The 56749-nt window shown below is 66.9% G+C and carries 55 protein-coding genes (1 of these 55 cut by a window edge); 38 read left to right on the top strand and 17 right to left on the bottom strand.

Annotated elements, in window-relative coordinates; all coding sequences use genetic code 11:
* Positions 1-498, bottom strand: the start of a protein-coding gene (gene acnA / locus QZ546_RS03565) for an aconitate hydratase AcnA (RefSeq protein WP_294234841.1). 2190 nt of this gene lie to the left of the window's left edge; 498 of the gene's 2688 nt are visible here — the first part of the coding sequence; it begins with the start codon at positions 496-498; the stop codon falls past the left edge of the window.
* A gap of 368 nt (positions 499-866) precedes the next feature.
* Between acnA and QZ546_RS03560 the strand changes: the two genes are divergently transcribed.
* From QZ546_RS03560 to phaP, 6 genes are all read left to right on the top strand, one after another.
* Positions 867-1064, top strand: coding sequence for a hypothetical protein (locus tag QZ546_RS03560; RefSeq protein WP_294234836.1), 198 nt, complete (start codon positions 867-869; stop codon positions 1062-1064).
* A 139-nt stretch (positions 1065-1203) separates the two neighbouring features.
* Positions 1204-1752: a helix-turn-helix transcriptional regulator gene (locus QZ546_RS03555; protein WP_294234833.1), complete on the top strand. Its 549-nt coding sequence runs from the start codon at positions 1204-1206 to the stop codon at positions 1750-1752.
* Positions 1753-1804: 52 nt separating this feature from the next.
* Complete coding sequence (locus QZ546_RS03550) at positions 1805-2152, top strand: hypothetical protein (RefSeq protein WP_294234831.1); 348 nt, start codon at positions 1805-1807, stop codon at positions 2150-2152.
* 61 nt (positions 2153-2213) lie between these two features.
* The gene (locus QZ546_RS03545) at positions 2214-2672 is read left to right on the top strand and encodes a hypothetical protein (protein ID WP_294234828.1); all 459 of its coding nucleotides are present in this window, start codon (positions 2214-2216) and stop codon (positions 2670-2672) included.
* The gene (locus tag QZ546_RS03540) at positions 2669-3127 is read left to right on the top strand and encodes a hypothetical protein (protein WP_294234826.1); all 459 of its coding nucleotides are present in this window, start codon (positions 2669-2671) and stop codon (positions 3125-3127) included. Before QZ546_RS03545 ends, QZ546_RS03540 begins: the two co-directional genes overlap by 4 nt.
* Positions 3128-3207: 80 nt before the next feature.
* Positions 3208-3576: a phasin family protein gene (gene phaP / locus QZ546_RS03535; RefSeq protein WP_294234822.1), complete on the top strand. Its 369-nt coding sequence runs from the start codon at positions 3208-3210 to the stop codon at positions 3574-3576.
* Between the two features lie 61 nt (positions 3577-3637).
* Here the strand turns inward: phaP and QZ546_RS03530 are convergent, their stop codons facing one another.
* The 3 genes from QZ546_RS03530 to QZ546_RS03520 are packed head-to-tail and all read right to left on the bottom strand — an operon-like array spanning position 3638 to position 9685.
* Entirely contained in the window at positions 3638-5209 is a 1572-nt protein-coding gene (locus QZ546_RS03530) for an efflux transporter outer membrane subunit (protein WP_294234819.1), read from the bottom strand.
* Positions 5209-8436, bottom strand: a complete 3228-nt coding sequence (locus QZ546_RS03525) for an efflux RND transporter permease subunit (protein WP_294234817.1) — start codon at positions 8434-8436, stop codon at positions 5209-5211. The genes QZ546_RS03530 and QZ546_RS03525 overlap by 1 nt, the downstream gene beginning before the upstream one ends.
* A 7-nt stretch (positions 8437-8443) precedes the next feature.
* Positions 8444-9685, bottom strand: coding sequence for an efflux RND transporter periplasmic adaptor subunit (locus QZ546_RS03520; RefSeq protein ID WP_294234815.1), 1242 nt, complete (start codon positions 9683-9685; stop codon positions 8444-8446).
* 212 nt (positions 9686-9897) lie between these two features.
* Between QZ546_RS03520 and rpiA the strand changes: the two genes are divergently transcribed.
* The 7 genes from rpiA to QZ546_RS03485 all read left to right on the top strand — a co-directional run bounded on the left by rpiA (position 9898) and on the right by QZ546_RS03485 (position 16977).
* Positions 9898-10569, top strand: coding sequence for a ribose-5-phosphate isomerase RpiA (gene rpiA, locus QZ546_RS03515; RefSeq protein ID WP_294234811.1), 672 nt, complete (start codon positions 9898-9900; stop codon positions 10567-10569).
* Between the two features lie 72 nt (positions 10570-10641).
* Positions 10642-12729 carry a transketolase gene (gene tkt / locus QZ546_RS03510; RefSeq protein ID WP_294234808.1) on the top strand — a complete coding sequence of 696 codons (2088 nt, stop codon included), beginning with the start codon at positions 10642-10644 and terminating at the stop codon, positions 12727-12729.
* Complete coding sequence (tal, locus tag QZ546_RS03505) at positions 12729-13853, top strand: transaldolase (RefSeq protein WP_294234805.1); 1125 nt, start codon at positions 12729-12731, stop codon at positions 13851-13853. Before tkt ends, tal begins: the two co-directional genes overlap by 1 nt.
* Positions 13854-13929: 76 nt before the next feature.
* On the top strand, positions 13930-14913 hold the full coding sequence (gene gnd / locus QZ546_RS03500) for a phosphogluconate dehydrogenase (NAD(+)-dependent, decarboxylating) (RefSeq protein WP_294234801.1): 984 nt from the start codon (positions 13930-13932) through the stop codon (positions 14911-14913).
* Positions 14910-15731 carry a Cof-type HAD-IIB family hydrolase gene (locus tag QZ546_RS03495; RefSeq protein WP_294234799.1) on the top strand — a complete coding sequence of 274 codons (822 nt, stop codon included), beginning with the start codon at positions 14910-14912 and terminating at the stop codon, positions 15729-15731. The genes gnd and QZ546_RS03495 overlap by 4 nt, the downstream gene beginning before the upstream one ends.
* Positions 15728-16477: an HAD-IIB family hydrolase gene (locus QZ546_RS03490; protein WP_294234796.1), complete on the top strand. Its 750-nt coding sequence runs from the start codon at positions 15728-15730 to the stop codon at positions 16475-16477. The genes QZ546_RS03495 and QZ546_RS03490 overlap by 4 nt, the downstream gene beginning before the upstream one ends.
* A gap of 125 nt (positions 16478-16602) precedes the next feature.
* A complete protein-coding gene (locus QZ546_RS03485; protein ID WP_294234793.1) occupies positions 16603-16977 on the top strand; it encodes a hypothetical protein in 375 nt (124 codons plus the stop codon).
* 203 nt (positions 16978-17180) lie between these two features.
* Here QZ546_RS03485 and QZ546_RS03480 read toward each other — a convergent pair whose 3' ends face one another.
* Both QZ546_RS03480 and QZ546_RS03475 read right to left on the bottom strand, forming a co-directional pair.
* Entirely contained in the window at positions 17181-18371 is a 1191-nt protein-coding gene (locus QZ546_RS03480; RefSeq protein ID WP_294234790.1) for a histidine kinase dimerization/phosphoacceptor domain -containing protein, read from the bottom strand.
* 30 nt (positions 18372-18401) lie between these two features.
* Complete coding sequence (locus QZ546_RS03475) at positions 18402-19337, bottom strand: GAF domain-containing protein (RefSeq protein WP_294234787.1); 936 nt, start codon at positions 19335-19337, stop codon at positions 18402-18404.
* Positions 19338-19527: 190 nt separating this feature from the next.
* Between QZ546_RS03475 and QZ546_RS03470 the strand changes: the two genes are divergently transcribed.
* Together QZ546_RS03470 and QZ546_RS03465 are read left to right on the top strand one after the other, a co-directional pair.
* Positions 19528-20694 (top strand): acyl-CoA dehydrogenase family protein, encoded by a 1167-nt coding sequence (locus QZ546_RS03470; RefSeq protein WP_294234784.1) that lies wholly within the window; start codon positions 19528-19530, stop codon positions 20692-20694.
* A 136-nt stretch (positions 20695-20830) separates the two neighbouring features.
* Entirely contained in the window at positions 20831-22432 is a 1602-nt protein-coding gene (locus QZ546_RS03465) for a carboxyl transferase domain-containing protein (protein WP_294234780.1), read from the top strand.
* Positions 22433-22512: 80 nt separating this feature from the next.
* Here the strand turns inward: QZ546_RS03465 and QZ546_RS03460 are convergent, their stop codons facing one another.
* Positions 22513-22923: an endonuclease domain-containing protein gene (locus QZ546_RS03460; protein ID WP_294235234.1), complete on the bottom strand. Its 411-nt coding sequence runs from the start codon at positions 22921-22923 to the stop codon at positions 22513-22515.
* 78 nt (positions 22924-23001) lie between these two features.
* Here QZ546_RS03460 and QZ546_RS03455 point away from each other — a divergent pair, with 78 nt between their 5' ends.
* Positions 23002-24855 (top strand): acetyl/propionyl/methylcrotonyl-CoA carboxylase subunit alpha, encoded by a 1854-nt coding sequence (locus QZ546_RS03455; protein ID WP_294234777.1) that lies wholly within the window; start codon positions 23002-23004, stop codon positions 24853-24855.
* A complete protein-coding gene (locus QZ546_RS03450; RefSeq protein ID WP_294234774.1) occupies positions 24852-25301 on the top strand; it encodes a MaoC family dehydratase in 450 nt (149 codons plus the stop codon). The genes QZ546_RS03455 and QZ546_RS03450 overlap by 4 nt, the downstream gene beginning before the upstream one ends.
* Positions 25302-25384: 83 nt before the next feature.
* On the opposite strand, the gene QZ546_RS03445 is transcribed toward QZ546_RS03450, so the two are convergent.
* Positions 25385-27433 carry a TonB-dependent receptor gene (locus QZ546_RS03445; RefSeq protein ID WP_294234771.1) on the bottom strand — a complete coding sequence of 683 codons (2049 nt, stop codon included), beginning with the start codon at positions 27431-27433 and terminating at the stop codon, positions 25385-25387.
* A 498-nt stretch (positions 27434-27931) separates the two neighbouring features.
* Between QZ546_RS03445 and ccmC the strand changes: the two genes are divergently transcribed.
* From ccmC to QZ546_RS03415, 6 genes are all read left to right on the top strand, one after another.
* A complete protein-coding gene (gene ccmC / locus QZ546_RS03440; RefSeq protein WP_294234768.1) occupies positions 27932-28657 on the top strand; it encodes a heme ABC transporter permease CcmC in 726 nt (241 codons plus the stop codon).
* A 97-nt stretch (positions 28658-28754) separates the two neighbouring features.
* On the top strand, positions 28755-29189 hold the full coding sequence (gene ccmE, locus QZ546_RS03435; protein WP_294234765.1) for a cytochrome c maturation protein CcmE: 435 nt from the start codon (positions 28755-28757) through the stop codon (positions 29187-29189).
* Entirely contained in the window at positions 29186-31120 is a 1935-nt protein-coding gene (locus QZ546_RS03430; protein WP_294234762.1) for a heme lyase CcmF/NrfE family subunit, read from the top strand. Before ccmE ends, QZ546_RS03430 begins: the two co-directional genes overlap by 4 nt.
* Complete coding sequence (locus tag QZ546_RS03425; protein ID WP_294234759.1) at positions 31117-31644, top strand: redoxin family protein; 528 nt, start codon at positions 31117-31119, stop codon at positions 31642-31644. Before QZ546_RS03430 ends, QZ546_RS03425 begins: the two co-directional genes overlap by 4 nt.
* On the top strand, positions 31641-32018 hold the full coding sequence (locus QZ546_RS03420; RefSeq protein WP_294234756.1) for a cytochrome c-type biogenesis protein: 378 nt from the start codon (positions 31641-31643) through the stop codon (positions 32016-32018). The genes QZ546_RS03425 and QZ546_RS03420 overlap by 4 nt, the downstream gene beginning before the upstream one ends.
* Positions 32018-32644 carry a hypothetical protein gene (locus QZ546_RS03415; protein WP_294234751.1) on the top strand — a complete coding sequence of 209 codons (627 nt, stop codon included), beginning with the start codon at positions 32018-32020 and terminating at the stop codon, positions 32642-32644. The genes QZ546_RS03420 and QZ546_RS03415 overlap by 1 nt, the downstream gene beginning before the upstream one ends.
* Positions 32645-32648: 4 nt before the next feature.
* Here QZ546_RS03415 and QZ546_RS03410 read toward each other — a convergent pair whose 3' ends face one another.
* Positions 32649-32861, bottom strand: coding sequence for a DUF3072 domain-containing protein (locus QZ546_RS03410; protein ID WP_294234748.1), 213 nt, complete (start codon positions 32859-32861; stop codon positions 32649-32651).
* Positions 32862-33115: 254 nt separating this feature from the next.
* On the bottom strand, positions 33116-34222 hold the full coding sequence (gene ald, locus QZ546_RS03405; protein ID WP_294234746.1) for an alanine dehydrogenase: 1107 nt from the start codon (positions 34220-34222) through the stop codon (positions 33116-33118).
* 127 nt (positions 34223-34349) lie between these two features.
* Here ald and QZ546_RS03400 point away from each other — a divergent pair, with 127 nt between their 5' ends.
* The 4 genes from QZ546_RS03400 (at position 34350) to QZ546_RS03385 (ending at position 38019) form a co-directional block, all read left to right on the top strand.
* Positions 34350-34793 carry an Lrp/AsnC family transcriptional regulator gene (locus tag QZ546_RS03400; protein ID WP_294234742.1) on the top strand — a complete coding sequence of 148 codons (444 nt, stop codon included), beginning with the start codon at positions 34350-34352 and terminating at the stop codon, positions 34791-34793.
* 173 nt (positions 34794-34966) lie between these two features.
* Positions 34967-36640 carry an amidohydrolase gene (locus QZ546_RS03395; protein WP_294234739.1) on the top strand — a complete coding sequence of 558 codons (1674 nt, stop codon included), beginning with the start codon at positions 34967-34969 and terminating at the stop codon, positions 36638-36640.
* Between the two features lie 34 nt (positions 36641-36674).
* On the top strand, positions 36675-36797 hold the full coding sequence (locus tag QZ546_RS03390) for a hypothetical protein (RefSeq protein WP_294234736.1): 123 nt from the start codon (positions 36675-36677) through the stop codon (positions 36795-36797).
* Positions 36798-36942: 145 nt separating this feature from the next.
* On the top strand, positions 36943-38019 hold the full coding sequence (locus tag QZ546_RS03385; RefSeq protein WP_294234733.1) for a choice-of-anchor A family protein: 1077 nt from the start codon (positions 36943-36945) through the stop codon (positions 38017-38019).
* Positions 38020-38495: 476 nt separating this feature from the next.
* Here QZ546_RS03385 and ctrA read toward each other — a convergent pair whose 3' ends face one another.
* The 3 genes from ctrA to QZ546_RS03370 form a co-directional block, all read right to left on the bottom strand.
* On the bottom strand, positions 38496-39197 hold the full coding sequence (gene ctrA, locus QZ546_RS03380; RefSeq protein WP_294234730.1) for a response regulator transcription factor CtrA: 702 nt from the start codon (positions 39195-39197) through the stop codon (positions 38496-38498).
* Positions 39198-39300: 103 nt separating this feature from the next.
* Positions 39301-40395, bottom strand: coding sequence for an AI-2E family transporter (locus tag QZ546_RS03375; RefSeq protein WP_294234727.1), 1095 nt, complete (start codon positions 40393-40395; stop codon positions 39301-39303).
* A complete protein-coding gene (locus QZ546_RS03370; RefSeq protein ID WP_294234724.1) occupies positions 40392-41330 on the bottom strand; it encodes a LysR family transcriptional regulator in 939 nt (312 codons plus the stop codon). Before QZ546_RS03370 ends, QZ546_RS03375 begins: the two co-directional genes overlap by 4 nt.
* A gap of 141 nt (positions 41331-41471) precedes the next feature.
* On the opposite strand from QZ546_RS03370, the gene QZ546_RS03365 reads away from it, so the two are divergent.
* Entirely contained in the window at positions 41472-42194 is a 723-nt protein-coding gene (locus QZ546_RS03365) for a pirin family protein (protein WP_294234721.1), read from the top strand.
* Positions 42195-42221: 27 nt separating this feature from the next.
* Entirely contained in the window at positions 42222-42824 is a 603-nt protein-coding gene (gene wrbA, locus QZ546_RS03360) for an NAD(P)H:quinone oxidoreductase (RefSeq protein ID WP_294234719.1), read from the top strand.
* Positions 42825-43010: 186 nt separating this feature from the next.
* Here wrbA and QZ546_RS03355 read toward each other — a convergent pair whose 3' ends face one another.
* Together QZ546_RS03355 and QZ546_RS03350 are read right to left on the bottom strand one after the other, a co-directional pair.
* The gene (locus QZ546_RS03355) at positions 43011-43664 is read right to left on the bottom strand and encodes a hypothetical protein (RefSeq protein ID WP_294234715.1); all 654 of its coding nucleotides are present in this window, start codon (positions 43662-43664) and stop codon (positions 43011-43013) included.
* A 67-nt stretch (positions 43665-43731) separates the two neighbouring features.
* Positions 43732-44523, bottom strand: coding sequence for a M15 family metallopeptidase (locus QZ546_RS03350; protein ID WP_294234712.1), 792 nt, complete (start codon positions 44521-44523; stop codon positions 43732-43734).
* Between the two features lie 49 nt (positions 44524-44572).
* Here QZ546_RS03350 and QZ546_RS03345 point away from each other — a divergent pair, with 49 nt between their 5' ends.
* On the top strand, positions 44573-45214 hold the full coding sequence (locus QZ546_RS03345; protein WP_294234709.1) for an RluA family pseudouridine synthase: 642 nt from the start codon (positions 44573-44575) through the stop codon (positions 45212-45214).
* 11 nt (positions 45215-45225) lie between these two features.
* A complete protein-coding gene (gene arfB / locus QZ546_RS03340) occupies positions 45226-45651 on the top strand; it encodes an alternative ribosome rescue aminoacyl-tRNA hydrolase ArfB (protein WP_294234706.1) in 426 nt (141 codons plus the stop codon).
* Positions 45652-45841: 190 nt separating this feature from the next.
* Here the strand turns inward: arfB and QZ546_RS03335 are convergent, their stop codons facing one another.
* On the bottom strand, positions 45842-46219 hold the full coding sequence (locus QZ546_RS03335; protein WP_294234705.1) for a hypothetical protein: 378 nt from the start codon (positions 46217-46219) through the stop codon (positions 45842-45844).
* Between the two features lie 125 nt (positions 46220-46344).
* Between QZ546_RS03335 and QZ546_RS03330 the strand changes: the two genes are divergently transcribed.
* The 7 genes from QZ546_RS03330 to QZ546_RS03300 all read left to right on the top strand — a co-directional run bounded on the left by QZ546_RS03330 (position 46345) and on the right by QZ546_RS03300 (position 55051).
* Positions 46345-47307 (top strand): metalloregulator ArsR/SmtB family transcription factor, encoded by a 963-nt coding sequence (locus QZ546_RS03330; protein ID WP_294234702.1) that lies wholly within the window; start codon positions 46345-46347, stop codon positions 47305-47307.
* Positions 47304-48245: a methylenetetrahydrofolate reductase gene (gene metF / locus QZ546_RS03325; protein ID WP_294234699.1), complete on the top strand. Its 942-nt coding sequence runs from the start codon at positions 47304-47306 to the stop codon at positions 48243-48245. The genes QZ546_RS03330 and metF overlap by 4 nt, the downstream gene beginning before the upstream one ends.
* A 268-nt stretch (positions 48246-48513) precedes the next feature.
* Complete coding sequence (locus QZ546_RS03320; RefSeq protein WP_294234697.1) at positions 48514-49560, top strand: homocysteine S-methyltransferase family protein; 1047 nt, start codon at positions 48514-48516, stop codon at positions 49558-49560.
* Positions 49561-49693: 133 nt separating this feature from the next.
* Complete coding sequence (gene metH, locus QZ546_RS03315) at positions 49694-52291, top strand: methionine synthase (protein ID WP_294234693.1); 2598 nt, start codon at positions 49694-49696, stop codon at positions 52289-52291.
* 156 nt (positions 52292-52447) lie between these two features.
* A complete protein-coding gene (locus QZ546_RS03310) occupies positions 52448-53632 on the top strand; it encodes an EAL domain-containing protein (RefSeq protein WP_294234690.1) in 1185 nt (394 codons plus the stop codon).
* Between the two features lie 115 nt (positions 53633-53747).
* Positions 53748-54458: a guanitoxin biosynthesis heme-dependent pre-guanitoxin N-hydroxylase GntA gene (gntA, locus tag QZ546_RS03305; RefSeq protein ID WP_294235231.1), complete on the top strand. Its 711-nt coding sequence runs from the start codon at positions 53748-53750 to the stop codon at positions 54456-54458.
* Positions 54455-55051: an urea carboxylase-associated family protein gene (locus QZ546_RS03300; protein WP_294234687.1), complete on the top strand. Its 597-nt coding sequence runs from the start codon at positions 54455-54457 to the stop codon at positions 55049-55051. The genes gntA and QZ546_RS03300 overlap by 4 nt, the downstream gene beginning before the upstream one ends.
* Positions 55052-55180: 129 nt before the next feature.
* On the opposite strand, the gene QZ546_RS03295 is transcribed toward QZ546_RS03300, so the two are convergent.
* Complete coding sequence (locus tag QZ546_RS03295; protein ID WP_294235229.1) at positions 55181-56716, bottom strand: alkaline phosphatase family protein; 1536 nt, start codon at positions 56714-56716, stop codon at positions 55181-55183.
* Positions 56717-56749: the final 33 nt, after the last annotated feature.

Below are 56749 nucleotides of genomic sequence, written 5' to 3'. Positions count from 1 at the left end.
CGAGCCCCACTTCAGGAACTCATAGCGTTCCATGTTGCGCTGGTACTCGAGGTCGACGTTATCCTCGAACGCCTTGGGCGTGCCGAACTCGTCGACCATGACCGAGTGGTCGATGACGAGGTGGACGGGAACCTGCGGATTGATCTTGGCCGCGTCGCCACCCAGCTTGGTGATCGCGTCGCGCATCGCGGCGAGGTCGACCACGCACGGCACGCCGGTGAAGTCCTGCATCAGCACGCGGGCCGGGCGATACTGGATCTCGCGGTCCGAACGCTGGGTCTTCTGCCAGTCGACGATCGCCTGGATATCCTCGCGCGTGACGGTCTTGCCGTCCTCGAAGCGCAGCAGGTTCTCCAGCAGCACCTTCATCGAGAAGGGCAGGCGGCTGATGTCGCCGAGCTGCTCGGAGGCCTTGGCGAGGCTGAAATAATCATAGGTCTTGCCGTCGACGTCGAGCGTCGAGCGGGTGTTCAGGCTGTCCTGGCCTATCGCAGTCATGGGCGTCCCTTCTTGGTCGAGCCGAGCACGCCCGGGGGACACGGCAGCATGCAGCCGCGAGCAGGCGCGCCGGGGATAAATCCGGTAGACGGGAGCGGCCTTAGCAAGGGGTGGGCCGACAGGGAAGGGCCGCGCGGGCGGAAACACGGCATTTGGGGCCATCGGCCGGTATCCCGTCGCACCCGTGGAAAAAGCGTGGAACAGGCATGACGAATGACGGGTTCAGACGTCATGGATGGAGTTCGCACGATGTACGGCGTAACGGATGGGCGATTGTCGGCATTTCCGGCGTGCGATGTGCCTAAGGCGACGGCAACCGCCGAAGCGTCGGATCGTGCGGCCATCCGCCATGCCGCACGGTGGCGGCGATGACCCGTCATACGCCGTCTTCTCCGCGGCGCCCCGATGCGATCGTCGCGGTCGGACTGTTGACCCAGCGCGATCTCGACGTGCTGGGCTCAGGTTTTCGACGGTCTTTTCCGGTCAACGAAGACACCGCCTTCGACGATCTGCTGCAGGCTTTGGATTCGATTGAAGCCATTCACGTGCCGAATCGGCACGACTGATCGCTCAGGTCGATTAGCTATATATTTTGGGCCGATGTCCTGCCCGGATTGGACATGGAAGCGCTTGGCGAGAGCGCCCTGTCCCGGCTAATGCACGTCCCATGCCTGGACGGATCCGCCGGCACGGCCGGAAAAGACAATGACTCCCGAACGCTTCGCCCTTCTCACGCGCCGTCATCGTGAATGCCTGCATGGCGTCAAGGCGCTCAAGGGTTCGAAGGAAATCGCGACCGAGCTGGGCTTGGGAAAATCGACGGTCGACAGTTACCTGGCCGAGGCCGTGCGCCTGCTCGGCGCGCGCAATCGACGCGATGCGGCGCTGGCACTGGCCGAGTTCGAGGCCCTGGAAAATGACCAGGGCATTGAAATCACGGAGAAACCGACCCCCGATAAAATCATACCCGATTTTACGGGGCTGGTCCCGCCACCGCCGCCCATGCCAGTTCCGATGGCACCGGATGGGAGTACGGTCGGCGGGGCGGTGCAGGGCGGCCATGCCCAGGTATCGTCCCGCTTGCCCCTTCCGATCCGGCGGCAAGGACAGCTCCATAACGACATGAACCTGGCCGAAAGGCTGTTCTGGGTTCCGACCATCGCGGTTGCGCTCGCCATCGGCTTCGGCATGTTGGCGACGGGCCTCGACGTGATGACCCGCGTGATCGGTCGGCTGTCGCACCTTGCCGGATGACCATCATCCATGCCGCCGGGGGCGCGCATGGACCCGATCAGGAGCGCAGGCAATGACGACGGAACATGAAGCGGCTCTTCAGGTGACCAAGCTCCTCTGGAAGCTGGAAGACGAATTGGACGTGGCGTTTGCGACCGCCGGCGAGCTGGCGATGGCGCTGCCGCGGGCCCGGGTCGAGGCGCGGCTGTCGGCCGTGGTCGGGCAGCACGCCTTCGAAATGCTCAGCCAGGCGATGATGGCGATCGGCCAGGCCCGCGGCCATGCGGTGCAGAGCCACCGGATCCTGGAAAAGGTCGGCAAGACGATCGGCTTCGATGCCGACGAATATGGCGACAACCATCCCAAGCCGCCGGAAGCGACCGGAGCGATTACCGCCATGCCCCTGCGCGCGGCGGCCTGATCGACCCCGATCGGCTTATGCACGGCGTGTCTTATCGGATCACCAAGCTGCGGGGCACGCCGTGACTCACATCTATGTCTTCAACGCCGTCCAGGGACTGATCTGCCTTTACGCCCTGACGATGGGGGGCTGGCCCGAACGCTGGGGGGCCATATTGTTGCTGGCGGCGACGGCGGCGACGATCCTGCTGGCCTTCGAACCGGCGACCCATTTCCGGACGACGGACCCGCGCGAGGTGATCATCGACATTTTCCTGATGAGCGGATTGTTGACGATCGCGATGCTGGCGAACCGGTTCTGGCCGCTCTGGCTGGCGGCGCTTCATCTTCTGGGCATCGGCATACACGGGGTGCGGGGCTTCGATTCGACGCTCGTGCCGTGGATGTACGGGATGGCGGAGGGCAAGATCGCCTATCCGATGGTCAGCATCCTGGCGATCGGGGTGATCCGCCATCGCCAGCGTCTGGCCCGTTATGGCCGTGACCCGGACTGGACCTTTTCCTGGCGGGGCATGCGATGATGTCGGATCTTCGACTGCTGCACTGGCCCGAGGCCGATCGGGCCAGCTTTGCGCATTTCACGACCGTCATGGCGGACGTACAGGCGCGCATCCGGGCGATTTCGGGCGATGTCGGTGGCGTGCCCGTACCGCGTCCGCCGCGTATGCCGACGCCGCAGGAATGCGCCGCGATGATCCTGAAGCATCGCCGCGACGTACGCCGTCTGGCGGACGAGGATGCCGATCTGTTCGGCGATCCCGCCTGGGAGATCACGCTGGCCGTCTTTCACATGTCGGGCAAGCTCGACGATGCGGGGGCATTGGAGGCCGCCGACTTGGCGCCGGACGGAACGGTCGGGCGGCGCTGGATCGCGCTGCTGATCCGACGCGGCTGGCTCGCGCGGGACGAAGGCGGGTATCTGTCCGCGACCGCCAGGGCCGAGACGGCACTCCAAAGCTATTTCAAGCGTCTTTGATCCGGTTTGCACGGACCCCGTGCAACTCGCGGCCGGGCCGCTGGTTCAACCCGAACGATGACAGACAGGAGATAAAGGACATGGCCGAGGACATCGGGAATGGCGGCGGCGCGGGTGCGATCGGCGGCGACATGGGCGCCGGCGCTTTCACCGACCGCATGAAGGGCGCGGGCGAGGCGATGCAGGCATCGGGCCAGAAGATGGCCGAAGGCGGATCGGCGGTCACCCTGAAGATGCTCGACCAGGCCGAGACGAATGCCCGCGAAGCCTTTTCCGCGATGCGCGAGGCGGCCTCGGCGCGCGACCTGTCCGAGGTGATGCGCATCCAGACCGAGTTCCTGCGCGAACAGGGCAATCGTTCGATGTCGCAGGCGCGCGAGATCGGCGAGATGATCGTTCAGTTCGGCCGCGACGCGATCGGCGCGGCGCGCGGGCCGACACAGGACTGACGGCCGAACCATCCTCACGCCTCTACCCTGGTGGAAAAGAGGCGTGAGGGCGGCCTTGTCCTCAATCGGCGGGGCTGAGCGCCACCGGGCCGTTCGGCGTCGCCTCCAGCAGCGAGTCGCCGCCGAGCACCCGGTACAGCGTCACGCGGTTGCTCGCCGCGGTCAGCTGGGTCGCGATGACCGTGCGCTGGGCGGTGTAGAGCGAGCGTTGCGCATCCAGCGTATTCAGGAACGGCGTGATGCCGCCGCGATAGCTGGCCTCGGTCAGGCGATAGGTATCGGTCGCGGCGGTCAGGAAGCGCCGGTTGGCGCCCAGTTGATCCTCGATCGTCCCTTGCCGCGCGAGGGCGTCGGCGGTTTCCTGGAAAGCGGTCTGGATCGTCTTTTCATAGGTGGCGAGCGCGGCATCGCGCTGGGCCTGCGAATATTGGACGTTCGCCACGCCAGCGCCCGCCTGGAAGATCGGATAGCTGACCGATGGCGCGACCGAATAGTTGAAGCTGCCGCCCGAGAAGAGCGAGGACAACGCGGTGCTGGCGAAACCGACCAGCCCGGTCAGCGAGATGCGCGGGAACAGGGCCGCGCGCGCCGCGCCGATCTGGCCATTGGCGGCGCGCAGCAGATACTCGGCCTGCACCACGTCCGGACGGCGCAGCAGGATGCCCGAATCGAGCCCGGCGGGCAACGTCGCGACGGTGGGGGCGGCTTCCTCGATCGAGCGGGGCAGGAGCGCGGTGTCGATGGGCGCGCCCACCAGCAGTTGCAGCGCGTTGACGTCCTGCGCGACCGCCGTCTTCTGCTGCGCCAGATCGGCCTGCGCGGTCGCCAGCACCTGTTCGGCCTGACGCAGATCGGTGCGCGGCGCGATCCCGCCCTGTAGCCGGGCGCGGGTCAGGGTGACGCTGCGCTCGGCACTGGCGGCGGTCTGCTGCGCGATGGCGAGCAGGCTCTGGTCCGCGCCATAGTTCAGCCAGGCATCGGCGATGTCGCCGACCAGCGTCAGCCGGGTCGCGCGCGCCGCCGCCTCGGTCGCGAAATAACGGTCGAGCGCCGCGCCGGTCAGCGAGCGGATGCGTCCGAACAGATCGAGTTCGAAGGCGGTCGTACCCAGATTGACCGACCAGGCACTACCCGAGCCGCTGCTCGTCGTGACGGCGCCGCCGCTATTGCCGGTGCCGGTACCACCCGTTCCAGTGCCGGTTCCCGTACCCGTACCCGTGCCCGTGCCGCCCGTTCCGACGCCCGTGCCGCCATTGCCGATCGCCTGGCTGCCCGCGCCGCCCGAGCCGCGATCGGTATAGCTGTAGCGTCCGGTGGCATCGACCTGCGGGAACAGGCTGCCGCGCTGGATCCGGTACTGGGCGCGGGTCGAGGCGATGTTCGCCGCCGCCAGCCGCAGGTCGCGATTATTGACCAGCGCCTGGGCGATCAGTTGCTGCAACCGCGCGTCGCGGAAGATGTCATTGTAGCGCACCGTGGGCAGCGCCGCCTCCGACTGGCGGAGATAGGCGTCGCCGACCGGCCAGGAAGGCGGCACCGGCGTCGCGGGCCGCTCATATTTCGGGGCCAGCGAACAGCCCGACAGCGCGGTGGCGCTCAGCAGCAGGGCAGGGAGGGGGGACAGGATACGCATCAGGCCTTCTCCCCCTCCGGGGTGTCGGTCGCGGGACGATGCCCCGCGCCATGTTCGCTCATCGGCTTGCCCCGCAACCGGGCCAGGCCGTTGCGGACCGACCGGCGGACCAGCACGAAGAACAGCGGGATGTAGAAGATCGCCAGCACCGTCGCGGTCAGCATCCCGCCGATCACGGCGGTGCCGATCGCGATGCGGCTGTTCGCGCCCGCGCCGGTCGAGATGGCGAGCGGCAGCACGCCGAAGATGAAGGCGAAGCTGGTCATCAGGATCGGCCGCAGACGGATCTTGGCGGCCTCCAGCGCGGCGTCGATCACGCGCTTGCCCTGTTTCTCCGCCTGTTCGGCGAACTCGATCATCAGGATCGCGTTCTTGGCCGCCAGCCCCATCGTCGTCAGCAGACCGATCTGCAGATAGACGTCGTTGGTCAGCCCGCGCAGCGTGACGAAGGCGACCGCACCGATCAGGCCGAGCGGAATGATCAGCAGCACCGCGAAGGGAATCGACCAGCTTTCATAGAGCGCGGCCAGGCACAGGAACACGACCAGGATCGACAGGCCATAGAGGATCGGCGCCTGCCCACCCGACAGCCGCTCCTGATAGGACAGGCCCGCCCAGGCGACCGAGGTGCCGGGGATTTGCGCGGCCAGCTCGGTCATCCGCTGCATCGCGTCGCCCGAGCTGTAGCCGGGTGCGGCCGATCCCTGGAATTCATAGGAGGGGATGCCGTTGAACCGCGACAGGGTGGTGGGTGCCACGCCCCAGTTGATCGTCGAGAAGGACGAGAAGGGCGCCATCTGCCCGCTCGACCCGCGCACGAACCACTGCTTCAGGTCCTCGGGCTCGCCGCGATAGGGGGCGTCGCCCTGGACATAGACGCGCTTCACCCGGCCCCGGTCGATGAAGTCGTTGACATATTGCCCGCCCCAGGCGGTCGATAGGGTCGAGTTCACCTGCGACTGGGTCAGGCCCAGCGCGGACAGCTTCTGCTGGTCCAGATCGACGCGCAGCGTGGCGATGTCGGGCAGTTCGCTGAGGCGGACAGAAGCGAGCATCGGGTCGGCATTGGCCTTGGCGAGCAGCTGGTCGCGGATCGCCTCGAACTTCTCGAGCGGCATGCCCGAGATGTTCTGCAGCTCCATGGTGAAGCCGTCCGACTGGCCCAGACCCCGGATGGCGGGGGGGACCAGCGCGAAGACCTGTGCGTCGCGAAGCCCGCGGAAGGCGGCGGAGGCGCGGCCGGTGATCGCGTCCGCGCTATTCTCCTTGCCCTTGCGATCCGCCCAGTCGACGAAATTGATGAAGCCCTGGCCGGTATTCTGGCCGCTGGCCCCGCCACCGCCGCCCGCGACCGTCAGCAGCACCGAGACGTTCTTGGACTCATGCTGGGCGAAATATTGCTCGACTTGGCGCTGCACCTCCGTGGTGCGGGCCTGCGTGGCGCCGGCAGGCAGGCGGAACTGGATGATCGCCGCGCCCTGGTCCTCGGTCGGCAGGAAGCCGGTAGGCAAGCGCAGGAACAGCACGGCGAGCAGCGCGACGACGCCCGCATAGATCAGCAGGAACAGCCATTTGCGGTCGACCACGGTCCGCACGGCCGAGGTGTATTTCTCCACAGTCCAGTCGAAGCGACGGTTGAACCCGTCCTTCGCGCTCTGAAGGCCATGGGCGACGCGCGGGAATTTGCGGTCGAGCCACGCGCCTTCCTCATGCTCCTTGGCCTTCTGCTTCAGCAGTGTGGCGGTCAGCGCAGGGCTCAGGACGAGCGCGACCGCGACCGACAGGACCATGGCCGAGACGATGGTGATCGAGAACTGGCGATAGATGACGCCGGTCGACCCGCCGAAGAACGCCATGGGCAGGAACACCGCCGACAGGACGAGCGCGATGGCGATCAGCGCGACGCTGATCTCGTTCATCGACTCGATCGTCGCCTCGCGCGGCGTCATGTCGGGATTTTCCTCGAGCAGACGCTCGACATTCTCCACGACCACGATCGCATCATCGACCAGCAGACCGATCGCCAGCACCAGCCCGAACAGGGTCAGCGTGTTGATCGAGAAGCCGGCCAGATAGAAGACGGCGAAGGTGCCGAGCAGCACGACCGGCACCGCGATCGTCGGGACCAGGGTCGCGCGCCAGCTTTGCAGGAAGACGAACATGACGATGACGACCAGGATGATCGCCTCGATCAGCGTCTTGACCACTTCGTCGATCGACAGCTTGATGAAGGCCGTCGTGTCGTTGGCATAGGCGACCTTCAGGCCCGGCGGGAAACCTTTGGCGACGCGGGCCACCTCGGCCTTGACCAGCTCGGCGGTCTTCAGCGCGTCGGCCCCCGGCGCCATCAGGACGGCGATACCGGCACCGGGATGCTGGTTGATCCGGCTGACCGCGGCATAGCTTTCCGCGCCCAGTTCGATGCGGGCGACGTCGGACAGCTTGACGGTCGCGCCGTTGTTCAGCGTCTTGACGATGATCGCGCGGAACTGCTCGGGCGTCTGGAGCCGCGACTGCGAGGTGACGGTCGCGTTCAGCATCTGGGTCGTGGGCGAGGGGGTGCCGCCGACTTCACCGGCTGCAACCTCGGTATTCTGGTTCTGGATCGCGGTGATCACGTCCGACGGCATCAGCTGATAGGACGCCAGCTGTTGCGGGTTCAGCCAGATGCGCATCGCATATTGCGAACCGAAGACGTTGGTGTCGCCGACGCCCTGGATACGGCCCAGCGGATCCTGGAGGTTGGAGACGAGATAGTCGGAGACGTCCTGGTTCGTCATCCGGTTCGTCTCGTCATAGACGCCCGCGATCAACAGGAAGTCGGGGTTCGACTTGCGGACGACCAGACCCTGTTGCTGCACCTGCTGCGGCAGGCGCGCGACCGATTGCTGGACCTGGTTCTGGACCTGCACCTGCGCGATGTCGGGGTCGGTGCCCTTGGCAAAGGTCGCCGTGATCGTCACCTGGCCACGGCTGGACGAGGAGGACTGGAAATAGAGCAGCCCGTCGATGCCGGTCAGCTGCTGTTCGATGACCTGCGTGACCGAGTTCTGCAGCGTCTGGGCGGATGCGCCGGGGAAGGTGGCGCGGATCGACACCTGGGGCGGTGCGACGTCGGGATATTGCGCGATGGGCAGGCCCATGATCGCGCCGACGCCCGCCAGCATGACGATGATGGCAAGGACCCAGGCGAAGATGGGTCGATCGATGAAGACGCGGCTGAGCATGGGTCCGTCAGCCCGCCTTGCCCTTGGCCGCTTGCATCTTCTTCATCTGCTCGGGCGAGGGGGGCTGGACCTTTTGCGGGCTATTGGCGGGCACCGCGCGCACGCTCTGGCCGGGGCGGAGGTTGTTCAGGCCCTGGGTCACGATCCTGTCGCCGGGCTTCAGGCCGTCGGTGACGACCCAGAAGGCGCCTTGCGTCCGCTCGGTCCTGACCGTCTTCTGCTGCACCTTGTCGTCGGCGCCGACGACGAACAGCGTCGCATTGCCCTTCGCATCGCGCGCGATCGCCTGTTGCGGGACCAGATAGGCGCTGGTGTCGATCGCCTGGGCGAAGCGCGCGCGCACGAACATGCCCGGCAGCAGCAGCCCTTGCGGGTTGGGGAAGCGGGCGCGCAGCGTGACGGTGCCGGTCTGCGGGTCGACCACCGCTTCGGCAAACTCGACAGTGCCGGTCTGGCCGTAATCGGTGCCGTCCTCCAACCGCAGCGTGACGCGCGCGCTGGCGGGGATCAGGCCATCGCGCGCCGCCAGGCTGCGGCGGAGCGACAGCAGGTCGGTCGCCGATTGCTGGATGTCGACGAAGATCGGGTCGAGCCGCTGGATCTGGGCGAGCGGATCGGTCTGGCCCGCACTGACCAGCGCGCCGACCGTGAAGAGCGAGCGGCCGATGCGGCCCGTGATCGGGGCGGGCACGGTCGTGAATTGCAGGTTGACGCGCGCGGTGTCCAGCGCGGCGCGGGTCTGCGCCACTTGCGCGGTGGCCTGGCGCGCAGAGGCGACGGCGTTGGTATAGTCCTGTTTCGAGATCGCCTCGATCTGCGCCAGCGGGCGGTATCGGTCGGCCAGGGTGCGGGCCGCTTCGGCATTGGCCTGTGCGCTCTGCAGATTGGCGGCGGCCTGGTTCACCGAGGCGCGATAGAGGCGGGGGTCGATCTCGTAGAGCGGCTGGCCGCGCTTGACGAGCGTGCCCTCGGTAAAGAAGCGGCGGCGGATCACGCCGGTCACCTGCGGGCGGACGTCCGAGCTCTCAAATGCAGTGGTGCGGGCGGCCAGTTCGGTGACGATCGGCGCATTGGTCGGCTGAACCGTCACGAAGCCGACGGTCGGCGTCTGCTGCTGGGCGCCATTCTTGCCCTTGCCCGATTCGCTCTTGCCGCCGCCACAGCCCGAAAGGGCGGCAAGGGCCAGCACCATCGCCGTACCGGCGAGCGCTCCGCGCCCGCGAAAGCCTGCAAAGTTCAAATCGTCCACCTGCTTGAGATAACCGCCGCGGCTTTGGCTCGCGCGATAATGCACGACCGCAACGAAACGTTGCCGTTGGATAACAAATTGCACGATTCCTGTTCATAAAGGCAAGCGATGATGGCCTATTCGCCACGCCTTATTTGTCGCAATTTGTCGCGCTGCCGCAAAAGCGCGGGGCAGGGGGAGCCTTTGGGTTTCTGATGCATTTTCAAGGTGAGATGACCGACCGCGATGCCGATAAACGCCTGGCCGCCGCCGCCGCGGTCGAAGAGGTGCGCGACGATATGCTGGTCGGCCTTGGCACGGGATCGACCGCCGCCCATGCCATAGAGGCGCTGGCCGAAAAGCGTCTCAGGATCGATACCGTGGCGACATCGAACGCCAGCGCGGAGCTTGCCGCGCGGTTGGGCTTGCGGGTGCGTGATTTCGACTCGGTGGCGCGGGTCGATCTGGCGATCGACGGGGCCGATGCGATCGACGCACGGCTGCGCGCCGTGAAGGGCGCAGGGGGTGCCATGCTGCGCGAGAAGGTCGTGGCCGCCGCCGCCGACCGGATGATCGTCATCGCCGACGGATCGAAGCGCGTGACCCGATTGGGGTCTACGCCCCTGCCGGTCGAGGTGCTGCCCTTTGCGCGGGCCTATGCTTCGCTGCGGCTCGCCCAGCTGTTCGTCCGCTGCGTCGAGCGGCCGGATTATCGGACCGATAACGGCAATATCGTCATCGACGGCCATGGTTGGGACGATGCCACGCCGCGCAGCCTGGCGGACGCCTTGATGACGATTCCCGGCGTCGTCGGGCACGGACTATTTCTCAGCGAGATCGACGCCGCCTATATTGCCGACAACGGGGTCGTTACCCGGCTGGAACGGGGGCGGAACCCGCGCTAAGGCGACCCACGCATGGCAACCAGAGCGAGCGCGGACGCGTTCGATCGCACATAAGAGGATGAGGCCCGTTTCATGACCGATGCCACCACCACCGCCGTGGCCGACAGCCATCTCCACGAGGACGGTTCGATCGAGCGTCTGACCATCGACACCATCCGCACCCTGTCGATGGATGCGGTGCAGCAGGCCAATTCGGGCCATCCCGGCACCCCCATGGCGCTGGCCCCCGTCGGTCATACCATCTGGTCGAAATTCCTCCGCTACGATCCCGCCCATGCCGATTGGCCCAACCGCGACCGCTTCGTCCTGTCGGTCGGCCATGCCTCGATGCTGCTCTATTCGCTGATCCACCTGGCGGGCATCGAAGAGATCGACGCGAACGGCAACAAGTCGGGCAAGCCCGCGCTGAGCCTGGAGGACCTGAAGGGCTTCCGCCAGCTCAACTCCAAGACGCCGGGCCATCCCGAATATCGCCACACCACCGGCGTCGAGACGACGACCGGCCCGCTGGGCGCGGGCTGCGGCAATTCGGTCGGCATGGCGATCGCCGAGCGCTGGCTGGCCGCGTATTTCAACCGCGAGGGTTTCCCGATCTTCGACCATGACGTCTATGTCGTGTGCGGTGACGGCGACATGATGGAGGGCGTCGCGTCGGAAGCGGCCTCGACCGCCGGGCACCTCAAGCTATCGAACCTCTGCTGGATCTACGACTCGAACCATATCTCGATCGAGGGCGGCACCGACATCGCGTTCGACGAGGATGTGGGCAAGCGTTTCGAGGCCTATGGCTGGAACGTCCTGCACGTCGACGACGCCAACGACGTCGGCGCGCTGACCGCCGCGCTCGACAATTTCAAGGCGACCACCGACAAGCCGACCTTCATCGTCGTGAAGTCGGTTATCGGCTATGGCAGCCCCAAGGCGGGCAGCGAAAAGGCCCATGGCGAGCCGCTGGGCGAGGACGCGATCCGCGCGACCAAGAAGGCCTATGGCTGGCCCGAGGACGCCAAGTTCCTGGTCCCCGATGGTGTCCGCGAAGCCTTCCAGGGTGCGATCGAAGCGCGCGGCAAGCCGCTGCGCGACGAATGGGTCGCGATGACCGATCGCTACCGCGCGGAATATCCCGAGCTCGCCGCCGAACTCGATGCGATGCTCGCCGACAAGCTCCCCGAGGGCTGGGACAGCGAGATTCCGGCGTTCGAGACGGATGCGAAGGGCATCGCCAGCCGCGACTCGGGCGGCAAGGTGCAGAACGCCATCGCGGCGAAGGTGCCGTGGCTGATCGGCGGTTCGGCCGACCTCGCCCCCTCGACCAAGACGCTCATCAAGGACGGCGGCTCGTTCCAGGCGGGCAGCTATGAAGGCCGCAACATGCACTTCGGCGTGCGTGAGCATTCGATGGGGGCCATCGTCGACGGCATGGCGCTGTCGCATCTGCGCTCCTACGGTGCGACCTTCCTGGTCTTCTCCGACTATATGCGTGCGCCGATCCGTCTCGCTGCGATCATGGAGCTGGGCGCGACCTTCGTCTTCACGCACGACTCGATCGGTGTGGGCGAGGACGGTCCGACCCACCAGCCGATCGAGCATCTGGCGACGCTGCGTGCGATCCCCGGCCTCGACACGATCCGCCCCGGCGATGCGAACGAGGTCGCCGAGGCGTGGCGCTGCGCCGTCGAGTCGGCCAGCCATCCGACCGCGCTGATCTTCTCGCGTCAGGCGCTGCCGACGCTCGATCGCGGCAAATACGCGCCCGCGTCGGGCGTCAAGAAGGGCGGCTATGTCCTTGCGGATTGCGAAGGCACTCCCGACATCATCCTCATCGCAACGGGGTCGGAACTGTCGCTGGTGACGGATGCCTATGAGACGCTGAAGGCCGACGGCATCAAGGCGCGCGTCGTCTCGCTGCCGAGCTGGTATCGCTTCGAGTTGCAGGATGCGGCGTACAAGGACAGCGTGCTGCCGAAGACCGTGACGAAGCGTCTGGCGGTCGAGCAGGCCGGGTCGATCGGCTGGGACCGTTATGTCGGTTTCGACGGCCGCACGATCACCATGTCGACCTTCGGTGCCTCGGCGCCGCTCGCCAAGTTGCAGGACAAGTACGGCTTCACCCATGACAATGTCGTGAAGGTGGCCCGCGAAATGCTGGAGACCAAGTGATGAGCAAGCTGTCGGAACTGGGCGCCAAGGGCTGCGCTCCCTGGCTCGATTTCGTCGATCGCAAGTTCCTCGAGGCGAAGGGCCTGGAAAAGCTCGTCGCCGAGGACGGGCTGACCGGCGTCACGTCCAACCCGTCGATCTTCGAGAAGGCGATGGGGCATGGCGACGCCTATGACGGCACGCTGGCGGCGTTCGACAAGGAAAACCCCGGCGCGGCGACCATCGACCGTTACGAACATCTGGCGATCCAGGACATCAAGGCGGCGGCGGAAACGCTAAAGCCCGTCTATGATCGGCTCGACGCCAAGGACGGCTATGTCAGCCTGGAAGTGTCGCCCTATATCGCCGACGACACCGACGCGACCATCGCCGAGGCCGAGAAGCTGTGGCACGCGGTCGATCGCCCGAACCTGATGATCAAGATCCCCGGCACCGATGCGGGCGCGCCGGCCATCTCGGCGACCATCGCCAAGGGGATCAACGTGAACGTGACGCTGCTCTTCTCGAAGGCCGCCTATATCAAGGTGGCCGAGGCCTATGCGGCCGGGCTGGAAGAGCGGGTCAAGGCCGGGCAGCCGATCGACCGGATCGCCAGCGTTGCCAGCTTCTTCGTCAGCCGCATCGACTCGGCGATCGACAAGAAGATCGACGAGCGCGTCGCCGCCGGTGACGCGGAAGCCGAGGCGCTGAAGGCCGTGCGCGGCAAGGTCGCCATCGCCAATGCCAAGATGGCGTATCAGTGGTATCTGGACTTCCTGAAGTCCGACCGCTGGCAGGCGCTGGCCGCCAAGGGCGCGCAGCCGCAGCGTTTGCTCTGGGCCTCGACCGGGACCAAGGACCCGTCCTTCCCGGACACGCTCTATATCGACACGCTGATCGGGCCGGACACGGTCAACACCATGCCGCCCAAGACGATGGACGCCTTCCGCGACCATGGCACGGTGGCCGAGACGCTGACCGCCGATATCGACGAGGCTCGCCACGTCCTCGCCGAGGCCGAGCGGCTGGGCCTGGACCTGGACGGCGTGACCGACACGCTGGTGGCGGAGGGGGTGGCCTCCTTCGTCAAGGCCTTTGACGATCTGCTCGGCGCGATCGGGCAGAAGCAGCCCGCTACGGCCTGATCCGACAGGCCCCCTTCCCAAAGCGGGAAGGGGGCCTTTCACTTTCTAAGACATCAAAAACATAATGGAGTTCCGCATGAAGATCGGTCTGGTCGGCCTCGGCCGCATGGGTGGCAATATCGCACGTCGCCTGATGCAGGCTGGGCATCAGGTTGTGGCCTGGGATCGCAGCGACGAGGCGGTGCAGGCGCTCGCCAAGGACGGCGCGGAGGCGGCCACGGGTCTTGAGGACATGGCCACCAAGCTGGCCGACAAGGCCATCTGGTGGGTGATGCTGCCCGCCGGCGGCCCGACCGAGGACACGATCGCGGAGATCGCCAAGCTCGCGCATGACGGCGACGTCGTCATCGACGGCGGCAACAGCTTCTACAAGGACGATATCCGCCGCGCCAAGATGCTAGCCGAACAGGGCATCCATTATGTCGATGTCGGCACCTCGGGCGGCGTCTGGGGCCTGGAGCGCGGCTATTGCATGATGATCGGCGGCGATGACGAGACCATCGCGCATCTCGACCCGATCTTCGACGCGCTGGCACCGGGGCTGGGCACCATTGTCCGCACGCCCGGCCGCGTCGCCGACAAGGTCGATGAACGTGCCGAAAAGGGCTATATCCATGCCGGTCCCGCCGGTGCCGGTCACTTCGTGAAGATGATCCACAACGGCATCGAATATGGCCTGATGCAGGCCTATGCCGAGGGCTTCGACATCCTGAAGTCGAAGAACAGCGACAAACTGCCCGAGGACGAACGCTTCGACCTGAACCTGACCGACATCGCCGAAGTGTGGCGTCGCGGCAGCGTGATCTCGTCCTGGCTGCTCGACCTGACCGCGATCGCGCTGGCCAAGGACGAGATGCTGGACCAGTTCTCGGGCCATGTCGCCGATTCGGGCGAGGGCCAGTGGACGATCGACGCGGCGATGGAGGAGAAGGTCCCGGCCAACGTCCTGACCGCCTCGCTCTTCGCGCGCTATCGCAGCCGGGTCGAGCATACGTACGGCGACAAGGTGCTGTCGGCGATGCGCTTCGGCTTTGGCGGCCACACCGAAATCCCGCAATGACGAAGCCGATCAGGCTGGTCGTGTCGGATGTCGACGGCACGCTGGTCGATCCCGACAAGAAACTGCGCGCCGCCACCATCGCCGCCGTCAGGCGGCTGGAGGCGGCGGGGGTCGGCTTCACCATCATCAGCGCCCGGCCGCGCTCGGGGCTGGGATGGCTGGCCGAGGAACTGGCGATCGACGCGCCGATCGGGGCGTTCAACGGCGGGACCGTGTTCCGCCGCGACGGCTCGGTCGATGCGCAGTTCCGGGTGCCGGTCGCGGTCGTGAACGACGTGCTGGCGATGGCGGCGGACAATCCCGTCGCCATCTGGATCTTCGCCGACGATCGCTGGTATGCCAGCAGCGACGAAGGCACCCATGTCGAGCATGAGCGCAAGGCCTCTGCGCAGGAGCCGGTCATCACGCAGGACTTTGCCGCATTGGTCGACAAGGTCGACAAGATCACGTTGGTCAGCGACGATGCCGATCTGCTGCGCGGCCTGCATGAAAAGGCGAATGCCGCGCATGGCGAGGCGGCGACTATCGCCCAGTCGCAGACCTATTATCTCGACGTGACGGCGCTGGCCGCCAATAAGGGCGACGGGGTGGCGACGCTGGCCAAGGCGTTCGGCGTCTCGCTGGAGGAAGTCGCGGTGCTGGGCGATCAGGCCAACGACCTTCCCATGTTGACACGCGCCGGGCTGCCAATCGTGATGGCGAATGCGCCGGACGCTGTTAAGGAACAGATATCGGTACACACCCGTTCCAACGCGGACGATGGCGTGGCCTATGCCATCGACACTATCATCATGCCCAGAATCGGAGTGCCTTCATGAAGCAACTGGTTGCGTTCGACCTCGACGGTACGCTGGCCGAAAGCAAACAGCCCCTGGGCACGCCGATGGGCGAGGCACTGGCCGACCTGCTCGACGTCGCGCATGTCGCGGTCATCTCGGGCGGCGACTGGCCGCAATTTGACAAGCAGGTGGCCAGCCGCCTGCCGGAGCGCGCCGACCGCACCAAGCTGTGGCTGATGCCGACGACCGGCACCAAGCTCTATACCTATCAGGACGGCCAATGGACCCCGGTCTATGCCGAACTGTTCGACGATGCGACCAAGGCCAAGATCCTGGAGGCGTTCGATGCCTCGCTGGAGGCGACCGGTTTCGTGCCCGAGCAGACCTGGGGCGAGCGCATTGAGGATCGCGGCAGCCAGATCACCTTCTCCGCGCTCGGCCAGCAGGCGCCGATCGACGCCAAGGAACACTGGGACCCCAAGTTCGAGAAGCGCAAGGTCATCCAGGCCGACCTCAAGCAGCGCCTGCCGGGCCTGTCGATCAACATGGGCGGCGCGACCTCGATCGACATCACCCGTGAAGGCGTCGACAAGGCGTATGGGCTGAAGAAGCTGCGCGACGCCAGCGGCATCCCGCTCGACGCGATGATGTTCATCGGCGACGCGATCTTCCCGGGCGGCAACGACTATCCCGCCAAGGAACTGGGCCTCGACACGGTGCGCGTGCGCGATCCGGAAGAGACGCTGGCCGTGATCGCAGGGATCGTCGCCTGTCTGAAGAAGTAAGCGCCTCGGCCGCCCTGCGCGCCCGTACGGGGCCCGCGCATGAGGCGGTCGATACCGCCTATGGCGAATATCGGCTGGACGATCGGGAAAGCTATCAAGCGTTCCTGATCGCCCATGCCCTTGCCTTGCCCGCGGTCGAAGCGTGGCTGGGCGCGCGCGATGTCGGCTTTCCCTGGCGCTCGCGCCGTGCGGCGCTGGCGGCGGATCTGGCGGCGCTGGGACAGACGGTGCCCGAGCCTTTGCCGTTCGACCTGCCTGATGACGACGCGGCGCGCTGGGGCGCGCTCTATGTGACCGAGGGCTCGCGGCTTGGCGGCGTGATGCTGGCGCGGCAGGTGGGGGAGGGTCTTCCTCGCGCCTATCTGGAGTCTGGCTTCGGCCCTGGCGAATGGCGCGACTTCCGCCAGGCGCTGGATGCGGCGGCGGCGGATGACGCCTGGATCGTCCGCGCGGTCGCGGCGGCGGAGCGGGTCTTTGCCCTATACGAGCAGGCCGCCTAGCCCCGCACACCGTTCGGCCTGAAGCGACGTCGAAGGCCAGAGAAACAACCCGCGCGGCCCTCACCCTTCCGGCGCTCCGCGCCTCCCTCCCTCTCCCACCGGGAGAGGGAAGGGGCCCGCCCGCGGTAGCGGGTGGGAAGGGTGAGGGCAGCGCGTAGCCTTCGACTTCGCTCGGGCCGAACGGAGCTTGGCCAGGCGCCCCCTCAATCCGCGATCGGCGCGATCACGATGGCCCGCAACCCCGGCTGGTTGTCGTCATATTCGATCGACCCCGACAGGCGCTGCATCATCGCGGCCATCATCCGGCTGCCGAAGCCGTGTTCCTGGCCGGGGTCCTCGTCGCCCTTGCCGCGCCCCTCGTCCGCGACGATCAGGCGCAGGCGGTTGCCATATTGCTCCAGCGTGACCGTCACCGGACCCGGCGCGCCGTCATAGGCATATTTGCTGGCGTTGATGATCAGCTCGGTCGTCACCAGCCCCAGGTTGATCGCCCGGTCGGTCGGCATCAGCATCGGGGCAAGGTCCATCCGCATCATCGTCGCCCAGCCGCCGCCCAGCGACTGTTTCATGTCGCCGATCAGCTCCTCGAGATAGCGGGCCAGGTCGACCGTCTGGATCTGGTCGTCGCGATACAGGCGACGATGGACCAGCGCCACCGCCGACAGCCGCGCCTGCGCCTCGGTCAATTGTTCGCGAACGCGCGGATCGTCGGCCGCCTTGGCCTGAAGCGCCAGGAAGGAGGAGACGAGCTGAAGGCTGTTCTGGACCCGGTGGTCCACCTCCTTCATCAGCACGTCCTTCTGGACCAGCAGCGCCTCCTTGTCGTCCAGCGTCCGCTGCAGCGCGGAGTTCAGGCCGCGCAGGCGATGACTCTGCGCGGCATCGTGCAGGGCGCGGCGCAGGCGATGCGCCGTCTCCATCTCTTCCATCGTCCAGCGGCGGGATCGCCCCCGCACCGTCTCGCGCCAGCTTTCGAACGAGGCGCGAGGGGTCAGCGTGGCATCGGGCGTCAGCGCGGCCGACTTGTGCGGGTTGCCCGCCCATTCGACCTCTTCGATCTGCTCGGCGCGAAACCAGAGCAGGGTCACGCCGCCATCGACCAGGGGCAGCGTCATCACGCCCGCCGCGCTGGCGGCGAGGGCGGCGGCCTCGGGCATGGTCGCCGCCAGTTCATGCGTTGCGCACACGTCGCCGCCGCCCCGGATCGCCGCCCAGCCGACGATATCCAGGATCGCCAGCGTCGGGGGACAGTGGCCGTGCGACTGCATCTTGCCCTGTTCGACGATGGCAAAGCCGCTCGCCCCCATCATCGTCATCAGATCGGGCATCAGGCGACGGATGGCCGCGGCCGGATCGCCCAGCCCGATGATACGCGGCAACAGGCTGTCCTCCATCGCGCGCAGGCGAAGCCGCTCGCGATAGAGTTAGGCCTCTTCCCGGCCCCGAATCTGCCGCGCCAGGGCGCCCGCCAGCGCGGCGGCGGCGGCGCGCAATTCGGTCGACAGGCGGCGGGGCGTGTCATGGTGGCAGGCGATCATACCCCACAACAGCCCGTCCTTGACGATCGAGATCGAGGCGGAGGCGGCGACGCCCATATTCTTCAGATAGCGGATGTGGATCGGCGACACGCTGCGCAAGGCGACATCGCTCAGGTCCAGCGTCTCGAACCCTTCCGGGCGCAGCGGCGCGGGGACATAGTCGATGTCGGGAATGCTGCGCGTCCGGTTGCGGATGTAGAGCGCGCGTGCCTGTTTCGGAATGTCCGATGCGGGGAAATGATGGTGGAGGAAGGAGGGCAGATGGGCGGCCCGCGCCTCGGCGACGACGCGGCCCGCATCCTCGTCCAGAAACCGGTACAGCATCACCCGGTCGAACCCGGTCAGCATTCGGAAGGTCGTGGCGGCGCGGTCGAACAACATGGGCAGGTCGCCCGTCCGCTCGAAGCTGGTGACGGCGGCGTCCAGCCAGCCCAGCGAGCTGCCGGTGCCCCAGGGCGCGTCGGCGACGGCCGGTTCCAGCTCGACCAGGATATGCTCGCCCGCGATCCGGTGCGCGGTGACGGCAAAGCGTTCGGAAATCCCCTGCACCGGCATCACCGCCGCCGTGGAGCCCGGACCGATCGGCGTGTCGGCGACCATCCGCGCGACGTCGTCGCCCAGCAGGGCGGAGAGGGGAAGGCCCAGCCATTCGGCCGCCAGGTGCTCCTCGATCGCACCGGCCCCCGCCACGACGCCCAGCGTCGTCGCGTCCACCACCAGCAATAATCCGTGCGGCTGGATCGCACCGGGAATATGGATCGGCTCGCGGTCGCAAGCGGTGATGTCCGTGCCGGGATCGGTGGCGATGGGGCGCGTAGCCATCGGGTTAAATTTCCTCTCGCACGATCCCATGGCGGGTTTCGCATTCGGTTGCAAATACCTGCATGATGCAAACGATTGAAGGACTTAGCGGGTTCTTAATGGCCGGTGCGATGTCGGAACGAAGATTGCGCGTTTGGGTAATATACGGTTAAAGATGGCCGACGGACTCAAAGAGCCGCTTGGAGAGGACATGATCGACGATTTCGACTTCGCGCTGGGCGAAAGCGCGGACATGATCCGTGAGGCGACGCGCCGTTTCGCGACCGATCGGATCGCACCGCTCGCCGCGCGGATGGACGCGGAAGACTGGTTCCCCCGTGACATATGGCCCGAAATGGGCGCGCTCGGCCTGCATGGTATCACCGTCGACGAGGCGGATGGCGGGTTGGGCCTGGGCTATCTGGAGCATGTCGTCGCGATCGAGGAAGTGTCGCGCGCTTCCGCCTCGCTCGGCCTGTCTTACGGCGCGCACTCCAATCTGTGCGTCAACCAGATCCGCCGCTGGGGCAATGCGGAGCAGAAGGCGAAATATCTGCCCGGCCTGATCTCGGGTGAGCATGTCGGCAGCCTGGCCATGTCGGAAGTGTCGGCGGGGTCCGATGTCGTGTCGATGAAGCTGCGCGCGGTCAAGGCCGAAGGCGGCTGGGTGCTGAACGGCACCAAATTCTGGATCACCAACGCGCCCTATGCCGACACGCTGGTCGTCTATGCCAAGACGGGCGAGGGGAGTCGGGGCATTACGGCCTTCCTGATCGAAAAGGACATGGCGGGCTTCGCGATCGGCCAGAAGATCGACAAGATGGGAATGCGCGGCAGCCCGACCGCCGAGCTGGTCTTTACCGATTGCTTCGTGTCCGACGCGCAGGTGATGGGGCCGGTGAATGGCGGCGTCGGCGTGCTGATGAGCGGGCTGGACTATGAACGCGCGGTGCTGGCAGGGATCCAGCTCGGCATCATGCAGGCGTGCCTCGACGTGGTCGTCCCCTATGTCCGCGAGCGCCGCCAGTTCGGCCGCGCGATCGGCGAGTTCCAGCTGATCCAGGCCAAGATCGCCGACATGTATGTCGCGCTCAATTCCGCCCGCGCGTATGTCTATGCGGTGGCGCGGAGCTGCGATGCGGGGCGGACGACGCGGTTCGATGCGGCGGGCGCGATCCTGCTGGCCAGCGAGAATGCGGTGAGGGTTGCGATGGAGGCGATCCAGGCGCTGGGCGGGGCGGGCTATACCAAAGACTGGCCGGTCGAACGCTTCGCGCGCGATGCCAAGCTGCTCGACATCGGCGCGGGGACGAACGAGATCCGCCGGATGCTGATCGGGCGGGAGTTGATCGGCAAGCTCGAAAAGGTGGCGCAATGAGCCGTGCACAAATCCTCCCCATCTCTGATGGGGAGGGGGACCGCCGCGAAGCGGCGGTGGAGGGGTTTTCGCCCCTAGCCCCTCCACCACTCGCTACGCGAGCGGTCCCCCTCCCCAAGCATAGCTTGGGGAGGAATTGATGGGGGCCGTTCTTTCTTCGCGCATCGTGCGTGACGATGCTGCTTTCCGCGCCAATGCCGATCACAACCGCGCACTCGCCGAGCGCCTTCGGGCCGATGTCGCCAAGGCCGGGCTTGGTGGCAGTGAGGCGTCCCGCGACCGCCATGTCGCGCGCGGCAAGCTCCTCCCTCGCGACCGGGTCGAGCAGTTGCTGGATCCCGGCGCGCCCTTCCTCGAAATCGGCCAGCTCGCCGCCAACGGCCTTTACGACGACGCCGTGCCCGGCGCAGGCGTGATCGCAGGGATCGGCCGGGTCCATGGCCGCCAGGTGATGATCGTTGCCAATGACGCGACGGTGAAGGGCGGCACTTATTATCCGCTGACCGTCAAGAAGCATCTCCGCGCGCAGGAGATCGCACTCGAGAACCGGCTGCCCTGCATCTATTTGGTCGATAGCGGCGGCGCGAACCTGCCGCATCAGGCGGAGGTGTTCCCGGACCGCGACCATTTCGGCCGCATCTTCTTCAACCAGGCGCAGATGTCGGCGGCCGGCATTCCCCAGATTGCGTGCGTGATGGGCAGTTGCACGGCGGGCGGCGCCTATGTACCCGCCATGTCGGACGAGACGGTGATCGTGCGCGGGCAGGGGACGATCTTCCTGGCCGGACCGCCGCTGGTGAAGGCCGCGACGGGCGAGGTCATCTCGGCCGAGGAACTGGGCGGCGCGGATACCCATGGCCGCAAGTCGGGTGTGGTCGACCATGTCGCCGAGAATGACGACCATGCGCTGTCGATCGTCCGCGATATCGTCGAGACCTTGCCGCTACAGGTCATGCCCGACGTCAACCTCGCCGAGCCGGACGAACCGCTCTATCCGGCCGAAGAGCTGTACGGCCTGATCCCGCAGGACGTACGCGCGCCCTATGACGTGCACGAGGTCATCGCCCGGCTGGTCGACGGATCGCGCTTCCATGAATTCAAGGCGCTGTACGGAGCGTCGCTGGTCTGCGGCTTCGCGCATATCCATGGCAAGCCGGTTGCGATCCTGGCGAACAACGGCGTCCTGTTCTCGGAAAGTGCACAGAAGGGCGCGCATTTCATTGAGCTGGCGTGCCAGCGGCGTATCCCCTTGCTGTTCCTCCAGAATATCTCCGGCTTCATGGTCGGCGGCCGCTACGAGGCCGAGGGGATCGCCAAGCACGGCGCCAAGCTGGTCACGGCGGTGGCGACCGCGCAGGTGCCCAAGATCACCGTCCTGATCGGCGGAAGCTTCGGCGCGGGCAATTACGGCATGTGCGGGCGCGCCTATTCCCCGCGCTTCCTGTTCACCTGGCCCAATGCGCGGATCAGCGTGATGGGCGGCGAACAGGCGGCCAGCGTGCTGGCGACCGTCCACCGCGATGCCGACAGCTGGACGCCGGACGAGGCGGAGGCGTTCAAGGCGCCGATCCGCCAGCGTTACGAGGATGAGGGTAACCCATGGTACGCGACCGCGCGGCTATGGGACGATGGCATCGTCGATCCGGCGCAGACGCGGGATGTCCTGGGGCTGGCGCTGGATGCGTGCCTGAATGCGCCGATCGCGGAGGCGCCCCGGTTCGGGGTGTTCCGGATGTGATGGGGCGGGGATGCCCCTCCACCACCGCTCCGCGGCGGTCCCCCTCCCCATCGGAGATGGGGAGGATTGAAGGGGACACCCTATTCCTCCCCAAGTTCCACTTGGGGAGGGGGACCGTCCGAAGGACGGTGGAGGGGCAAGCGATCGCGAGCCTGCACCACGATATAGCGAACGACATGATCCAGATCGCGAAGCACGTCACGCGCCGCGATCCGCAAAACCGCAACGCCGTGCTCAGCCAAAAACGCATCGCGCCGGGCATCCCGCTCCGGTCGGTCGCCACGCCCATGCACCTCGCCGTCAACTTCGACCGCCAACCGCGCCGCCGGACAGTAGAAGTCCAGCACATACGCCCCCGCCGGATGCTGTCGGCGAAACCGCAACCCCTCGGGCCGATCGCGCAGCACGCGCCACAGTGCGACCTCGGGCAGCGTCATGTCCCGCCGCAATCCGCGCGCTCTCCGCACCGTCCGGCCCGGCTTCGTCGGTATCCCCATCGCCCCTCCACCATGGCTATCGCCATGGTCCCCCTCCCCAAGCATAGCTTGGGGAGGAATGAGGATTAAAGCATGTTCCAATCCCTCCTCATCGCCAATCGCGGCGAGATCGCCTGTCGCATCATCCGCACCGCGCGTGCGATGGGCCTTCGCACCGTCGCGGTTTATTCCGAGGCCGATGCTGGTGCGCTCCATGTCCGCATGGCCGACGAGGCCATCCTGATCGGCCCGGCCCCGGCGCGCGAAAGCTATCTCGACGCCGCGCGCATCCTGTCCGCCGCGAAGGATAGCGGAGCGGAGGCGATCCATCCCGGCTATGGCTTCCTCTCCGAAAATGCCGAATTTGCGGAAAGCGTGATCGCCGCCGGCTTGGTTTGGGTCGGCCCCAACCCGGACAGCATCCGTGCCATGGGCCTGAAGGACGCCGCCAAGGCCCGCATGATCGCCGCTGGCGTGCCCGTCACGCCGGGCTATCTGGGCGAGGACCAGAGTCCCGAACGCCTCGCCACAGAGGCGGATGCGGTCGGCTATCCGGTCCTCATCAAAGCGGTCGCGGGCGGCGGCGGCAAGGGGATGCGCCGGGTCGACGACCCCGCCGGTTTCGCCGAAGCGCTGGCCTCCTGCCGTCGCGAGGCGGCGGCCTCGTTCGGCGACGACCGGGTGTTGATCGAGAAGTACATCCTCTCGCCCCGCCATATCGAGGTACAGGTCTTCGGTGACCGTCACGGCCAGGTCGTCCATCTGTTCGAGCGCGACTGTTCGCTGCAACGCCGCCACCAGAAGGTGATCGAGGAAGCCCCCGCGCCCGGCATGGACGCAGCGACCCGCGCAGCCGTTTGCGGTGCCGCCGTCCGTGCCGCGCAGGCGGTGGACTATGTGGGTGCGGGGACGATCGAGTTCATCGCCGACGCCTCCGAAGGGCTTCGCGCCGACCGGGTCTGGTTCATGGAGATGAACACCCGGCTCCAGGTCGAGCATCCCGTTACCGAGGCGATCACCGGCGTCGATCTGGTCGAGTGGCAGCTGCGCGTTGCGGCGGGCGAGCCCTTGCCGATGGCGCAAGACGACCTCGCCATCCACGGTCATGCCATCGAGGCGCGGCTCTATGCCGAAGACCCGGCAAAAGGCTTCCTCCCCGCGATCGGCACGCTCGAGGTATTCGACCTTGGCGACGATCCCGCGATCCGCATCGACACCGGCGTCGAGGAAGGCGCGGAGATCACCCCCTGGTACGACCCGATGATCGCCAAGGTCATCGCGCATGGCGACACCCGCGACGACGCGCGCGAGGCGCTGGCCGATGCGTTGGACGAGGCGGTGATCTGGCCGGTGCGCACCAATGCGGGGTTCCTGGTCCAGGCGCTCGACCATCCCGGCTTCGCGAGCGGCCAGGTCGATACCGGACTGATCGCGCGTGAGGGTGAGGCGCTGATGCCGCCGACCGAGCCGTCCGAAGAGGCACTGGCCGAGGCCGCCGCCGCATTGATCGGGCAGGATGAACTGTCGGGCTTCCGCCTCAACGCCGCGCCCCGGCGGAGCGCACGCTTCCTGCTCGACGGGCGGCCGATCACCGTCGATTTCAGCGAAGCGGGGGAGGTGCCGCTCGCACCGTCCGACGAGGTGTTGATTTCCGAAGGCGGGCAAAGCTGGTCCTTTATCCGCTGGCGCGCCGATGGGCTGGCGGCGGGCGGGGCGGGGGACGGCGCGATCCTGTCGCCCATGCCCGGCCGGATCATCGCCGTCGCGGTGACCGAGGGGCAGGCCGTCAGTGCGGGCCAGCCGCTCGTCACGCTGGAGGCGATGAAGATGGAGCATGTCCTGACCGCGCCATTCGATGGCATCGTCACCGACCTGAAGGCCGAGACCGGCGGACAGGTGGCGGAGGGCATTGCGCTGGTCCGCATCGTCGCGGAGGATGCGGCATGAGCGGGCGTTTCTTCGACGACTGGGCGATCGGCGACCGGATCGAGCATCCGATCCGCCGCACCGTGACCGAGACGGACAACCTCCTCTTCTCGACCATGACGCACAATCCGCAACCGCTGCACATCGACGCCGAGGCGGCGAAGGCGAGCGAGTTCGGACAGATCCTCGTCAACGGCACCTTCACCTTCTCGCTGATGGTCGGGCTGTCGGTGGGGGAGACGACGCTGGGGACGCTGGTGGCCAACCTTGGTTACGACGAACTGGTGATGCCCGCGCCGGTGTTCCTGGGCGATACGCTGCGCGCGACGAGCGAGGTCACGGCTTTGCGCGAAAGCAAGTCGCGGCCGGGGGCCGGGCTGGTGACGTTCCGGCATGAGGCGCTGAACCAGCGGAACGCGGTGGTGTGCCGGTGTTTGCGAACGGCCCTGGTGAAGAAGTGGGGGTAGGGGCGTGGCCTTCGACTTCGCTCAATGCGAACAGGGTTCAGTACCACCCTCCGTTCAGCCTGAGCGAAGTCGAAGGCCAAGGGTTACAACCGCGTCCGCACCCCGATCCACACCGTCCGCGGCGTGGCCCGCTCGATCAGCCCCGCGCCACTATAAGCCGCCTCGACCTGTGCATCGGCCAGATTTTCCGCCCGCGCCTCGATCAGCCAGCCAATGAGGATCGGCACCGCCGCATAGGCATCCACCGTCGTCGCGGGCACCAGCGAGCGGACATTCTGGTCGTCCTCATATTGCCGACCGATATGACGCAGCGTCCCGCTCAACACCGCCCCGCGCCGCTCGACCGCCAGCGTCCCCGAAAACTGGTCGCGGGGCGTCTGCGCCGGGCGCAAGCCGTCGAGCGCGGCGGCGATCCCGGACGCCTCCACCCGCGCATCGACATGCGACCAGGAGGCGCGCGCGCTGACCGGCCCGGCGGCGGCGTTCGCCTCCAACTCGAACCCGGCCGAGCGGATCGCGTCGAGATTCTGTCGCATCCGGTACACCCCGTTCGCCGCGACGAAGCCGACGCCGGGGAAGGTCCCCGGCCCGCGTCCCATCGTCACGTTCGCGATGGCATCGGTCAGCCGGTTGAGGAAATAGGTCCCCGACAGCCGGATGCCGGTCGCGGGGGTCAGGTCGAACCCACCCTCCACGCCCGTGACATGCTCGGGGTTCAGCGCGGCGTTGCCGGCGGTGGCATCGGCCCCGGCGCGGAACGGCCGGTACAGCTCGTTGAGCGTCGGCAGTCGCCACCCGCGATAGGCCGCCGCGCGCAGGGTCAGCGGCCCGGCGGCCCGCAGCAACGCACCCAGCCGCCCGGTAAATTCCTGGCCCGAGCGGTCGGGAAAATCATTGTCGGTCAGCACCGCGCCGGTCGCCAGCACGCCCTCGTCAAGCCGCCCGTTCCGGATTCGCCAGTCGTCCACCCGCGCGGCGGCGGTGACGGTCAGCGCGCCTGCCTCGACGCTGCCATCGGCGAACAGCCCCATGGTCCGCGTCGCACCGCCCGCCTCACGCCGCCGGGTCGGGAGCCCCGCGACATAGGTATAAAGCTCCTGCGTCCGCCCACTGGTGTCGCGAATGTCGCCGCCCAGCCGCAGCGTGACGGTGTCGCCCAGTGGCGGCGAAACCTCCACCCGTCCGCCCAGCCCGGTGGCGGGGACATTATACTGGTCGAGCGTCAGCGTGGCGGCCGTCCGCGCCGCATTCACGCTGGCGTAGCGCGAGGCGAATTGTCGGGTCTGGACATAGGCCAGCGCCGACCAGCCCCAGGCCCCGCGCCCGACCAGCCGGACGCTGGCATCGGCGCCGTCCGAGCGGTTGTCGGTAAAGTCGGTCCCCCGGTCGCGCGCGTCGTGAAAGGCCGACAGGGTCATCTGCAACTCGGTCGATGGTGCGATGCCGACCACGCCGCGCGCCGCACCCGAATATTGCTCATAGGGCGCGGGTCGGTCGACGGGGCCGCGCTGCCCCTCGACGATGGGGGTGAAGCCGTCGCCGCGGGCATAGGCGCCGGATACGGTCAGGAAACCGCCGTGCCGTACCAGCGAGGCCGATCCTTGCGCATCGACCGACTCGCGGCTGCCATAGGACAAAGCGAGGTCGAGCGGAGACAGCTGGTCGGGCGTGGCGCTGTCCATCTCGATCGTGCCCGCCAGCGCGCCCGGTCCCCAAAAGCCCGATCCGCCCCCGCGCGTGACCCGGATGCGCCCGAGCCGCCCGGTCGCATAGGCCGGGAAGACGACCCAGCCGCCGAACGGATCGGCCTGCGGTACGCCGTCGAGCACCAACAGCGCGCGGCTCGACGCATTGCCGCCGAGGCCGCGCAGGGTGATCCCTTGCGATGTCGGATGCGCCGAGCGGCTGTCCGAGCGGCGGAACTGCTGGAGCCCGGCAACGTCGGCCAAGACATTCTCCAGCCGCTGCGAGGCGTTCTGCGTGATCCGGTCGCGGTCGATCGTCACCACATCCAGCGCGCGGTCGCCCGGCTGGTCGTTCAGGCCGCGACCGGTGACGATGATGTCGGGTCCGGTGGTTTGGGCGGGGAGGGTGGTGGGGGCGAATGCGAGGGCGAACAGAAGAACGGGCATGGTGAAGTGATGGTCCCCTTTGCTCCCATTGATAGGGATGCTGCGATGGGAAGACGAATTAGGGCGGGAAGAGGTCCGTGGGCCCTTCCCTCCCTCGCCCCTCGCAGAGGGGAGAGGGTTGCGCAGACTTGGCCTTTGCGAGAGCAAAGGCTTAGTCGGAGCTGGGTGAGGGGTGGGCGCTCGGGGACCGAGCGCGCGAGCCTTTGGGCTCGCTCAACCCCTTGCGCTAGCCAGCAGCCTGGCAAGCTTCGCTAACCCTCTCCCCTGTACAGGGGAGAGGGGAAGAAGACGCAATCCCGAATGTCGGTCCGCCCTGGACGATGCGGGGCATCGCTCACCTGAAACCGGGATGGTGAGGGCAGGCCAAAGGCGACGCACTCTGTGAGACACCATGCCCTCCCCAAACCCCTCCCGCCTGCGCGAGGGGCTTAAGAAGGAAGCAGAGTGGCCGGAAACACGGATGACGTGCCCGAAAAACCCCCTTACAGTCGCGTCATCGTGGCCACCCTGCACACCCTTGCGAACCCTGCGCGTTTCCTGAAGATCGCTCGTCCGTTGACCGGGAGTTTCCTGGCCCTCGGCATCGCGCTGATCGCCATCGCGGTGTGGGCGGGGCTGAGCCAGACGCCGCCCGACTATCTCCAGGGCGAGACGGTGCGCATCCTCTATATCCATGTCCCTGCCGCCTGGCTGGGCATGGGCGGATGGAGCGGGATCGCGGTGGCCAGCCTGTCGCTGATCGTGTGGCGGCATCCGCTGGCGCAGGTGGCGGCGCGCGCTATCGCCTGGCCGGGGGCGGTGTTTACAGCGCTGTGCCTGGCGACGGGATCCATTTGGGGGCGGCCGACCTGGGGGACCTGGTGGCAATGGGACGGGCGGCTGACCTCGATGCTGCTGCTGCTGTTCGTCTATCTGGGCTATATCGCGCTCGCCCGAGCCGATGCGGATCGCGGCGGGGACGGGCGGATTCCGGCGCTCTACGGGCTGGCGGGCACGGCATTGCTGCCGGTGATCCGCTATTCGGTGGTGTGGTGGAACACGTTGCACCAGGGTCAGTCGATCGGGCTGACGGGTTCCAGCATCGACCGCTCGCTGCTCTGGCCTCTGCCGATCGCGTTGGCCGGTTTCACCTTTCTGTTCGCGGCCATCGTGCTGATGCGGATGCGCACCCTGCTGGCGCAGGCCAAGGCCGAGGCGCGGATGCGGCGGATGGCGCGCGCATGAGCCAGTGGAGCTTCGTCGCGGCGGCCTATGCAGTGATGCTGGGGGGCGCTGGCGCGCTGACGCTCGTCAGCTATCTGGCAATGAAGCGCGCCGAGAAATGACGCCCAAATCGCAACGTCTCACGCTGGTGCTGCTGGCGCTGGCCGCGATCGTCGCGGCGGTGCTGCTCGCCATGTCGGCGATGAAGGACCAGGCGGCGTTCTTCTACACGCCGTCGGACGCGCAGAGGCAGGGCCTGCCGCTGGGCAAGGCGGTGCGGCTGGGCGGGATGGTCGAGGCGGGCTCGGTCCACCGCGCGCCCGATGGCGTGACGGTGCGCTTCGTCGTCACCGACGGCAAGGCGACGACGCCCGTGACCTTTGCCGGGATCACGCCGGACCTGTTCCGCGAGAAATCGGGCGTGGTGGCGGAGGGGCAGTTCCGGCCCGATGGTCGCTTCGTCGCGACCAACCTGCTCGCCAAGCATGACGAGAAATATATGCCCCCCGAAATGGCGGGCAACATGCACGAGAGCCGGAGCCTGGAGCCGTGATCGCGGAAACGGGCCTCGCCGCGCTGTGGTTCGCCGCGATGCTGGCGGGGTTGCAGCTGTTGCTGGGCGTGCTGGCCTTACGGCGCAAGGATGTGGCGGGCGAGCAGGCCGTGGCCGCGATCGGCCCGGTGGCGATCGTGCAGGGCGCGCTGGTCGCCATCGCCATGGCGGCGCTGATCGCGGTGTTCCTGAACACCGATCTGTCGGTGAAGCTGGTCGCCGAGAACAGTCATTCGGCCAAGCCCTGGATCTACAAATTCGCCGGCGCCTGGGGCAATCACGAAGGCTCGATGCTGCTCTGGGTGACGATCCTGGGGGCGGGCGGCGCGCTGGTCGCGTGGAAGGAGCGGACGCTCGATCGGCCGACCCATGTCGCGACGCTGGCGGCGCAGGGCGCGATCGCGCTGGGTTTCTATGCGTTTCTGCTGTTCGCCTCCAATCCGTTCACCCGGCTGAACCCGGCGCCGATCGAGGGGCAGGGGCTGAACCCCCTGTTGCAGGACCCCGGCCTCGCCTTCCACCCGCCGACGCTCTATGCGGGCTATGTCGGGCTGTCGGTTGCCTTTTCCTTCGCGGTCGGCGCGCTGGTCACGGGGCAGGTCGGTCCCGCCTTCGCCCGTGCGATGCGGCCCTGGGTGCTGGGGGCGTGGGTGCTCCTCACCATCGGCATCACGGCGGGGTCCTATTGGGCCTATTATGAGCTGGGCTGGGGTGGCTGGTGGTTCTGGGACCCGGTCGAGAATGCCTCGCTGATGCCATGGCTGGCGGCGACGGCCTTGCTGCATTCGGTCAATGTGCTGGCGGCGCGTGACGGCCTCCGGGCCTGGACGGTGATGCTAGCGGTCGTGGCTTTTTCCATGTCGATGATCGGCACCTTCCTGGTGCGCTCGGGCATCTTGACCAGCGTCCATGCCTTTGCCGTCGATCCCCGGCGGGGTGCGTTCATCCTCGCGCTGCTCGGCCTGTATATCGGTGGTGCGCTGGCGCTGTTCGGGGCGCGGATAGGGCAGGTGCGGGCGGGGCGGAGCTTTGCCTTTGTCAGCCGCGAGGGCGGGCTGGTGGTCAACAATCTGCTGCTGTCGGTCATCCTGGGCATCGTGCTGATCGGCACGCTCTATCCGCTGGTCGCCGCCGGGTTCGGCGTGCGGCTGTCGGTCGGTCCGCCCTTCTTCCACGCCGCCGCGGGGCCGATCGCGCTGGCGCTGGTCGCGGTGATGGCCGTGGGGCCGTCGCTTCGCTGGCGGCAGGATCAGGCGGAGGCGGTACTCATCGGGATGCTCTGGCCGCTGGTCGCGGCGGCGGGGACCTTCGCGCTGATGCTGACCCTGACCGGCGGCATGGATGTGTTGCCGCTGCTCGGCCTGTCCTTCGGCGTCGGGCTGATCGTCGCGAGCGTGTTGCCGATCACCCGGCGCAACTGGCGGCGCACGCCCTTGCCGATCTGGGGCATGGTCGTCGCGCATGCCGGGCTGGGCGTCAGCATGGTCGGCATGGCCTGCGACAGCGCCTTCACCGCCGAGCGGCTGGTCGCACTCTATCCCGGCGAGGCGACCATCGTCGGGCCGTGGCGGGTGCAGCTCGACCGCATCTATCCCAATGTCGGGCCCAACTGGTCCGCGCTGGCGGCCAAGCTGACCGCCAGTCGCGACGGCGCGGCCGAGACGCTGCGCCCGCAGCAGCGCTATTTCACCGATCCGCCGACGACCACCAGCGAAAGCGCCATCGCGACCCATTGGGACGGCCAGCTCTATACGGTGCTGGGGCAGCAGGATGCCGCGACCGGCCGCTGGCAGCTGCGGCTGTGGTGGAAGCCGTTCGTCACGCTGATCTGGGCAGGCGGCGGGCTGATCGCGCTGGGTGGCGCGTTGGCCTTGTTCGGCCGCTGGTTCAAGGGCTGGCAGCGGCGACGCTATGAGGCCCTTTGGGGATGAGGCGCTGGCTGATCTGGGTGCCGCTGGCGGCGTTCGCGGTCCTGTTCGTCGTGGTGGCGAGCGGGCTGATGCGGCCGTCCGACACGACCGTGCATTCGACGCTGGTCGACAAGCCGTTGCCCGAATTCCGGCTCGACCCGATGGTGCCGGGCAAGCCGGGCCTGGCGAGCGGCGATTTCGGGAAGGGCCGCCCGCGCCTGCTCAACGTCTTTGCCAGCTGGTGCATCCCCTGCATCGCCGAGGCGCCGCAGCTGATGGCGCTAAAGGCGCGGGGCGTCGAGATCGACGCGATCGCGATCCATGACAAGGGCCCCGCCATCGCCGACTTCCTGCGCCGCAATGGCGATCCCTATGCCGCGATCGGCGACGATGCACGCAGCCGGGTGCAGATGGCGCTGGGCTCGTCTGGCGTGCCGGAGACCTTCCTGATCGACGCGCGCGGGCGGATCGTACGGCAATATATCGGCGACATCCGCGCCGATCAGGTCGACCGGATCGTCCGGGACGTGGCGGCGGCGCGATGAGCCTGTTCCTCGCTTTCGCCCTAGCGGCCGGTGCGGCCCAGCCCGATTACGGCAACACCCAGCTGCTTGACCCACGCGCCGAGGCGCAGGCCCGTGCGTTGATGGGCGAGATTCGCTGCGTCGTATGCCAGGGCCAGTCGATCGCCGACAGCGATGCCGACATGGCCGCCGACATGCGTGCGCTGGTCCGACAGCGGATCGCGCGCGGCGAAAAGCCTGAGGCGATCCGCCACTGGCTGATCGAGCGGTACGGCGATTATGTCAGCTACGACCCGCCCCTGTCGGGTGCGACCGCGCTGCTCTGGGCGACGCCGATCCTGTTGCTGGCGATAGGGGGCTGGATCGCGCGGTCGAGCTTTCGAGGGCGGCGCTGATGGGTTGGCTGATCTTCCTGATTCTCGCGGCCGGGACCATGGGGCTGGCGCTCTGGCTGCGGTTCCCGCGACCGCTCTGGACGATGCTCGGCGCGGCGCTGGCGCTGGGGGGTGTCGGTTATGCCTGGCAGGGGCAGCCGATGCTCGCGGGCAGCGCGCCTGCGCCACGTCCCGATCCCCGGCTGGACAATGACGCGCTGGCCGATCTGCGGGGGCAGATGATCGGGCGCTTCGGCGAAGAGGCGCAAATGTTCGCGGTCGCCGATGCGATGACCCGGTCGGGCAACAAGCGGACGGCGGTGCAGCTCATGCTGGGCGCGGTCGGCGGTGCGCCGCGCAGTGTTCCGTACTGGACCGAGCTCGGCAATGTCCTGTTCGCGCATGACGGCTATCAGATGTCGCCCGCCGCGCAATTCGCCTTTCGCCGCGCCCGCCGCTTGGGGCCGAACGACCCGACGCCCTTCTTCTTCGAGGGACTGGCCTGGATGCGCGCGGGGGATTTCGCCAAGGCGCGGCTGTTGTGGCGGCTCGCGCTGCAAAAGACGCATCCCGACGCGCCCTATCGCCCGGAGATCGAGCAGCGGGTAATGCTGCTCGATCAGGCGATGCGGATGATGGAGCAATAGCGGCTTATTGTCCCCGGCCGGTCTTGGCTTGAAGCGCGTCGATCTGCTTGGAGGCGTCCGCCTTTGTTAGTGTGTCGTCGAACGCTTCGTCCGCCTCTTCGGACAGGGTCTTCAGATAGCTGGCCTGCGCGCCCGTCATCGGTTCGTCGCCGGTGGTCCAGTCATCGGGGTCCTTCTCGGCATTGGAGAAGGGTTCGTTTTTCGGGTTGTCGGTCATGGCGTGATCCTTTCGACGGGATCAACGGTGATGTTCTATTTGTGTTCCGCGTGGCTGCGTTCATAGGAAGGCGTTGGTCGACTTCGTGGCCGCGCGCGGAACGTGCGCTTCGACGTCGCTCAGCGTGAACGGAGCGTGGGATCAAATCCTGAAACCCGTTCAGCCTGAGCGAAGTCGAAGGCCACGGACCAGCCTGTGCGGCAAAGGTCCGGGGCGTGTGCTTCGACTTCGCTCAGCGCGAACGGGTATCAGGTTTAGCCCGCCCAGGCCTCGAACGGCAGTTCGAGTGCTTCGGCGACCGCCGCGTGACGGATCTTGCCGCCCGAGACGTTCAGGCCGTTCGCCAGATGCGGATCGGCCTTCATCGCGGCTTCCGCCCCCATGTTCGCCAACTTGACGGCAAACGGCAGGGTCGCATTGTTGAGCGCGAAGGTCGAGGTGCGGGCGACCGCGCCGGGCATGTTGGCGACGCAGTAATGGATCACGCCGTCGACCTCGAACACCGGGTCCTGGTGGGTGGTGGCATGGCTGGTCTCGAAGCAGCCGCCCTGGTCGATCGCGATGTCGACCATCACCGAGCCGCGCTTCATCGTCTTCAGCATGTCGCGGGTGACGAGCTTGGGCGCCGCCGCACCGGGGACCAGCACCGCGCCGATGACGAGGTGGGCGTTCTTCACCGCCGCCGCGATCGCCGCCTTAGAGGCATAGGCGGTCTTGATCTGGCTGGAGAAGAACATGTCCAACTCGGCCAGACGGTCGTTGTTGATGTCGTAGATGGTGACGTCTGCACGCAGGCCCACCGCCATCTGCGCCGCGTTCACGCCCGAGACGCCGCCGCCCAGGATCGCGACCTTGGCAGGCGCCACGCCGGGCACGCCGCCGAGGAGGATGCCGCGGCCGCCCTGCTGCTTTTCCAGATAATGCGCGCCGACCTGGACCGCCATGCGGCCCGCCACTTCCGACATCGGCTTGAGCAGCGGCACGCCGCCGCGCGGGCTGGTGACGGTCTCATAGGCGATGCAGGTCGCGCCCGACTTCATCAGCCCTTCGGCCTGCGGCTTGTCGGCGGCGAGGTGGAGATAGGTGAAGAGCAGGTGGTGGGGGCGCAGCATCGCGACTTCGCTCGCCTGCGGCTCCTTGACCTTCACGATCATCTCGGCCTGGTCGAACACTTCCGAAGCGGTGGCGACGATGCGCGCGCCCGCGTCGACATAGTCCTGATCCTCGAAGTCGATGCCGCTGCCCGCCTTGGTCTCGACGATCACCTCATGACCGGCAGCAACCAGCTCGGCGACCGATGGCGGGGTCAGGCCGACGCGATATTCGTGGTTCTTGATTTCCTTGGGGACACCGACGCGCATGGGGACTCTCCGTATAAATGTTGGAACGATAATAGCGCCGAGCGGGCGGGAGAGGTGTGCAAAGCTTTCCCGGACGATCGTATAAATTGGGATTTCCGTGCGCGGAATGGCGGAGTAGCAGGATGAAATGTCCGACGTGATCGACCGCCGCATCCTGGCCCAGCTGGCCCGCGATTCCGACCTGACCAGCGCCGCGCTGGGCGAGAAGGTCGGCCTGTCCGCCAGCGCGGCGCATCGCCGGGTGGCCCAGCTGCGCGAGGCCGGCGTCATCACCGGCTATCGCGCGATCCTGAGCCATGAGGCGCGCGGGCGGCCCTCGACCGTGATGGTCAACGTCACGCTGAAGGACCAGCGGCAGGAGACGATGGCCGCGTTTGAGCGCGAAATCCTGCGCTGTCCCGAGATCGTCGAATGTTTCCTGATGAGCGGCGAGGCGGATTACATGATCCAGGTCGAGGTCCGCCGCGACGACAGCTACGAGCGTATCCACCGCGAAACGCTGGCGCGATTGCCGGGGGTGACGCGACTGGCCTCGCATTTCGTGATCCGCGAGGTGGTGCGGCGGTCGTGACACATATTCCTCCCCTGCAAGGGGAGGTGGCGCGCGTAGCGCGTCGGAGGGGTGTCACCCTATCGAGAGCGCGACACCCCTCCGTCAGGCTTCGCCTGCCACCTCCCCTTGCAGGGGAGGAATGATGTGCGTGCGGCTTCCCACCTTCCCATTCACCCGATAGGGATCGGCGCATGGTAAAGCAGGCTTTCTCCCCCCGCATCCTCCGCTCCGCCATCGCCGCGCTGGCGATCGCATTGACGCCCGCCGCGGCGTTCGCCGATGCGCTGGTCGACAATGTCACCGGCCTGACGCTCGACAAGAACGGCAAGGTCGTCCGCTTCACCGGCCTGCTGCTCACCCCGGACGGCAAGGTCGTGCGGCTGCTGTCGGCCAAGGACAAGCGCCCGGAGAAGCTCGACTGGCGCGCCGACATGAAGGGGCGGGTGCTGCTGCCCGGCTTCATCGATTCGCACGGGCATGTCATGGCGCTGGGCTTCCGCCAGATCGAGCTGGACCTGTCGCCGACCAAGTCACTGGACGAGGCGAAGGCGCGGATCGCAGCCTATGTCGCGGCCAATCCCGACCGGAAATGGATTTTGGGCGGCGGTTGGAATCAGGAGAGCTGGGCGCTGGGCCGCTTTCCCACCGCCGCCGACATGGATGCGGTGGTGTCCGACCGCCCGGTCGTGATGGAGCGCGCCGATGGCCATGCGCTCTGGGCCAACAGCGCGGCGATGAAGGCGGCAGGGATCACGGCCAAGACCGTCTCGCCCTCCGGCGGGCGGATCGAGAAAGTCGGCGGCCAGCCCTCCGGCGTGTTCGTCGATGGCGCCATGGCGCTGATCCAGAAGGCGATCCCGCAGCCGCTGGCCAAGGACCGCAACGCCGCCTTCCTGAAGGCGCAGAACGAGCTGCTGAGCCACGGCATCACCGCGACGGCCGATATGGGCACGACGCTGGACGAGTGGATGACCTATCGCCGGATGGGTGATGCGGGCAATCTGCGCGTCCGCATCATGAGCTATGGCGGCGGCGTCGAGGATAGCGTGCGGATCGGCGGCACCGGCCCGACGCCCTGGCTGTATAACGACAAGCTGCGGCTGGTCGGCGTGAAGCTGTACGGCGACGGCGCGCTGGGGTCGCGCGGCGCATGGCTGAAGCAGCCCTATGCCGATGCGCCGGGGCAGTCGGGCCTGGGCTTCATGACCGACGACGTCATCCGCAACCTGATGAGCCGTGCGGCGATGGACAAATATCAGGTCGCCGTCCACGCGATCGGCGACCGCGCGAACGCGCAGGTGCTCGACGCGATCGACGAACTGGCCGAAACCTATAAGGGCGACCGGCGCTGGCGGATCGAACATGCGCAGGTGGTCGACCCGGCCGACCTGCCACGCTTCGGCAAGCATGGCATCATCGCCTCGATGCAGCCGGTGCACGAGACGAGCGACCGGCTGATGGCCGAAGCAAGGCTGGGGCCGGCGCGGCTGGCGGGGGCCTATGCGTGGAACACCATGCTGAAGAACGGCGCGACCCTGGTCTTCGGATCGGATTATCCGGTCGAAAGCCCCGATCCCTTCGCGGGCTGGGCGGCGGCGATCACCCGCCAGGGCCCGGATGGCCAGCCCTATGGCGGGTGGCAGCCGCAGGAGATCATCGGGCGCGAGGCGGCATGGCGCGCCTTCACCATGGACGGCGCCTATGCCGGGTTCGCCGAGGATCTGTTCGGACGGCTGGGGCAGGGGCAGCAGGCGGACTTCATCATCGTCGACCGCAACCCGCTGGACATCAATCCCAGCGAGTTGCGGGGTACCAGGGTCGAAGAGACTTGGATCGGCGGCCAGAAAGTGTGGGAGCGGCGCTGACATGCACGCGCGGCGGATAGCCTCGAGATGGGCGATGCTGCCGCTGATGCCGGCACTTCTGGGCGCGAATGATCCTCTGCCGATCCGCGAGGTGCCCGCCGATGGCCGGGTGACGATCATGATCGACGGACAGGCGATCCCGGCGCGGATCTGCTGAACACCTGCTCGTCGATCACCTATGACAAGCCGGGGGAGACGGTGACTCTGCGCTGTCGGCGTGTCGGCGAGGCCGTTGCACTTCGGGACAGGGCAGCGCACGCGGGGTAAAGATTTGGAAGGGCCTTTGGTCTATGATCGAGATCATGAAAAACCGCCTTCTCCTCGTCGGTCTGGTCGCGGCCGCCCTCCCTTCGCTCGCCATCGCCTCGCCGGTGGTGGTCGGTATCGACGCGCTCAAGGAGTGGAACCTGATCGTTCTCGGGGACCTGACCTCCAGCTCGGAGGTCGAGGGGCGGACATTTGTCGGCGGGAATCTCAGCGGCAATTCGTCCAATTACCAGATCCAGCCCGTGCCGTCGTCCAGCAATGGCGAGCCCGGCCTGACCGTGGTGGGCAATGTGCTGGGCGGTGCCAAGAACCTGAATAACGGCTCGGGCGCGCTGGTCGGCGGCAATGTGTCGAGCGGGTTCAACCTGAATGGCGGCGTGCAGACGGTGAAGGTGGGCGGCACCCTGTCCAACACCAACATCAACCAGAATATCGTCCAGTCGGGGTTGGGCAGCAGCGATCCCAGCTTCGTCGCGGGGCTGACCCAGCAGAAGACGGTGCTGGCCAGCAGCATGACCGACCTGTCCAACGGCTATGCCCAGCTCGCCGCGACGGCGCAGGTGTCGATCGCCAACAACCGGGCGACCTTCAACGCCGTCCCCAATGCCAATGGCGTGGGGGTTTTCAACCTGACGGCGGCGGACCTGTCGCACTTCGGCGAGATCGCGTTCAACGCCAATGGGCTGGATACGGTGATCGTCAACGTCTCGGGCACCTCCATCGCGTTGAACGACAATTTCCTGGGCAATTCGACGGGTCTGGGCCAGCATGTCATCTGGAACTTCCCCGATGCGACCAGCCTGCAGCTGTCGACCGCGTGGAAGGGATCGGTCCTGGCGCCCAAGGCAGCGGCGACGACCAGCAATTATATCGAAGGCTCGGCCGTGTTCGGCAGCCTGATCCAGAACGGCGAATTTCACCTGGGGACCTATATCGGCACCTATTCGCCCTCGTCGCCCAATCCGCCGACCAGCTCGGGTGGCTCGTCGGGCGGGACGGGGAGCAGCGGCGGGACGCCGACATCGGTGCCCGAGCCCGCCAGCGTGGCGCTGATGGCGGGGGGCTTGGCGTTGCTGGTCCTGGCGTTGCGACGACGACGGGTGGTGGCCTGACCCTAGGCCGGATCGACATTCAACCTATTCCTCCCCTGTAAGGGGAGGTGGCAGGCCGAAGGCCTGACGGAGGGGTGTCCCGGTTGGAGAATTTGGACCTACCCTCGCCACCGGGGAGACCCCTCCACCATGCTACGCATGGTCCCAGTGGCAGGTCGATCATGCCCCCGGCATGATCTGGATTGCCTGGGAGGCAATCCACCTGCCCCTCCTTCCAGGGGAGGAATTTGCCCCATCGTGGCTGAATGTTGATCGGCCCTAGGCGGACGGGCAGGGCGTGGCCCCTTCGACTGCCTGCCAAGGCAGGCGCTCAGGACAGGCTTCGACTTCGCTCAGGCTGAACGGATGTTGGGATACGTGACCAAAAGCCCCTCGCTCCGTTCAGCCTGAGCGAAGTCGAAGGCCAAGGGAATCCATAAGAAAAAGGCCGGTCCGCGCCCCCGCGAACCGGCCTGTTCCGTAACCTCTAATGGCGGTCAGGCGACGGCGGCCTGCTCCACCTCGTCGGGCTCGCGCAGCACATAGCCGCGGCCCCAGACGGTCTCGATATAATTCTCGCCATCGCAGGCCAGGCTCAGCTTCTTGCGCAGCTTGCAGATGAAGACGTCGATGATCTTCAGTTCCGGCTCGTCCATCCCGCCATAGAGATGGTTGAGGAACATTTCCTTGGTCAGCGTGGTGCCCTTGCGGAGCGACAGCAGCTCCAGCATCGCATATTCCTTGCCGGTCAGATGGACGCGGGCATTATCGACCTCGACCGTCTTGGCGTCCAGGTTGACCGCCAGCTTGCCGGTGCGGATGATCGACTGCGAATGGCCCTTGGACCGGCGGACGACCGCATGGATGCGCGCGATCAGTTCCTCGCGGTGGAAGGGCTTGGTGACATAGTCGTCGGCGCCGAAGCCGAAGCTGCGCACCTTCGAGTCCATCTCGTTGATGCCCGACAGGATCAGCACCGGGGTGGAGACGCGGGCGACGCGCAGCCGCTTCAGCACGTCATAGCCGTGCATGTCGGGCAGGTTCAGGTCGAGCAGGATGATGTCGTAATCATACAGCTTGCCCAGATCGAGGCCTTCCTCGCCCAGATCGGTCGTGTAGACATTGAAGCCTTCGCTGCCGAGCATCAGCTCGATCGCCTTGGCCGTCGTCGGTTCGTCCTCGATCAGCAATACGCGCATCGACAGTCCCCATTCGCGAGCGATCGCCCTCCGATGTCCCCCGGCGACCTGACACTCTATTCATTAACCAACGTGGGTGTGAACGCAAAAGGTTAATTCGGTCCTAACCCGGATTATTATTGTCTTGTTTTACACGCGCGCCGGGGCCCAGCAGGCTTTGATGGTCCACGGGCGGAATGTCTTCGCCCAGGACTTCGCGAAGATACAGGCTGCGGATCAGCGTAAAGGCGACGATCAGCAGCGCGGCCGAGAAGAACAGCCCGAACAGGCCGAAGATCGTGCCGATGCCGATGATGGCGAACAGGGTGACGGCGGGCGGGATGGCGACGACCCGGCTCGTGACGAAGGGGGTGATCGCATTGGTCTGGACCAGGCGGACGACCGCGAAGGTGATGAGCGTGCCGATGATGGCGCCGTTGCCGCCCTGCGCCGCCAGCCCCAGCGCGGGCAGCATCGCGGCGATCGGGCCGACATAGGGCACGAATTCGCTAAGCCCCGTCAGCAATCCCAGCGCGGCGGCCGAGGGTACGCCCGCGATCGCCAGGCCCACGCCGACCAGCACGCCCATCGTCGTCATCTGGATCAGCTGCGCGCGCAGCCACAGGCGTAATGTCGATCCGGTGTCGAACAGCGCATCCTCCATGGGCGCCCGCATCGACCGGGGAATGAGGAGCAGGAAGCCGCGCTCATAGACCTTGGGATCGGCGGCGAAGAACAGCGCGCCGACCAGCAGCAACAGGCAATTGAGGATGAACTCGCCCGCGCCCGACACGATGCCGCCGATGTCCTGCGCCACCCGGCTGCCCGCATAGGCGGCGCGGACCGCATCGACCACCTTGGCCCCGACGGGCGATTGCGAGGCCCAGGCGGCGAGCTGGTCGATCAGGATGGGCAGTTGCGTGACCAGCGTGTTGAGCTGCTGGCGAAAGGCGACGCCGAACAGCCAGGCGAGGAATCCCAGCACCGCCAGCACGGTCGCGATAGACAGGGTCAGCGAACGCTTCGGCCCGATCGGCAGATGGTCGGCATAGAGATCGGCGATCGCATGGATGACGATCGCCCCCAGGATCGACCCGAAGGCCAGGATCAGCAGGTCGCCCGCGCGGAACAGCGCGGCGGTGACGCCCAGGATCAACAGGGTCAGGACGATGCGGCGGATGAAGCGCGCATCGCCGTCGTCGGGACGCAGGCGGTTCATCGGGCGGTCTCCGTCGCCTTTTCCGTCGCGCGGTGGGCGGTCACGCACGGATCGCGCACCCGGTCGGCGAGCCAGGCGATCAGCGCCTCGACCCGGGCCGGGCGCAAGGGGCTGGGCGGGGTCAGCAGATGCAGGCCGATCGGCGGCGGCGTCCACGCCTCCAGGATCTCGACCGCCTTGCCCGAGGACAGATAGGGCCCGATGATGAAGCCGGGCAGCCGCGCGATCCCTAGCCCCGTCAGCACGGCGGGGACCAGCGCATCGCCGCTATTGGCGGTCAGTGGTCCTTGCGCCCGCACCGAGACCTCCGCTCCGTCCGCCCGGCGAAAGCGCCACGGACCGGTGCTGTTGGCATAACCGAGCAGCCGGTGCTCGCCCAGTTCGTTGGGATGGGTCGGCATGCCATGCTTCGCCAGATAGCCCGGCGAGGCGACGACATGTGTCGAAATCCCGCACAGCCGCCGCGCGCGCAGCGAACTGTCGGGCAGGTCGGCGATGCGCAGCGCGATGTCATAGCCTTCCGCGACGATATCGACCCGCGCGTCGGACAGGTTGAGCTCGATCTCTATCCCCGGATGCGCGACAAGGAAGTCGGCGATGATGGGCGCGATATTGGTCACGCCGAACGACATGGGCGCAGCCAGGCGGATGCGGCCGGCCGGCGCGCTGGCGGCATCGCGCGCGGCTTCCTCGGCGGCGCGCGCCTCGGCCAGGATGCGCGCGGCATGTTCGGCCAGCGGCTTGCCCGCCTCGGTCAGGGCCAGGCGGCGGGAGGTGCGGTGGAACAGTGACTGGTTCAGCTGAGCCTCCAGCCGGGTGATCGCCTTGGACACCGTCGCCTTGGACAGGCCGATCGCATCGGCGGCCGCGCTGAACGAACGATGCTCGACCACCGCGGCGAAGATGGCCCAGGCTTCCAGATCCGGCAGACGCATCGACACCCTTATGATCCCCCACATGCGGCACCGGCGGCGCGGCCTCGCGCTACAATGAACGTGGAAACGATCGGTTTCCAGCGTTTCCGTTTACGCGCTCATAATCGGCCCTATCTTGTGGGCAACCAAGGGAGAAATTCCATGACTGCCATCACTGCCGAAAAGAGCGTCGACCGTCGCAGCTTCGAAAGCCTGGGCCATGCGAACCATGGCTGGCTGGATGCGCGGCATCATTTCTCGTTCGCCAATTATTACGATCCTGCGCGCATGGGCTGGGGCGCGATCCGGGTGTGGAACGACGACGTCATCGCCCCCAATGCGGGCTTTCCGCCGCATCCCCATGCCGACATGGAGATCATCACCTATGTCCGCACCGGTGCGATCACGCACCAGGACTCGATGGGCAATGTCGGCCGCACCGCGGCGGGCGACGTCCAGGTGATGAGTGCCGGGTCGGGCGTGCGTCATGCCGAATATAATCTCGAGACCGAACCGACCACGCTCTTCCAGATCTGGATCGAGCCGCGCAGCCGGGGCGGCCAGCCGAGCTGGGGCGCCAAGCCCTTCCCCAGGGGCGAACGGTCGGGCAAGTTCGTGACGCTGGCCAGCGGGTTCGAGGAGGATGGCGATGCGCTGCGCATCCGGGCCGAGGCCCGGGTGCTGGCCGCAACGCTGCGCGCCGGTGAGTCGGTCGAGCATAGCGTGGGCGAGGGGCGTCACGCCTATCTCGTCCCCGCCACCGGGCGGATCGAAATCGACGGTGTACCGTTCGCGGCACGCGACGGTGCGGCGCTGAGCGGCGGGCGGACGGTGACGATCACCGCCGTCGAGGATGCCGAGATCGTTCTGGTCGATGCCGAATAAGTCACGTTTCTGAAAAGGAGAATTCCCATGGCGAAGGTTCTGGTGCTGTATTATTCGTCCTACGGCCATATCGAGCAGATGGCCGACGCCATCGCCGAGGGCGCGCGTTCGGCGGGCGCCGAGGTGGATATCCGCCGCGTCGCCGAAACCGCGCCGCCCGAGGTGGTCGCCGCCGCCCACTTCAAGACCGACACCGCGCACCCGGAGATCGAAGGCCCCGACGCGCTGATGAACTATGACGCGATCGTCGTCGGCACGCCGACCCGCTATGGCCGGATGGCGAGCCAGATGGCGGCCTTCTGGGACACCACCGGCGGCGTCTGGATGAAGGGCGGCCTGGTCGGCAAGGTCGGCGGCGCCTTCACCTCGACCGCCAGCCAGCATGGCGGGCAGGAGACCACGTTGTTCTCGGTCCTGACCAACCTGATCCATCACGGCATGACCATCGTCGGGCTGGATTACGGTTTCCAGGGCCAGATGGGCGTGAAGGAAGTCCATGGCGGCACGCCGTACGGCGCGTCGACGCTGGCGGACGGCGACGGCAGCCGCCAGCCGAGCCAGGTCGACCTGGACGGCGCCCGCTACCAGGGCAAGCGCATCGCCGAGACGGCCGCCAAGCTGTTCGGATGATGGGAAGGACGGGGGCGCCGGTGGGTGCCCCCGTTTTCCTTATGTGTCGGGTGTCGGGGCGTGGCCTTCGACTTCGCTCAGGCTGAACGGCCGTTGGGGGCAATCCCGATCCCTAAACCCCGTTCAGCCTGAGCGAAGTCGAAGGCCAAGGTAAAGCCTCGCCCAAACCACCGGCCTAGGATGCGCCTACCGCACCCCCACAGTGACCGTCACCGCGACAAGCCTGCCACTTCGTCTACCGATCAGGGTTATGTCGGCCCCAACACCATGTGGATCGATCATGGCGATCATCGCCATCACCGGGAAATCGGCCGTGAACAGCGGTGTGAACGTCTTCACATAGGGTTTGGTAATGACGGTCGTACCGGCCTTGTCATCGACCCACGCGCTCATGCTCGAGGACGAACCGACAAAGCGTAGCCCGGCCGGAACGGGGTAGGACGGCGTCTGACGATTATCAGCGGCGCGTTCGACGCAGGCGCTGGGCTCCAGACGTCCACTGACAGGCCCGTAGCTTCCTCTGTTAATCGAATAGCGCAGACAATTGCCGGTGTTCAGGTAGAGCGTCACCGGAAGATTGCCTGGCGACCAGGCATCGACGATGCGAGCGCCTTCGATATTGGGCAGTTCGGTGGCGAAATAGATATTGCGATCGGTAAATGGTCCTCGGGTCGGGTCGGCATAGTGGAAAGCAGGCTTGAATTCGAGAATCGAGATGGAGGGGAGCGCCTTGAATTCGGCCGCGTCGGAAGCCTGATCCGACCGCTGCGCCAGAACGGGCGTGGGAAGCATGGTCAGAGCGGCGACCGCCGCCAACATATGCGTCGCGCGTTCCGTCATGCGATGTGCCCCTCTAGCTATGGAAGGTCGATCCTAAGCGGGGGCGGCGATTCTGTCATGCCACCGCTCAGGGTCTTTGGCGGCGGGACTTGGCCTTGCTCGCAGCTGCGTTTGGCGCGACTGGCGGCGTCACCGGCACCGGTGGCTGGCTCGTCACCATGACCTTCAAGGGATCGCGTATCCCCGGATCGGCCGGAAACTGCGCGCGCGCCCGGGCGAAGATCGCGCGCGCCTGCGCCGCACCCGGCTCGGTCGGGCTCGTGCCGACCCAGCGCCAATGCCAGGGTTCCCACTTCACCCGCTGCGCATTGCCCGCCGGAAAGCTCATCTCGAAGCCGAAGCGGGTCGCGTTGGCGATCAGCCAGCGTGCCGCCGGGGTAGCCGCCATGCACGCCTCGGCATCCGGGCAGCCCTTGGCCGGGCGGACCGCGAAGTCGATCGCATAGCCGGTCGCATGTTCGCTATGTCCGGCGGGCGCGACCGAGATGGCGCGCTCGGCCGCCGAGACGCTGCGGTCGCGGCAGAAGACGTTGCGCTGGCGGGCAACCTCGCGGTGGCAGGACAGGCCGCGCAATTCGCCGCGGACCGACGGATCGGCCCTGGCGGCCTCGAGCAGGCGCTGCAGATCGGCGATCGTCGCGCGGTGCAGGCGGCAATAGGGCTTCAGTCCGAAGCCGGCGGGCGCCGGCACGATATCGGCGGGGGGCGCATCGCCGTACGGGAAATGGCCCGCGAGCCGGCCGTCGGGCCCGGGCGGCGGCAGCGCGCCGTCGCAGGACTGGGCCTGCGCCGCGACCGGCAGGGCCGCGAACATCGGCAGCGCCAGAAAACGCAGGAAAGCGGTAAGAGCGGTCGGCATGACGCGCGCGCCTCTGGCATGTCGGCGCTGGCGGTGGCAAGGGAGCGCGATGCACGGAGATCGCGTTCTTTTCATCGACGGCGAAGCGCTGGTTATCGACAAGCCAGCGGGTCTGCCCGTCGATCGGCCCCGCAACGGGGCGATCAGCCTGGAAAACCATCTGGAATCGCTGAAGTTCGGCTTCAAGCGCTGGCCCCATGCGGTCCACCGGCTGGACCGCGACACCAGCGGTTGCCTGTTGCTGTCGCGCAATCCCAAGGCGCATGCGCGTTTCCAGCAGGCGTTCGAGGCGGGCCTGGTCGAAAAGCGGTATCTTGCGGTGCTGAACGGCCTGGTCGAGGGTGAAGGCCTGATCGACTTGGCCTTGGCCAAGGTGTCGACCCGGGAAGATGGCTGGCGAATGGTCGCCGATCCGGCGGGCAAGGCGGCACGCACCGGCTGGCGCGCGCTGCGCCATGAGGGCGGGCGCACGCTGGTGGAGTTCCGGCCCGAAACCGGGCGCACGCACCAGATCCGCGTCCATGCCGCCACGGGCCTGGGCGCGCCGGTGGTCGGCGATCCGGTCTATGGCGCGGGCGAGGCGGGCGGGATGCTGCTCCACGCCGCCAGCCTGACCGTGCCGCGCGGCGACAAGGATCCGATCACCGCCGAGGCTCCGATTCCGGAACGCTTCGGCGTCTTCCAGAACTAGGCGGCCATGCGATGGCGCTGATCCCCGTCACCCGCGCCATCGCGATCGACGAGCGCGAGATCGCCGAGAGCTTTACCCGTGCCTCCGGGCCGGGCGGGCAGCATGTGAACACGACCGACAGCGCGGTGCTGTTGCGCTTCGACGTGGGCGCGTCGCCGAGCTTGCCGGAGGCGGTGAAGCTGCGCCTGGCGGTGCTGGCGGGCCAGCGATTGAGCAAGGACGGCGTGCTGACCCTGCGCGCCGATGCCAGCCGATCGCAGGAAATGAACCGGCGCGAGGTGCGCGAGCGGCTGATCGAGCTGATCCGCGAGGCGACGATCGTGCCGAAGAAACGGCGGCCGACAAAACCGACACGCGCATCCCAGACCCGGCGGGTGGACGCCAAAAAAGGGCGTGCGCAGGTGAAGGCGGGGCGGGGGAAGGTTCGTTTCGACTGAGGCCGTTGGGGGCGTTGGGGCGTGGCCTTCGACTGCGCTCAGGCTGAACGGAGCGAGGGGGTTTTGCCCCGCATCCCAACATCCGTTCAGCCTGAGCGCAGTCGAAGGCCACGCAATCCACTCGCCCAAAGAAAAACGGGCCGGCGAAATGATCGCCGACCCGCTTCCGCAATCCCAAGGGATGAAACCCTTAGCGGCGGACATCCTCGCCCGCACGGACCAGCGCGTTGCCGGTCGCCTGGCGGGCCTTGTCGGCGCCGTTCTCGATCTTGTCGCCCGCCCGGTCCAGGCCGCGGTCGATATTGTCGCCCGCGCGATCGGCATGGGCGGCGGCGCTATCACCGGCGCGGTCGAGCTTGTCGCCCGCCTTGTCCATCGCGTTCTCGGCCGAGTTCAGCGCCTTGGCGGTCGCGGCTTCGACATCGTCCGAGGCGTTCTGGGTCGTCGCCTTGACGTCGGAGCCGATGGCGTCGGCGGCCTGCTGGGTTTGTTCGCGGCTGTTCTGGCTGCACGCACCCAGCGACAGGGCGGCGGCGCCGGTCAGGGCAAGGATCAGGGCCTTCTTCATGACAGTCACTCCCGTTTTCATCATTTGATCGGCGTGCCAACGCAGATCATCCGTTTCGGGTCCGTGTCGGCTGAAATGAGTTCGCTCCGTTGACCGCATATAAAGATATCTTTATATCATGATCCATGGCCAATGCGCTCGAAATCTTTCGCGCCCTCAGCGATCCGACGCGGCTGCGCATCCTGGCGCTGCTGCGGTCGATGGAGCTGTCGGTCGGCGAGCTGGCGCAGGTCCTGGGTCAGAGCCAGCCGCGCGTCAGCCGCCATGTGAAGATCCTCGTCGATGCCGAACTGGCCGAGCGGCGCAAGGAAGGCAGCTGGGTCTTCGTGGCGCTGGGCGATCGCGAGGCGGTGGAGCCGATGACGGCGGCGCTGGACCGCTGGACGGTGGAGGCGCCCGACCCGTGGGTGCTGGCCGATGTCGCGCGGCTGGCGGCGGTACGCGCGGACCGGGCGGCCAGTGCGGCGGCCTGGTTCGAGGATCATGCGGGCGAGTGGGATGCGATCCGGTCGCTCCATGTCGCGGACAGCGAGATCGAGGAGGCGATGGCGGGCCTGATCGGCGAGGGCGATCTGGGCGCGCTGATCGACATCGGCACGGGCACCGGGCGGATGCTCGAGCTGTTCGGCGACCGGGCGGACAGCGCGCTGGGCATCGACCGCTCGTCGGAAATGCTGCGGTTGGCCCGCGCCAAGCTGCATGGTCGCGCCAATACCGAACTGCGGCAGGCGGATCTTTATGCGCTGCCCATGGGCGACGGTGCGGCCGATATCGCGATCCTGCACCATGTCCTGCATTTCGCGCAGCAGCCGGGGGCGGCGATCGCCGAGGCGGCGCGGGTGCTGGGGCCGGGCGGACGGTTGCTGATCGCGGACTTCGCGCCGCACGACCGCGAGGAATTGCGGCAAAAGGCGGCGCATAGTCGCCTGGGCTTTGCCGACGAACAGATGGCCGGTTGGTTCGGCCCCGCCGGGCTGACGCTGGCGGAGACGAAGACGCTGGAGGGCGGCGAGTTGACCGTCAAGCTCTGGCTGGGTGTGAAGAAGGGGCTTCGGCCCGTCGAGACGAATAGGGTGAAGGCGGCATGACGAACACGATTCTGACCCAGGCCGAGGCGGCGCTGGCGCATGACGAACCGCTGTTCGCCGATGTCGGCGGCGACATTGCGGTCAGTTTCGAGTTCTTCCCGCCCAAGACGGAGAAGATGGACGCACAGCTCTGGGATGCGATCCGCACGCTGGAGCCGCTCGACCCGCGCTTCGTCTCCGTCACCTATGGCGCGGGCGGCACGACCCGTGAGCGCACCCATGCGACCGTCGCGCGCATCCAGCGCGAGACGACGCTGGCGGCGGCGGCGCACCTGACCTGTGTCGAGGCGACCCGCGAGGAGATCGACCAGGTCGCGAACGAATATTGGGCGGCGGGCGTCCGGCATATCGTGGCGCTGCGCGGCGATCCTCCTGCCGAGGGCGCGCGCTTCGTCAGCCATCCGGGCGGGTACGAGAATGCCGCCGATCTGGTCGCGGGGCTCAAGAAGCTGCACCCGTTCGAGATTTCGGTCGCCGCCTATCCCGAATGCCATCCGGAATCGGCCGACCAGGCGGCCGACCTCGACAATTTGAAGCGCAAGATCGACGCGGGCGCGACGCGGGCGATCACCCAGTTCTTCTTCTCGCCGGACGCCTATTTCCGCTTCCGCGACGCGGCGGCGGCGGCGGGGATCACCGCCGAGATCCTGCCGGGCATCCTGCCGGTGTCGAACGTGGCGCAGACCCGCAAGTTCGCCGCCATGTGCGGCGCCGCCATCCCCGACTGGATGGACCGGCTGTTCGAGGGGCTGGACGATCACCCCGCCGCGCGCCAGCTGGTCGCCGCGACCATCGCCGCCGAGATGTGCCGTCGTCTGTATGCGGGCGGGGTGAAGGGTTTCCACTTCTACACCCTCAACCGCGCCGAGCTGGCCTATGCGATCAGCCATTTGCTGGGCGTGCGGGGGAAGAAGGCCGAGGCGGTCGCGGCGGCGTGACGATTAGCCCCCTCCCGCAGGCGGGAGGGGGTTGGGGGAGGGGCGGTTCCACAGACCGTGTCGCCTGTGGCTTTCCCTCCCCCGGCCCCTCCCGCTTGCAGGAGGGGAGTGATGAAATCGAGGGTCGGGGCGGCGACAGCACATAACCTACGACCCAAGCACGCCCCTCCCGCAAGCGGGAGGGGATGGGGGAGGGCAGGCCACGAGCTAATCGCTCAAGGCTAACCACCCAGACGAACAACCGCTCGCCAGAGCAGGAGCAGTACCGATGACGACCCGCGACACCTTCCTGGCCGAAGCCACCAAGCGCATCCTGATCACCGACGGCGCATTCGGCACGGAAATCCAGAACTGGAAGCTGGACGAGGCGGCCTATGCGGGGACGCTGGGCCTGACCCATGACCAGAAGGGCAATAACGACATCCTGGCGCTGACCAAGCCCGAGGTGCCCGAGGCCATCCACCGCGCCTATTTCGAGGCGGGGGCGGACATCGCCGAGACCAACACCTTCTCCGCCAACCGGATCAGCCAGGCCGATTACGGCGCTGAACATCTGGTGCGCGAAATCAATGTCGAGAGCGCGAAGCTGGCCCGTCGCATCGCCGACGAATTCGCCGCGAAGGACGGCCGCCCCCGCTTCGTCGCGGGCGCGATCGGGCCGACCAACAAGACGCTGTCGCTCAGCCCGGACGTCAACGATCCGGGGTATCGCGAGATCGACTTCGATTACCTCAAGGACGTGTACCGCGAGCAGATCGACGCGCTGGTCGAGGGCGGGGCCGACTTCATCCTGATCGAGACGGTGTTCGACACGCTGAACGCCAAGGCCGGGATCATGGCGACGATCGAGGCGGGCGAGGCGCTGGGCCGCGAGATCCCGATCATGCTGTCGATGACGCTCACCGACCTGTCGGGCCGCAACCTGTCGGGCCATACGGTCGAGGCCTTCTGGCACGCGGTGCGCCATGCCAGGCCGCTGACCATCGGGCTGAACTGCTCGTTCGGCGCGGAACAGCTTCGCCCGCATGTGAAGACGCTGTCGGAGATTTGCGACACGCTCATCATGATCTATCCCAATGCCGGGCTGCCCAACGAACTGGGCGCCTATGACGAAGCGCCCGTCACCACCGCCGGTCTGGTCGGCGAATGGGCGGTCGAGGGGCAGGTCAATGTGCTGGGCGGCTGCTGCGGCTCGACCCCTGCGCATATCAAGGCGATCGCCGACAAGGTGAAGGGCATGGCGCCGCGCACCATCCCGACCCCGCCGGTCGTCACCCGCCTCGCCGGGCTGGAGCCGTTCACCATGGCGGCCTGACCGTCTAGCCCTCTCCCCTCCGGGGAGAGGGTTGGGTGAGGGGACGGGGTCTCGTAGAGACCGGCCTCTCGGTGAGACACAGCCCCTCTCCCAACCCTCTCCCCGGAGGGGAGAGGGCTAAGAAGAAGAACCAATGACCACCAACACTTCCACCAATTTCGTCAATGTCGGCGAGCGGACCAACGTCACCGGCTCGGCGGCGTTCAAGAAGATGATCCTGGCGGGCGACTATGCCCGCGCGGTGGAGGTGGCGCGCAGCCAGGTCGAGAATGGCGCGCAGGTGGTCGACGTCAACATGGACGAAGGGCTGCTCGACGCCGAATACGCCATGACCACCTTCCTGAAGCTGATCGCCGCGGAGCCTGACATCGCGCGCGTGCCGATCATGATCGACAGCTCGAAATGGAGCGTGATCGAGGCGGGCCTGAAGTGCGTGTCGGGCAAGCCGATTGTCAATTCGATCAGCATGAAGGAAGGCGAGGAGGCGTTCCTTCATTACGCCCGCCGCTGCATGGCGTATGGCGCGGCGGTGGTCGTCATGGCGTTCGACGAAGTCGGGCAGGCCGACACCAAGGACCGCAAGGTCGAGATCTGCGCGCGTGCCTATGACCTGCTGATGTCGATCGGCTTTCCGCCTGAGGACATCATCTTCGACCCCAATGTCTTCGCGGTCGCCACCGGCATCGAAGAGCATAACAATTACGGCGTCGACTTCATCGAGGCGTGCCGCGAGATCAAGGCGCGCTGTCCGCACGTCCATATCTCGGGCGGCCTGTCGAACCTGTCGTTCAGCTTCCGCGGCAACGAGCCGGTGCGCCGCGCGATGCACTCGGTGTTCCTGTACCACGCCATCCCGGCGGGCATGGACATGGCGATCGTCAATGCGGGCCAGCTCGACGTGTATGACACGATCGACCCCGAGCTTCGCCAGGCGTGCGAGGATGTCGTCCTCAACCGTGACCCCGAGGCAGGCGAGCGGCTGGTGGCGCTGGCCGAGCGCTATCGCGGCACCGATGCGGTCGCCGAGAAGCAGGCCGCCGAATGGCGCAGCCTGCCCGTCACCAAGCGGCTGGAATATGCGCTGGTCAAGGGCATCGACGCGCATGTCGTCGACGATACCGAGGAATGCCGCCAGGCCTTTGCCCGCCCGATCGAGGTGATCGAAGGCCCGCTGATGGACGGCATGAACGTCGTCGGCGACCTGTTCGGATCGGGCAAGATGTTCCTGCCGCAGGTGGTGAAGTCGGCCCGCGTCATGAAGAAGGCGGTCGCGCACCTCCTCCCCTTCATCGAGGCGGCCAAGGAGCCGGGCGCCAAGGGCAAGGGCAAGATCGTGCTCGCGACCGTGAAGGGCGACGTGCACGATATCGGCAAGAACATCGTCGGCGTCGTGCTCCAGTGCAACGGCTTCGAGGTGGTCGATCTGGGCGTCATGGTACCCTGGTCGAAGATCATCGCCTCGGCGGTCGAGAATGATGCCGACATGATCGGCCTGTCTGGCCTCATTACCCCCTCGCTCGACGAGATGGTGACGGTGGGCGAGGAGATGCAGCGGGCGGGGATGACCATGCCGCTGCTGATCGGTGGCGCGACCACGTCGAAGGTGCATACCGCGCTGCGTATTGCGCCCGCCTATTCGGGGCCGGTGGTCCATGTCCTCGACGCCAGTCGCGCGGTCGGCGTCGCCACGACGTTGGTGTCCGATACGCAACGCGACCCTTATGTCGCGCAGGTCGCCGCCGATTACGAAGCCGTCCGCAAGGCGCGCGAGGGCAAGGGTGCCAATGCGCTCCTGCCGTTGGAGGAAGCCCGTGCGCGCGGCTTCGTCGCGGACATGGCGCTGAAGGCGGGCGAGCCAAAGCAGCCGGGCGTGCATGTCTATCAGGACTGGGACCTGTCCGACCTGCGCGACTATATCGACTGGACGCCCTTCTTTCGCGCCTGGGAACTGGCGGGCAATTTCCCGGCCATCCTGACCGATGAGGTCGTCGGCGAGAGCGCCAGTGGGCTCTATGCCGATGCGCAGGCCATGCTCGACACGATCATCGCCGAGAAGTGGCTGACCGCGCGCGGTGTCGTAGCGCTCTGGCCGTGCCGTCGCGACGGCGACGACGTGATCCTGACGGCGGATGGCGAGGAGACCCGCATCCCTTTCCTGCGCCAGCAGATCGCCAAGCGCGAAGGCCGCGCCAATATGTGCCTGGCCGACTTCATCGACCCGGCGGGCGACTGGATGGGTGGCTTCGCGGTCGGCATCCACGGTATCGACACGCATATCGAACGCTTCCGGGCAGGGCATGACGATTATAACGACATCCTGCTGAAGGCGCTGGCCGACCGTCTGGCCGAGGCGTTTGCCGAGCGGCTGCACGCGCATGTCCGCACCGACCTGTGGGGCTATGCGGCGGGCGAGCAGCTGACCAACGAGGCGCTGATCCGCGAACAATATCGCGGCATCCGCCCCGCGCCGGGCTATCCCGCCTGCCCGGAGCACAGCATCAAGCGGACGCTGTTCGACCTGCTGGGCGCCGAACAGGCGGTCGGGCTGGAGCTGACCGACAGCTTCGCGATGCTGCCGACGGCGGCGGTCAGCGGCTTTTACTTCGGGCACGCCCAGGCCGAATATTTCGGCGTCGCGCGGATCGGCGAGGATCAGGTGGCGGACTATGCCACGCGACGCGGCGTCGATGTCGCACAGGCGACCCGCTGGCTACGTCCCAATCTCGATTGATGTGGATAACATCTTATAAAATAAAAATTTTATGGTTAATGAAAGGCCTTTCGTCTATGCAGTGTCCTTAATCCAAGCTAATCCTCGCTACCGTATCGGGCATAACTCCGCATAGCAGGGCTGTGGTGGGCTGCCGTCTACGGGGGCTTGGGCAGGGTGCCGAACGGGCGTTATGAGATCGAGATCAGCAACCTGGATCTGATCCAGGCCTGTTGGGGGCCGGTGGTGGCCGATCAGGTCGTTGGCCATATCCGGACCCGATTGCGCCATATGGGCGTCGGCGTCATGCAGGACGAGACGCCCGGACGCTTTCGGCTCACCGGCGATTTGCGGTTTCAGGAGCCGCTGGACTGGGACCGGCTGGCCGACCTGTCCTATCGCCTGACCGCCGAGCCGATTTCGATCGAACTGACTACCGGGCTGGCGGGGTCGGCGCTGCACGCCGTGATGAAGTGGGCGACGGAAGAGCCGCCGCGCTATCGCTGTCCGCGCGATATCGAACGGGACCATGGCGAGCGGTGGTTCGCCATCTACAAGAGCGATATGCAGATCGTCGCTCATGCCTTTCGCTGCGCGGGCGAGGGGCGGATGATCCCCCATTGGCAACCCGTCTGCGATTATCGCGATCCGGCCCGGATTCTCTATCATGAGGGGCTGGTCCGCTTCGGCGAGCAGAGCGAGGCCTTGTCGCCCGGTGTGATCTTCCCGGCCCTGGAGCGTACGGGCACGGCGTCGACCTTCGACTGGGTGATGGTCCGTCATGTGCTGGACGAACTGCGCGCCCATCCGCAGGCGACGCTGGCGGTCAATATCTCCGCGAACTCCACGCATCGCCAGGGCTGGTGGCGCAATATCCTGGCCGATCTGGCGACGCGACCCGATCTGGCGAGGCGCCTGGTCGTCGAGATCACCGAGACCGAGCCGATCGTCCATATCGAGGAAGCCATTGCCTTTGCCCATGCGCTGCGGGCGACGGGCGCGACGCTGGCGCTCGACGATTTCGGGGCGGGCTTCACCTCGATCCGGCAGCTTATGGGGCTGGTCCCGGCGCTGGTGAAGATCGACGGCGTGTTCCTGCAACGGGCGACTCGCCCGCAAAACCCCTGCCGGAGCCTGCCGCATCTGATCGAACTCATCCGCGAACTGGGCGGCACGGTCATCATCGAAGGCGTCGAGACCCAGGCGATGGCCGACCTGGCCTTTGTCAGCGGGGCGGTCTGGCAGCAGGGTTATCATCATGCCCGGCCGTCGCCGATACGCAGCGGCATCAGCCAGCCTTTGTCGCTCGACGCGATCGGGGCGGAGGATCGGAATCGACCATCGGTGGGCCAATCCAGATAAAGGCCAAGATTGATCTTGGTCAATATTGGAAGATATTGCCTCCAATTAATTGTCATTGATAGATATTTCTGGAACGCTCCGTCGTGGCGTGACGTTGGGGCATCCCATGTCCGATATGACCAGCAGTCTCTTTCCCGCCCATGATCCCAGCGAGCCGAAATCGGCCGCAATGCTTCGCGACCATATCGCGGCGGCGGATTTCCCGTGCGTCGGCGCAAAGGCGGCGATGGCGCGAGGTACGCTGGATATTCTGGGCGCCCGCGACATCGCCAGCGCCTGGGACGATCTGCGTATCCATGACCGGCTGCGGCGCTTCGCCGAACGCTACCGCGCCGAGCCGCAGCTGTTCCGCAGCCTGGCGGTGGTGTTCGCCGGGCCCGAGCGGCTGGATGAAGCGGCGTTCGAGCGCGCCGTCTGGGCGCGAATCCAGTCCCTGTCCGACAAGGATGTCTGGCTGGGGCAAGACTGGGATATGCGGGTCAGTTCCAATCCCGACGATCCGCATTTTTCGCTGTCCTTCGGCGGCGAGGCGTTCTTCGTGGTCGGGCTGCATCCGGGCGCCAGTCGTCCGGCACGGCGCTTTCCCCGGCCCGCCATGATCTTCAACCTGCACGACCAGTTCGAGACGCTGCGCGCCCAGGGCAAATATGAGGGGATGCGCGAAAAGATCCTGATGCGTGACGAGGCGCTGGCGGGATCGCGCAACCCGATGCTGGCGCGGCACGGGGAAATGAGCGAGGCGCGGCAATATAGCGGACGGGTGGTGGAGGAGGGTTGGCGCTGCCCCTTCCATTATGCCGGTGGCGGGAGCGAGGCCAAGCCGTGAGCGACCAGACCGTCGAAATCCCCCCGCGCAGCGGCGATGCCTTCCGCATGGCCAAGGGCGACTCCCTTACGGTGATCGACCCGCGCGGACGGCAGGTCGCGGACCTGCTCGCCTTCAACGCCGACGATCTGGACGAGGTGATCTCGTCGGGCCGCACGCTCGACTATGCCGAGACGATCCGGCTGACGACGGGGCACAAGCTCTATTCCAACCGGTCGCGGGCGATGCTGGAGATCGTCGCGGACACGGTCGGGATGCACGACTTCCTGCTGACGCCCTGCTCGGTCGACACCTTCGACCATTTCTATCCCGACCTGCCGCGCCATCGCGGATGTTTCGGCAATCTGGCCGCAGCGCTGGCGCCCTATGGCGTGACACCGGACCGGATCCCGGTGGCGTTCAACTGCTTCATGAACGTACCGGTCGATGGCCAGACCGGCAAGCTGGAGGTGCTGCCGCCGCTGAGCGGGCCGGGGGATCATATCCGTTTCGTGGCGCAGATGGATCTGGTGATCGGGCTGACGGCGTGCTCGGCGCCCGCGTCGAACGGGGGGAGCTTCAAGCCGATCCGGTATCGGGTGGAGCGCGCCTGAAAACTTCCTCCCCTGTAAGGGGAGGGGAACCATGCGCAGCATGGTGGAGGGGTGTCCCGCTCTCGATAGGGGGACACCCCTCCGTCAGGCCTGTGGCCTGCCACCTCCCCTTTCAGGGGAGGAATGAGGTTACTTCCTACACGTATCCGCCGCACCCGGATCGAGGTCCAGACAGCGCCCGTCGACCCCCGGCATGGGCAGCCCGATGGTCGCGGCCAGGGTCGGGGCGACGTCGACCGTCTCCACCGACAAAGGCTGCTCGAACCCCGCCATGCCCTTGCGCCAGAACAGGATCGGCACGCGGCGGTCATAGTCCCAGGGCGAGCCATGCGTCTCGACATAGCCGGGACCGGGCTCTTCGATCGTGGTCACGCGCGGCTTCAACAGGATCAGCAGATCGCCCGACCGCGTCGGGTCATAGGAAGACCGCGCCTTTTCCTTCAGCGTCCAGGTTTCCGGCGGGGTGGTCGGCCACGGCGTCGCCGCGATCTCGTCACGGGTCAGCGCGGCGGCCACCTGCGGCAGTGCCTCGTAGCGCCGTTTCGCCTCGGCCAGCACCTTGGCGCGGGTCGCGGGCGGCAGCGCGGCGTTGATATAGATGTCGCCCTCGGCGCTCATCATGATGGGGGGCGTGTTGGGCAGGCCCAGCGCCTGGGCGATCGTCGCGGCCATCGCCTTGGTCTTCGCCTCGGGCGCGACATGGCTTTCCATCGGCATGGCGCGCTCCTGCTGGCGCTCGGTCATGTCGTGCGCGCCGTGATCGGCGGTCAGCATCACCTCATAATCCACGCCGGTCGCATCCAGCACGTCGAAGAAATCCGCCAGCGACCGGTCGAGCTCGGCCATCTGGATGCACATCTCGGCACCCTGGGTGCCCAGCGCATGGCCGATATAGTCGGTCGCCGACAGCCCGACCGACAGGATATCGGTCTGCGGCCCCTGGCCCAGCTTCATGTCCTGGACGAAGCCCGCCGCCATGGCCAGCACCGCCGCATCGGCGGCCGGCGAGACGCGGAACCCCTTCAGGTCGCCCGCCGCGCGCTGGAACCGGCCGGTGCCCAGCGTCTGGTCGCCGACGGTGATCGGGCGGTCGAGCGGCTTGCAGAAACCGGGCAGCGGCAGCGGCGCCTGCGGGCGGGCGACCAAGTCGGCGACCGCCTTGCGCGTGCGCTCCACGACCGGCGGCACGGCGCGTCCGGCATAAGAGACATAGGTCTTGCCGTCCCACCACCAGATCTCGTCCATCTTGTGGCCGCCCATCATCACGGCGGCGCGGTCCTTGCCCGCGACCGAGACGGTGCGCACGCGCGGATCGGCGGTCTTCATCCGCTCGCCCAGCGTCGGCACCTTCAGATGCTTGTCCGACACGGTGTAGTTGTCGTGGGTCATGCCCGCGACGCTTTCGTCCTCCGAGCAATAGACGATCTTGTCCGCGCGCCCGACCGACTGGTCGACCCAGTTGTTGGCGATGATGCCGGTATGCGCCGGGCGATAGCCGGTCAGGATGGTCGAGTGGCCGGGACAGGTCTCGGTCGCGGCATGGCTCTGATAGCCCGAGGGGAAGACCGCGCCGGTCAGCAGCCGCGCCATGCCGCCGGTGAAGTGGTTGCGATATTGCTGGAACAGGTCGGCGGAGAACTGGTCCACCGAGATCGCGACGATCAGCTTGGGCGGCGTGGTGGGGAAGGGGGGCTGGGG

This window comes from uncultured Sphingomonas sp., from assembly GCF_913062585.1.
Taxonomy (GTDB): domain Bacteria; phylum Pseudomonadota; class Alphaproteobacteria; order Sphingomonadales; family Sphingomonadaceae; genus Sphingomonas.
Note: the sequence above shows the minus strand (reverse complement) of the source record. Positions and strands in the feature narration are given on the sequence as shown.

Coding starts and splice junctions, on each gene's coding strand:
- QZ546_RS03550 (WP_294234831.1), top strand. CDS start 1,805: ATGACGACGGAACATGAAGCGGCTCTTCAGGTGACCAAGCTCCTCTGG.
- QZ546_RS03390 (WP_294234736.1), top strand. CDS start 36,675: ATGCTGCCGCTGATGCCGGCACTTCTGGGCGCGAATGATCCTCTGCCG.
- QZ546_RS03525 (WP_294234817.1), bottom strand. CDS start 8,436: ATGCTCAGCCGCGTCTTCATCGATCGACCCATCTTCGCCTGGGTCCTT.
- tkt (WP_294234808.1), top strand. CDS start 10,642: ATGACCGATGCCACCACCACCGCCGTGGCCGACAGCCATCTCCACGAG.
- QZ546_RS03330 (WP_294234702.1), top strand. CDS start 46,345: ATGGCCAATGCGCTCGAAATCTTTCGCGCCCTCAGCGATCCGACGCGG.
- gnd (WP_294234801.1), top strand. CDS start 13,930: ATGAAGATCGGTCTGGTCGGCCTCGGCCGCATGGGTGGCAATATCGCA.
- QZ546_RS03475 (WP_294234787.1), bottom strand. CDS start 19,337: ATGGCTACGCGCCCCATCGCCACCGATCCCGGCACGGACATCACCGCT.
- QZ546_RS03560 (WP_294234836.1), top strand. CDS start 867: ATGACCCGTCATACGCCGTCTTCTCCGCGGCGCCCCGATGCGATCGTC.
- QZ546_RS03320 (WP_294234697.1), top strand. CDS start 48,514: ATGACGACCCGCGACACCTTCCTGGCCGAAGCCACCAAGCGCATCCTG.
- QZ546_RS03410 (WP_294234748.1), bottom strand. CDS start 32,861: ATGACCGACAACCCGAAAAACGAACCCTTCTCCAATGCCGAGAAGGAC.
- QZ546_RS03345 (WP_294234709.1), top strand. CDS start 44,573: ATGCACGGAGATCGCGTTCTTTTCATCGACGGCGAAGCGCTGGTTATC.
- QZ546_RS03395 (WP_294234739.1), top strand. CDS start 34,967: ATGGTAAAGCAGGCTTTCTCCCCCCGCATCCTCCGCTCCGCCATCGCC.
- QZ546_RS03450 (WP_294234774.1), top strand. CDS start 24,852: ATGAGCGGGCGTTTCTTCGACGACTGGGCGATCGGCGACCGGATCGAG.
- QZ546_RS03490 (WP_294234796.1), top strand. CDS start 15,728: ATGAAGCAACTGGTTGCGTTCGACCTCGACGGTACGCTGGCCGAAAGC.
- QZ546_RS03495 (WP_294234799.1), top strand. CDS start 14,910: ATGACGAAGCCGATCAGGCTGGTCGTGTCGGATGTCGACGGCACGCTG.
- QZ546_RS03335 (WP_294234705.1), bottom strand. CDS start 46,219: ATGAAGAAGGCCCTGATCCTTGCCCTGACCGGCGCCGCCGCCCTGTCG.
- QZ546_RS03375 (WP_294234727.1), bottom strand. CDS start 40,395: ATGAACCGCCTGCGTCCCGACGACGGCGATGCGCGCTTCATCCGCCGC.
- rpiA (WP_294234811.1), top strand. CDS start 9,898: ATGACCGACCGCGATGCCGATAAACGCCTGGCCGCCGCCGCCGCGGTC.
- metH (WP_294234693.1), top strand. CDS start 49,694: ATGACCACCAACACTTCCACCAATTTCGTCAATGTCGGCGAGCGGACC.
- gntA (WP_294235231.1), top strand. CDS start 53,748: ATGACCAGCAGTCTCTTTCCCGCCCATGATCCCAGCGAGCCGAAATCG.
- QZ546_RS03385 (WP_294234733.1), top strand. CDS start 36,943: ATGAAAAACCGCCTTCTCCTCGTCGGTCTGGTCGCGGCCGCCCTCCCT.
- ccmE (WP_294234765.1), top strand. CDS start 28,755: ATGACGCCCAAATCGCAACGTCTCACGCTGGTGCTGCTGGCGCTGGCC.
- metF (WP_294234699.1), top strand. CDS start 47,304: ATGACGAACACGATTCTGACCCAGGCCGAGGCGGCGCTGGCGCATGAC.
- QZ546_RS03400 (WP_294234742.1), top strand. CDS start 34,350: ATGTCCGACGTGATCGACCGCCGCATCCTGGCCCAGCTGGCCCGCGAT.
- QZ546_RS03365 (WP_294234721.1), top strand. CDS start 41,472: ATGACTGCCATCACTGCCGAAAAGAGCGTCGACCGTCGCAGCTTCGAA.
- QZ546_RS03425 (WP_294234759.1), top strand. CDS start 31,117: ATGAGGCGCTGGCTGATCTGGGTGCCGCTGGCGGCGTTCGCGGTCCTG.
- ald (WP_294234746.1), bottom strand. CDS start 34,222: ATGCGCGTCGGTGTCCCCAAGGAAATCAAGAACCACGAATATCGCGTC.
- QZ546_RS03455 (WP_294234777.1), top strand. CDS start 23,002: ATGTTCCAATCCCTCCTCATCGCCAATCGCGGCGAGATCGCCTGTCGC.
- QZ546_RS03470 (WP_294234784.1), top strand. CDS start 19,528: ATGATCGACGATTTCGACTTCGCGCTGGGCGAAAGCGCGGACATGATC.
- phaP (WP_294234822.1), top strand. CDS start 3,208: ATGGCCGAGGACATCGGGAATGGCGGCGGCGCGGGTGCGATCGGCGGC.
- QZ546_RS03370 (WP_294234724.1), bottom strand. CDS start 41,330: ATGCGTCTGCCGGATCTGGAAGCCTGGGCCATCTTCGCCGCGGTGGTC.
- wrbA (WP_294234719.1), top strand. CDS start 42,222: ATGGCGAAGGTTCTGGTGCTGTATTATTCGTCCTACGGCCATATCGAG.
- QZ546_RS03540 (WP_294234826.1), top strand. CDS start 2,669: ATGATGTCGGATCTTCGACTGCTGCACTGGCCCGAGGCCGATCGGGCC.
- QZ546_RS03480 (WP_294234790.1), bottom strand. CDS start 18,371: ATGGAGGACAGCCTGTTGCCGCGTATCATCGGGCTGGGCGATCCGGCC.
- QZ546_RS03420 (WP_294234756.1), top strand. CDS start 31,641: ATGAGCCTGTTCCTCGCTTTCGCCCTAGCGGCCGGTGCGGCCCAGCCC.
- tal (WP_294234805.1), top strand. CDS start 12,729: ATGAGCAAGCTGTCGGAACTGGGCGCCAAGGGCTGCGCTCCCTGGCTC.
- ctrA (WP_294234730.1), bottom strand. CDS start 39,197: ATGCGCGTATTGCTGATCGAGGACGAACCGACGACGGCCAAGGCGATC.
- QZ546_RS03445 (WP_294234771.1), bottom strand. CDS start 27,433: ATGCCCGTTCTTCTGTTCGCCCTCGCATTCGCCCCCACCACCCTCCCC.
- QZ546_RS03415 (WP_294234751.1), top strand. CDS start 32,018: ATGGGTTGGCTGATCTTCCTGATTCTCGCGGCCGGGACCATGGGGCTG.
- QZ546_RS03530 (WP_294234819.1), bottom strand. CDS start 5,209: ATGCGTATCCTGTCCCCCCTCCCTGCCCTGCTGCTGAGCGCCACCGCG.
- QZ546_RS03355 (WP_294234715.1), bottom strand. CDS start 43,664: ATGACGGAACGCGCGACGCATATGTTGGCGGCGGTCGCCGCTCTGACC.
- QZ546_RS03350 (WP_294234712.1), bottom strand. CDS start 44,523: ATGCCGACCGCTCTTACCGCTTTCCTGCGTTTTCTGGCGCTGCCGATG.
- QZ546_RS03555 (WP_294234833.1), top strand. CDS start 1,204: ATGACTCCCGAACGCTTCGCCCTTCTCACGCGCCGTCATCGTGAATGC.
- arfB (WP_294234706.1), top strand. CDS start 45,226: ATGGCGCTGATCCCCGTCACCCGCGCCATCGCGATCGACGAGCGCGAG.